The sequence below is a fragment of the Caballeronia terrestris genome (genome assembly GCF_001544515.1).
Taxonomy (GTDB): Bacteria; Pseudomonadota; Gammaproteobacteria; order Burkholderiales; family Burkholderiaceae; genus Caballeronia; species Caballeronia terrestris.
Genome location: NZ_FCOL02000002.1, coordinates 1 through 57,671 on the forward strand (window position 1 = coordinate 1; position 57,671 = coordinate 57,671).

Genomic DNA, 57,671 nt, shown 5'->3' on the forward strand with positions numbered 1-57,671 from the left:
CGTCTCGCAGGGCTGGTTGCCTCATTCTGCCGCAACCAGCCCTGCCTCAGCTTATCTACCCGACGCGCGTCAAGTGTTCGCTTCGCCGGGCTTGCGCCCGCACTTGACCCGGCACTTCACCCACTCGAGATTCGAAAGAGGCTGTTCAACGTTATGGTTGTTGCGAAGGCTTTCGATATGCCGAAGAAAAGTCAGATCGTGGGGAGCCGTTTAGTTCACCGTCAAAGGTTCAAGGTGCGCTCGTAAGTAGAACATCCAAGATAAACCAGCGCGGTGCCTCGCCGCCTCAGGGATTGCCCTCCTGCACCGTAAGGGTGAGATTGTTTGCCATACAATACACGGGATTCCAGATGAAGTTCCCTGACTACATCCAACAATTATGCAACCGAGCAGACAATCTACGGCCACAGCATTTATTCGCTCTTCCTTAGCGTTCCCGACGATGGGTAAGCGCATCGCGAGATTCGTCGGCCGCACTCCGGCTTTCCGGTTCGCTGTATTCGCTGCGCTTCTTTCGATTCACGCGTTTCGCAGAATCCACGTTCCATCGATTACCCGCTCCGAGCAGCGCCTCACACCGCTTAAATATTATTCGCTTTCGCTGACGCGATTCATGCGCGGACTCGGGGCGGATGTTCGGCCGCATTGTCAAACCTATATATGCCAGCGCAACCGAATCGCGAAGACCGCATGTCATGTTGGGCAGTTGGCGCACGCTCCGTGGTTGAGCGCGTGGCTCTATTTCGCCAATGTGCAGAAAATCCAGGGCTTCTTCGACGACTCGAAATTCCTGTATCGCGAACTTGCGACCAAGCGCACGGTGCGTGATATCGCGCTGCGGGGTCTGGGCGATCTGCTCGGGATGCAGGCCGTATGGGCGAGCGAGTTCGAGGCCTACGCATTCGGCGGAATTGCGCTGAATGTCTTCAAGGCGCTCAAGAAAAATGCGCACGGAGATACGTGGCACGAACGAACGTTCATCGAAGCCATCGCCGTGCTGACGGAGGCGGTTCAATCGAACGTCGACAATGCCGACGGTTGGTGGCTTCTGGCATATATCAACACACTCGCCGGCCGATCGCAGGCTGCCCTCGATGCGGATCACGAGTGTTCGGCTCGTAGCGTCATTACCTTCAAGGAGCGCTTCAGCAATGCGGCAAGAACGTTCGCCGTCGACCAGGCCCGCGGCGCTTTGCTGTACGAGACAGCACTAGAATCCTGGTCAGGATGGTGGCAAGTCGCCTTGGGACAGGGATCGTGGGTATTGAAACTCATTCGTGCGCGGGTCGAGAATGGCTCGGTTACGCCAGATCATCCGATGGACTTCGCTGGGACCGCGACGACGCCCGGCTCGGGCTCGACGTCACGCCAGGCGCGTTCGATTCCGATGCAATCGAATATTCCGCCGTTATCGACGTTGGCGGGGCGCATTACGCGCCCGCAGCGCGTTTGGCAAGTGCGGACCTCACGCTGCCCGCCGTCATCGACACAGACGCGATTCAGCGTACGCCGCGTCAGTGTTGGCGTTGACTTCGGCCGCGACCGCGGCGCCGATCCGCTGACACCACGCATCCAGCACGGGGTCCGCGAAGACCTTCGCGAGCGCCCGGCGATCCAGAATCACGGCTTGCACGAAGGCCTGCAAGCGAACCAGCACGCCGTCGAAATCGCCTTCCGCGAAAAGCGTCTCCAACTCTGCCGACAACGCATTTATCGTGGGGTAGAACGGTTTCCCCTGCGCCAGCGCGACTTCACTCATCGCGCGCCCCCGCTGCTCTCCGCCCGTCCGCTAAGGCGCAACGCCCGCTCATACTCCGCGCATCCGACCTCCAGACCTAAAAGCGGCTCCCAGCCCAGTTCGGCCCGGGCGTGAGATATATCGAGGTAGATACGCTCGACATCGAACTTTCGCTGCGGCAGATAGCGCACGTCGGCGGCGAGCCCGGTCTGGCGCTGCACGATCTCGAGCACCTCGTTGATGCTGTGGCCGACGCCGCTGCCGATATTGAAAGTGCCTGAGCGATCGCGGGCGCCGGCAAGCAACAGCGCGGACACCACGTCCTTCACGTGCAGATAATCGCGTACGACCGAGCCGTCGCCCCAGATTTCGATCGGCGTGCGTTCGGCGATCTTCTTGAAAAAGGTTGGAATCACGCCTTGCACGCCGATGCGATGCTGATGCGTCCCATACGGGTTCGACACGCGCAGCACGTTCGCCGTCAGACCGTAGAGATGCGCGTACATGCCGAGATAATTTTCGACCGCCACCTTGACGACACCGTACGAACAGAGCGGCTCCAGCGGATGATTCTCCGGCACCGGCAGCGTCGACGGATTGCCATACACCGTTCCACCCGACGACACATAGACAATTCGGCCCACATCGGCCGCCCGCATGGCGTTCAGGAGACGCAGCGCGCCGAGCAGGTTGCCTTCGACGTCCGCTACCGGGTCGGCATTCGAGGTACTCGGCACGGTCGTACTGACGAGGTGATACACGAGGTCCACGCCTTCCAGCGCTTTCGCGATCCCTTCGCCGGTCGAAAAATTGCCCGTGACGATCTCAAGCCGCGGATCGTCCGGTGTGACGCGCAGAGGAACATCGAGCGATGACGCGACGTCGGGCGCCGAATCGCGTTTGCGACGTTCGAAGCTTCTCACCTGCACGCCGCTCGCGAGCAGTGCGCGCACGAGGTGCGTGCCGAGAAAGCCGGCGCCACCGAGCACGAGCGCCCGTTTGACGGAAGATGCAGACGAAGTCGGAATAATCATGTGTGCGGGTCCTTGGTCAGCGCGTCACGCCAGGCAGGAAGGAAACGCGCCGCGTCAAACCAGCCAGTTCGACGACGCTCGGCAACAACCTTTCCAGCGCGTGCAGCATCGATCCGTCGATCGGCAGCGGCTCGGGCGGGTAGTCGTCCCAATCCAGCCCCAGCGCGAACAGCGGTGCGAGCGCCGCAGGGCGCGCCCAGAACATCGTGCCGACCGGAAACGAAAAGAACTGCTCCGGCAGCTTCGCGAGACCGAGCTTCTCGGCGAGCGGCTTCGCGAACGGCAGGTTTTTGTCCCAACCGATCATGTGCGGGTCGTCGGCGAACACCATGCCGAGCGCCGGATCGTCTGCGAAGGCCGAAACAATTGTTTCAGCCGCCGGATGGGCGCCGCCCAGCAAGGTTTCCATGACGTGATTCACCCAGTTGCGCACGAGGTCGGAACTCGCCTCAACGTGCACGCTTTTCTTCGTATGAAAATGGCCGACCAGATCGTAGCGCGTCAGGTCCGCCGCGAATTCAGTGACGAAAGGACCGATGTCGCGGCCGCGATTAGGTACGACGCGCAGCACAACCGAGCCGAACCGGTAACCCGCGAGCTGACGGCGGCAGTCGGTCGCGATCTCCTGCGACGGCACACTGACGAAAAGGTCCGCCTTCAGTCTGCTCGCGGCCAGACGGCTGATGATGTCCGCGAGCAGTTCAGGATAGAACGCGTGAATGTGAACGGCAATCCGCAGCGCATCGGTATGAACGGGGCGCGGCTTGGAGACGTCTATCAACGGTTCCTGCCATTCTCCGGCGGGCTTGCCGGCGGTGACGTAATGCACGAGCGGATTGATTTGCTCCGGTCCGAGATCGTGCCGCTCCACATACCGGTGCGGATAGAAACCGGGCGCGGGCTTGCGCGCGAAGATACCGCCTTGCGCCGCTTTGACGAATTTGCGGATTGCGTCTGCGCGGCTCGTGAGCGAACCGGGCGGCAGGAAAAACCATTCCGCGAAGTCCTCGCCGGCGAGCAAAGCCTCGACGTCGCGTTCTTCCTGCGCCGTCGCCTGCTTACCCTGCTTCGACATGCCGATCAGCGTTTCCACGTACCGCGTCATGTTGAAGCGGCGCTCGGCAAGTTGCAGCGCGTGCTCGCACACGGCCCGGCGCAGTTCCGGCGCATGGTAGAGCGCAACCACCCGGCGCGCCGCTTCTTCTACATTTAGAAACGGCAACACGCATTGTTCGAGCTGCGGGTCGCCGATGAAATTTTCCGCGACGCCCGTCGCTCGCTCGAACGACAGCACGGGCAAACCGGCTGCGACGGCGTCGAGGGCGATGTTGGGCAACGGGTCGAGCCGCGACGAGATGAAACAAAGATCGGCGAAGCGATAAAGCGCTTCGAGATCCGGCGTTTCGCCGACGAACTCGACGCGATCGGATAAATCCGCCTGCTCGACTTGCGTCGCCACGAAATCCGCGTACTGCTTGTAACCCGGAACGACGCCGCCGATCCAGACCATGAGGATGTCGGCATCCGGCGCAATCCGCCTGATCTCGGCCGCAGTCGCGACGAAAAGATCGACGCCCTTCCGATATTCGATCGTGCCCGCGCCGAGCACAATGAAAGGCTTCTTCGTGCGTGCACCGAGAATCTTTTTCTGCAGCTTGTCGATACGCGCCGCCGCGTCGGCCGGCGTGCCGCCGCTGCCCGAATTTTCCCTGGCCGGATCGGCGGGAATTTGCGATTTGCCTTGAGGCAAAACGTGCGAGCGCAGGATCGCCGGATGCGTCCGCTCGATGTCCGCGCTATCACGCACGATAGTGGCCGAAAACACCACTTGACCCGCCCACGCGAACGCATCGACGAGTTCGTCCGCCGAACAGTGGAACCGGAAGAACTCGTGCATCAGCAACGCCGTCGGCACGAAGCGTTCGGCGAGCGGCTCGAGCACGGCGCGTGACGCGATGCTGTTGACGATCGCGAAGTCGAACGCATAACGGCGACACAGCTCGTCGATCACCGCGGACAACGCGAGCGGATCGCGCTCGGCGGGCAAATAAGGCCCGGCAACGGCATCGCACACTTCGTCGAAGGCTTCGACCAGACCGCCCTTGCCGAGCAGCAAGGCCACCACGTGATAGTGCTCGCGCAGCTCGCGACAAATGTTCCAGGCGAGGACCGGCGCACCGGTGCGCGTGGCTTCGTGACTCACCACAAGCACTGTGCCGCGCTTGGGCGCGCCGTGCGTGGCGGAGGCCGGCGCGGCGCCTTCCAAGATTGCCCGCGATGCGTCCTTCGTTTCGCGCAGATGCAGTTTGGGCGGACGTCCAGAGCGGCCCTCGACCCGCCCGAACATCAAATAATGCTGATAGGGATTGCCGCCCGCGCGCGCTACATCGGCGTAGCGACGCACGTAGTACGTCTCGTCGAAATCTTCCGTCACGACGGGGCCGCGCGGGCCCTCTTCGGCAAGGGGCCGCGCAGGACGAAGCGCCTTAAGCCGGGCGCCGATCCGGCGCCCCACACGCAAAGGCCGCGTCACCCGCCACGAGGCCGAACGCACGACGGCCTGAAATTGCGCATCGCGATCGGCGATTGCGTCACGCAACGTGGCGAGTTGCGCTTCGAGTGGCTCGACCGCTTTCGCGACCCGCTCGTCGGCGTCCTTCAAGCCGAGATCGTGCGCCTCCTTCAATTGCAGACCATGCCGCGCCGCGACTTCGTGCAGAGTGATGTCCTGCGCGTCGGCATGTGTCTGAAGATTGCTCGCGTGCTTGCGCCAATCCTCGATTTCAGTACGCAGACGCGCCGCATCCGCACTCGCCGCGCGGCTCGACGCTTGCGCGTGTTCCAGTTCGCGAGCGGTGTTCTCTGCCCGCTTGCGCCACGCCTCGAGCGATTCCGTCAGCCGCGCGGTCGCTGTTTCCGAATCGTGCGCGGCGAATGTGCCGACCGCCAGCGCGGGCAGCACGGGGGCATCCGACGCCACCGCGATCAAATAGCGCGGCGCGATCGTGCCGCTCTCCCGTTCAACGGCGCCCGCGCCCGGCGTGCTCAAGTAATTGACGATATCGTTGTGCTGTCCAGGAGTTGCGTCGAGCGCGAACAGCAGTGACGCCTGGCGAACCCGCTGACCATACAGCCGATGCGCGCGAAACGATTGCGCGAGCAACGCCGCGAATTCTTGCCGATACAGTTCCTTGACGTGAAACGGATTCTTGTAGCCGGGAAGATCGGAATACTCATGCCGGTCTGGCGACGAGATCACCAGGACACCGCCTGGGCGCAACACACGGCGGATTTCGGCCAGCATGGCCTCATGCTCATCGTGATGCTCGATCGTCTCGAAACTCACCACGAGATCGACGCTCGCATCCGCGAGCGGAAGCGCAGTGCACGAGCCCGCGGCAAAGCGCAGATTTAGCGTCGACGACGCGTACTTGCGCTCCGCGAACGCGACCGCATTGGCGTCGATATCAACGCCGACTACCGATCGCGCGACGCCCGCGAGAAGCGCCGACCCATAGCCCTCACCGGCCGCGACGTCGAGGACGTCAAGTCCGCGCGCCAGGTCGAGCGCCGCATAGTACCGATGCTGATGCTCAAGCGTGATGTCCCCGGACATCGAGTCGGGCAGAAAACGTTCGCCCGTTGCGGGCAACTGTACTGTCATTGGCTATCTCTCGACTTACTGCACGCGCGGGACGACGCTCCCGCAAGCGTGAAGGCGCGCTCAGGACTGAGGCGCGGTGACCTTCTTCCTAAACCACGCTCACGGGTGCGCCGGCGGGGCGTTCGAGTCGCACGACTTCCTTGATCGTACCGTGTTCGAGCGTCAGCCTGACATTGCATAAGTCGTCGATTATGGCCGGATTGTGCGACGCCAGGACCATAATGCTGGCCCGACCGACGAACGATTGCATCCGCTCTTCCGCTTTCGCGACGAACGACGCGTCACCCACGCTCAGCCACTCGTCCATCAGCAGGATATCCGCCTCGACGCTCGTGATGATCGAGAACGCGAGACGCAGCACCATGCCGCTGGAATAGGTGCGAACGGGCATGCTCAGGTAATCCCCGAGTTCGGAAAATTCTGCGATGGAGGGCGTCAGCTCGCGCATCCGGTCTTTCGTCGCGCCGAGAATCAATCCGCGCAGGATGATGTTTTCGTAGCCGGTCGCTTCGTAGTCGAGACCGAGCGTGACGTCGAGCAGGCTCGTGACCTTGCCCTGGCTTCGGAAGGTGCCGAAAGTAGGCTCATAGATGCCCGCGAGCATGCGCAACAGCGTGGTCTTGCCCGCACCGTTGTGACCGACGAGCCCGACGCGGTCTCCTGCGCGAATCTCGAGGGTGATGTCGCGCAACGCCTCGACCACCGTGATGTTTCGGCTATTGGATGCGATGCGGCCGCCGGTGGCGGCAGCGAGGACCATCTGTTTGAGTGAGCGATTGCCAGTACCGTAGACCGGCAGATGAAGCGTGCAATTTTCTAGACTGATATAGGCCATCGTTCAAATCCAAAACGCGATGCGGGCGCGGAAGCGGGCGAACAGCGGAATCGCGATCAGATACAGCGCAACGGTGACACCGATCGCGCCGAGATAAATGACAGCCGACGGGACACCGCCGTAAATCGGGCCACGGACCACTTCCATGAACAGATAAAGCGGGTTATAGGCGACGAGATAGGCGCGATTGCCGAGTGCTTCCGGCTTCCAGATGATCGGCGTCAAGAAAAAGGCCAATTGGACGATACTGCCGACGATAGGCTGCATGTCGCGAAAACGCGTACAGAAAATGCCGAGGATGAGCGACGCGGGAAACGCGGCGATGATCACGAGCAATGCGCCAGGAATAGCGAGCAGCCACGTCCAGCTCGGTGTGATGTGCAGAACGATCATGACCGGCAAATACGCCAGTATGTTGTGGCCGAACATGACGAAGTTGCGCCAGATGGAGCGCATGACGTGCAGCGTAAGCGGCAGCCGCACGGACCGGACGACGGACTCCACGGCGCTGAAGCACGCGCAGCCGTCGAGGATCAGCCCCGAAATCAGACCCCACGTAATGATGCCAAGCGCGAGATGAGGCACGAAATCGTTCAGGTCGATTTTCAGCAGCGCGCCGTAAAGCGGCCCCATTCCGGCAATCGTGACGAGCATCGTCAGCGTGATCCACAATGGCCCCAACACCGAACGCCGATAGCGCTGGCGGATATCCTGCCATGCAAGCGTGGCCCAAACCGGATAATTCGTTACGCCTTCCGCGACGTCGCGGGCCGCTTGCGCTAGCCGGCCATCTTCGTTAGACCTTAAAGCGTTAGCTTGCATAAAGCAGTCCTGTCTGATGCATGGTGTGTCGGAAGCGGGAAAAAGTATGGGAAAATGGCGCGCCAGGCGAGAACACGTCGGCCCGAAAATAGCATGCGGAATCCGGCATTTGCGAGCGTCGCGAAAGACCCGGCCCCCGGGTTAAGCGGCCAACTATTGTACCGGGTTCACAGACGACCTCCAATTGCATCGTCAGAAGGTAACAACGCGTTCGCGAGTACCGCCGCCGGTTTCCGCCTTCCCCCGCAAAACAATGAGACTTGACGATTTGGATCCTTCCGCTCCGGACCTGCAAGAGGCGCTCGAAAACGCCCGCCAGCGCATCGCCGTCCTCGAAAACCAGCTAGCCGACGCCCGGCAGCATGCCGAACTCGCCGCCGCCTTGCAACGCAAGGCGTCCCAGTTGCAACTCGATGTCGACGCGCTCAAGGGGTCCACCTCCTGGCGCATCACCGCACCATTGCGCCTCGCGATCCAGTGCGCACGAATGGCGCCGCGCGTGGCGCACACCATCCGTCGTCAGGCGGAGGTTCGGGGTGGCCTCGCAAGCGCGCTTGGCTACTACTGGACCATCGTCAAGCGTGAAGGTCCACGCGGCATCTTCGGCCGGCTGGAGCGCCTGAACAGCGGCATGGGATTCGCGGACGGGCCGCCGTCCGACGAGCGCTATCACGCGTGGATCGAACGTTTCGATTCCTTCGACGACGCGAAGCGCGCAAAGGTTCGCAGCCTTATCGCCGCGCTGCCCGACAAGCCGCTCATCTCGATCGTCGTGCCTACTTACAACAGCGACGAAAAACTGCTGCGCGAGATGATCGGCTCCGTGCGCGCGCAGTTGTACGAGCAATGGGAACTGTGCATCGCCGACGACGCCTCGCCGAACCCCGAAGTCGCGCGCGTGCTCGCCGAGGCGGCCGCCGCCGATCCGCGCATCCGCTACACCGTCCGTCCGGTCAACGGCCACATTTCCGCGGCGAGCAACAGCGCGTTGGAACTAGCGCAGGGGAAATTCGTCGCCTTGCTCGATCACGACGACATCCTCCCCGAACACGCGCTCTTCATGGTCGCGCAATACGCGAACCGGTTTCCGGCCGGCCGCCTCTTCTACAGCGACGAAGACAAATTCACGGTCGACAGCGTACGCACGGCGCCTTACTTCAAACCCGACTGGAATCCACACCTGGTGCTGTCGCAAAACTTCTTCTCGCACTTGGGCGTTTATGAGACGGCGCTGGTGCGGCAGGCAGGCGGTTTTCGAAAGGGTCTCGAAGGCAGCCAAGACCACGATCTGACACTGCGCTGCATCGAGATCGCGGGTCACGGCAGCGTGGTTCACATTCCGCACGTGCTGTACCACTGGCGCATCATGCCGGGCAGCACGGCCCAGAGCGGCAGCGAAAAGCCCTATGCGCATACAGCGCGAATCCGGGCGATCGAAGATCATTTGCAGCGCAGCGGCATCGAGGCAAGCGTCGAGGAACCGTTCGGCGAAGCCGGACAACTGCGCGTTCGCTATGCAGTGCCGACGCCGGCGCCGCGCGTGTCGATCATCATTCCCACGCGCGATGGCGTCGCGCTGCTGCGCCAGTGCATCGACAGTGTGCTGGGAAAAACACAGTATCCGGATTACGAAATTCTGATCGTCGATAACGGCAGCGTTAAGCAGGAAACGCTCGACTACTTCGGCGAACTGGCCGCCAACAGCAAAATCCGCGTGCTGCGCGACGATTCCCCGTTCAACTTCTCTGCGCTCAACAACCGCGCGGCGTCGCAAGCGACCGGCGAGTTCCTGTGCCTGTTGAATAACGATATCGAAGTGATTACGCCGGACTGGCTCGGCGAAATGGTGAGCCTCGCCGCGCAACCGGGCGCGGGCGCGGTGGGCGCTCGCCTCTGGTATCCCGACGATACGCTCCAGCACGGCGGCGTTCTGCTCGGCCTCGGCGGGGTCGCTGGGCATATGCATCACCAGTTGCGGCGCTGGCAACTCGGCTATTTTGGTCGGGCGGTGGTCACGCAGAATCTGTCGGCTGTTACGGCGGCGTGTCTCGTGATCCGCAAATCGATCTACGAGGAAGTCGGTGGACTCGACGAAGAACTGGCGGTCGCGTTCAACGACGTCGATTTCTGTCTGAAGGTGCTCAAGGTAGGCTACCGCAATGTCTGGACGCCGCACGCGGAGTTGTACCACTACGAGTCGGCCACGCGCGGCTCGGACATGGATGCCGACAAATATCAGCGGTTCGTGCGTGAAGTCCGCTGGATGGAAGCGCGCTGGCCGGATCTGATCGCGAACGATCCGGCTTACAACCGCAACCTCACGGTCAAGACGGACGTTTCACCGTTCGCCCTCTCGGATCCTCCGCGGATCGGGCAGTTCGAGTAACTGCACGGCCCCTCTGCCGCGTTTCGCGGGAGTCGCGCTACAGCCGCCCTGCGCGTCCGCGCAGCGCGTGCCAGATTCCCTTGAACGCCATCTTCAGATGCACGCCGTTGCGCGGCGGCAGCAAGGCATAGATCAGTAACCGCGGCGGCATCTTCACCAATTCGGTCGATTTCCAGGTGCATGGAATATAGCCCCGGGCCATCAGGGCCACGGCATTGCGGAACAGATAGTAATGCCGCACGGCGCTGTGCATCGGATAAGTTCGACCCAGCACCTGGACGGGTTCGTCGCCGAGTTCGTGAGTCAACGTGAGCCACGGCACGCCGAGTACGCGAAACCCCTTGTGGCGGGCGCGTGCGCACCATTCGAGATCGACAAAATCGATGAACAGGGCGTCGTCCATCGGGCCGATCTCTTGCCAGCACCGCAGGTTGACGCACGAGCCAGATGTAATCAGGAAATCCACGTCGATTGGCGTATTGCCGACCGGGGCAATGCGTCGCAGCTTGAAATAGCGGAACTGGACGAATGGGGCAACTCCGCCGAGGCGGGCGTCGTCGTATGCGGGACCGACCAGCGCAATTCGTTCGCCGCGCGCTACGTGGTCCGCCAGGACCAGCGGCAATTGCTGGAGCAATTCGACCGAGGGCGAACTGTCCTGATCGAAGAGCAGTGCGGAGTCGAAATCCTCGTCGATCAACCGACCGACACCCTGGTTCAGGGCGGTCGCAATGCCGAGATTTTCGCCGTTCGAAAGATATGCGATGCTCGCCGACAATCCGAGTGCTTCGGCCGTCACGCGCTCTTCGGAATTGTCTACCACGACCACACGATGAACCGACGCAAGCCGGTTCGCCCGCTCAACGCACGCGCGATCCGGCCGGTAGAATACGACGACGCATCCGGTGCGCACAGGCGCCGCCGAGCCTGTCAACGCGCTTCCAGACACAACCCGAGCGCGTCCTTCCAGTCAGGCGAGCGCAAACCGAACACGCGCACGAACTTGTCGTTCGACATGCGCGAATTCGTCGGCCGGCGTGCCGGCGTCGGGTAATCCGAGGCGGGAATACCGGTGACTTGCGGGCGTTTTTCGAGCGCTGCCGCTTCGAAGATTGCCTCGGCGAAACCTTGCCACGACGTTGAGCCCGAAGCCGTCAGGTGATACACGCCCGAGCGCTCGCTCCACCATTCGGCGGAATCGGACGCGGCGAACGCCTGCGCAACGGCATGCGATGTAAGCGTCGCGATAGTGTTGCTCCAGGTGGGCGCGCCGAACTGATCGGCGACGATCTTCAGCTCCGGTCGCTCCGCGCCAAGCCGCAGCATCGTCAACAGAAAGTTTTTGCCGCGCGCACCATACACCCAGCTCGTGCGAAAAATCAGGTGATTCGCGCCACTCGCCGCGATTGCCTGCTCGCCCGCCAGCTTGCTCTTACCGTAGACGTTTTGAGGATCGGTCGGATCGTCTTCGACGTACGCGCCATCCTTTGCGCCGTTGAACACGTAATCCGTCGAATAATGGACCAACGCCGCGCCGATCTTCTTCGCCTCTTCGGCCAGCACGCCGGGCGCTTCGCCATTCACGCGCATCGCCAGTTCGTGCTCGCTCTCGGCGCGATCGACCGCCGTGTAGGCAGCCGGATTGACGATCAGCGCGGGACGAACCGTCTGGACGACGCTACGAAGTTGGTCGAGGTTCGACAGATCGCCCTGTTCACGCGTCAGGGCAACGACCTGGCCCAGACCCTGAAGCGAGCGCACCAGTTCGAAACCGACCTGGCCGTTCACGCCGGTCACGAGGATCTTGCGCGGAGAAGAAAGCGTGCTCATACGGACTCCGTCATGCGAACACCTCGGCTTCGGCAAGCCGCTTGCCCGCCGCGTCCTTCGCCGCCACCAGCGGCTCGCCGTCGATCGGCCAGTCGATGCCGATGTCAGGATCGTTCCACACGATGCTGCGCTCGTGCGCCTGAGACCAGAAGTCCGTGGTCTTGTAGAGGAACTGCGCCGACTCCGACACCACGACAAACCCGTGCGCAAAACCGGGTGGCACCCAAAGCTGCCGGTGATCGTCTTGCGACAGCGTCACGCCCACCCATTTCCCGAACGTCGGCGAACTTTTGCGGATATCGACGGCAATATCGAACACCTCGCCTTCGACCACGCGCACGAGCTTGCCCTGCGCATGCTCAATCTGGTAGTGCAGGCCTCGCAATACGCCGCGCCCAGAGCGCGAGTGATTGTCTTGGACGAACTCAACGCCCGGCGCGACCTGTTCGGCAAATTCACGCGCGTTGAAACTTTCGTAAAAGTAGCCGCGCGCATCGCCGAAAACCTTCGGTTCGATGATCTTGACGTCGGGGATTGCCGTGGCGGTTACTTGGATGGCCATGCAACTTGGTCCTTGGGAAGATTGAGCAAATATTGTCCGTAAGCGTTTTTCGCGAGCGGCTTGGCGAGCGCGAGCAATTGCTCGTCGCCGATCCACTGACGGCGATAGGCGATCTCCTCCGGACACGCCACCACGAGACCCTGCCGCTTTTGCAGCGTCGCGATAAACGTCGCCGCCTCGATCAGCGAATCGTGCGTGCCGGTATCGAGCCACGCATAACCGCGCCCCATGATCTCGACGTCGAGCTTCTTTCGCTCCAGATAGCGCGAGTTGACATCGGTAATCTCAAGCTCGCCACGCGGCGACGGCAAGATGTCCGCCGCAATATCGCATACCTCGTTGTCGTAGAAGTACAGCCCCGTCACCGCGTAGTTCGAGCGCGGCTTCAGCGGCTTTTCTTCGATCGACAACGCGCGGAACGACTTGTCGAATTCGACCACGCCGTAACGCTCGGGATCGTGCACGTGATACGCGAACACGGTCGCGCCGTCGGTCCGAGCGTCGGCGCTTTCGAGCTGCTTCGCGAGGTCGTGTCCATAAAAAATGTTGTCGCCGAGGATCAGCGCGGAAGGATCGTTCCCGATGAAATCGCGCCCAATGATGAACGCTTGCGCGAGCCCATCCGGCGACGGCTGCACCGCGTACTGGACGTTCATGCCCCACTGGCTGCCGTCGCCGAGCATGCTCGCGAAGCGCGGCGTGTCCTCGGGCGTCGAAATGACCAGCACGTCGCGAATGCCGGCGATCATCAGCGTCGAGAGCGGGTAATAGATCATCGGCTTGTCGTACACCGGCAGCAGCTGCTTCGAGACGACATGGGTGATCGGATAGAGCCGCGTGCCGGAGCCGCCCGCGAGAATGATGCCTTTGCGCGCCATGATCAGATCCTCAAGCGCGCGTGGCGTAGTTGGTCTCGACCCACTTCCGGTACTCGCCGGAAGCCACTTCGTCCGCCCACGCTTGATTGTCGAGATACCACTGGACCGTCTTCGCGAGACCGGTCTCGAACGTTTCGGCAGGCTTCCAGCCAAGTTCTCGCTCAAGCTTGCGCGCGTCGATTGCGTAACGGCGGTCATGGCCCGGACGGTCGGTCACGTAGGCGATCTGGTCGCGGTACGAGCCTTTGGCCCGCGGCTTCAAACGGTCGAGCAGATCGCACAGTGTATGCACGACTTCGAGATTTCTCTTTTCGTTCCAGCCGCCGACGTTGTACGTCTCGCCCGGCGTGCCGCGCGCGAGCACTTCGCGGATCGCGCTGCAATGGTCGCTGACATACAGCCAGTCACGCACGTTCTGGCCATCGCCATAAACGGGCAGCGGTTTGCCGCCAAGCGCGTTCGCTATCATCAGCGGAATCAGCTTTTCCGGGAACTGGTACGGGCCGTAGTTGTTCGAGCAGTTGGTCGTGAGTACCGGCAGGCCATAAGTGTGGTGATACGCGCGCACCAGGTGGTCGGAGCCGGCCTTGGTCGCCGAATAAGGGCTGTTGGGCGCGTAGGGAGTCGTCTCGGAGAACTGCGGGTCGGTGGCGGACAGCGAGCCGAAGACTTCGTCGGTCGAGACTTGCAGGAAGCGGAACGCCCGCTTTTCATCCTCGGGCAGCGCGCTCCAGTAAGTACGGGTCGCTTCCAGCAGCGTGAACGTGCCGACGACATTCGTCTGCACGAAATCCGCCGGACCGTGAATCGAACGGTCGACGTGGCTCTCGGCGGCGAAGTGGAGAATCGCGCGGGGCTTGTGTTCGGCTAGCAGCGCATCCATCGCTGCGCGGTCGCAGATGTCGGCGCGCGCGAAAATGTGGTTCGCATTGCCCTGCAGCGGCTTGAGCGTGCCGAGATTGCCGGCGTACGTCAGTTTGTCGACGTTGAGCACGACTTCATCGGAGCCCTGCAGCCAGTCAAGCACAAAGTTGGCGCCGATAAAGCCGGCACCGCCCGTTACGAGAATCATAGAAGCCCTCTTTGCAGTCGTTTTCGACGATCCGATCCCGCCAAAAACAGTGCGTGTAGACGTGGAAAAATTGCGCAATGCATTGCGCGCGGCGTGAATGTGTGGCAAATCCGACCGATTTCCGGAAAATCCCGCCGTGTTGATTAGACGCTGATTATAAAGCCGTACCGTGCAAAAACTACACACCTAACAACTTGAAACAGCTAGGACTCGCCGGCTTCAAAGTTGTAACGGGCGGGCGACGAGGCCGTCGGCGGCGGTGCGTGCGTTGTTCCATAATGGCCGCCATGCCTCGAATCCCCACGAACCCTGCCCAATGACCGACTCACTCTCCCTCGCCGTTCCCCCGCTCGCTTTCGGTGATTTGCAAGGCTGCCGCCAGCCGTTCAAGCGGCTCTTACGCAAGCTCGCCCCCACCGACGACACCCCGCTCTGGTTCGCCGGCGACCTCATCAATCGCGGCCCCGAATCGCTCCAGACGCTACGCGACGTGATCGCGCTCGGCCCGCGCGCGACGGTCGTCCTCGGCAATCACGACCTGAATCTGCTCGCGGTCGCGGCGGGCCTGCGCAAGTCGAAGAAAGGCGACACGCTCGATGAAATCCTCAGCGCGAAAGACGCCGGCGATCTCATCGACTGGGTGCGCCACAAGCCGCTTGCGCACTTCGAGCACGGGATGCTGATGGTTCACGCGGGCGTGCTGCCTCAGTGGGACGCCACGATGACGCTCGAACTCGCCCACGAACTCGAGCAGGCACTGCGCGGGCCGAAGTGGAAGGAGACGCTGGCGTCGCTGTACGGCAACGAGCCGCATCGCTGGGATGATTCGCTGACCGGCGCGGACCGCCTGCGCGTGACCTACAACGCGCTGTCGCGGATTCGCTTTTGCACGGCGGAAGGTTCGATGGAGTTCGCGAACAACGGCGGCCCGGACGCCGCGCCGCCCGGCTACATGCCGTGGTACGACGTCCCCGGACGCCGCACGCAGGACGTGACGGTCGTGTTCGGCCACTGGGCCGCGCTCGGATTGATGATCCGCGACGACGTGATGTGTCTCGATTCGGGCTGCGTCTGGGGGAACAAGCTGTCGGCGGTGCGGCTCGCAGCCGACCCGGCGGAGCGCATCGTCACGCAGGTCAGCTGCGCGATGAAAGACTGAGCGGCGCCATGTCGATGGCGGCCGGCTGGACATCTGGAGCCGCGTCGCCGCGCAGGCTGAAGAGCGCCCTTTCGATCGCGGCCTGCGCCTCGCTCGCCAGCAGCCGCCGGTTCGCGCCGGGCGCGAGCGCTTCACATACATAAAGATGCGCCGTCAGCGGCGCGCCGCGCAGCAGCGCGTTGAGCGATTCGCCAAGCGACATGTCATCGATATAAGCCGGCGCCGACGATTGCCGCCCGTTTGCGTCCTCGTACATGAGACAAATCGGCTGCACCGGACACGACGCCGACACCGCCGCCTGAAACATGTTCGCGTGAAACGGCAGCAGCTTCTCGCCGTTCGACGTCGTGCCTTCCGGGAACACGCACATCAGCTCGCCCGCCATCAGACGATTCGCGAGCTCGTGCATGATCCGCTTTGCGTCGCTGCGTTTCTCGCGCTGGATGAACACGGTGCCCAACTGCTGCGCGAGCCAGCCGACGATCGGCCACTTGCGGATTTCCGCCTTCGAGACGAACGGCGTCGGCCGCCAGGCGTTGATCACGTAGATATCGATCCACGAAATGTGGTTGCCGACCACCAGCACGCCGCTGTCGAGCCGCGCTTCGTCGTTGTGAACGACGAGTTTCATCCCCGCAAGCCGCAGCATCTTCAGCGACCACGCGCGGTTCATGTCGAGCCGCTCGCGCGCGGACGCGCGCGGAAACCGCGTCGCGACGATCCACATGCCGTGCAGCAGATGCCCGACGAGACGTGCCTTGCGCCACGCGAGCCGCATCGTCAGCGGGCTTCGTAGGCAACGTGGCCAGCGACGATCGTCGCCCGCACGCGCGCCGGCAGTTCGTAGCCGAGAAACGGCGAATTGTGTCCCTGACTCTTCAGCTTGCGCGGATCGACAAGCCAGTCGCCTGCGGAATCGAAGATGCAGAGATCAGCGACCGCGCCCGCCGAGAGCCGCCCGGCGGACAGCTTCAGCACGTCGGCGGGGGCCGAGGTAATGCGCGAAAGCGCCTTCGCGAGCGGCAGGTTCGCCTCGCGCGCCCACTTCACCGTGAGCGATAGCAGCAGTTCGAGGCCGGTCGAGCCCGGCGTCGCTTCGGCGAAGGGCAGCAGCTTTTCGTCGTCGTCGAGCGGCGTATGGTCGGAGCAGATCGCGTCGATCGTGCCGTCGGCTAGCCCCGCGCGGATCGCATCGCGATCGCGCTGCGAGCGCAAAGGCGGATCGAGCCGGTACTGCGAGTCGAAATAGCCGATATCGACGTCGGTCAGGTGGACGTGGTTGATCGTCACGTCGCACGACACCGCGAGCGCTTCGGCCTTTGCAACGCGCACGAGTTCGACGCCCGCCGCCGACGACAGATGCGACAGGTGCACCCGCGCGCCCGTCACGCGCATCAGCTCGAAGATGGTGTGCAGCGCGATGGTTTCCGCCGACACCGGCACGCCCGACAGCCCTAGCCGCGACGCCACCGCTCCGCTCGCCGCGACCCCACCGCGCGCCATGTACGCGTCTTGCGGACGCAGCCATACGGTGTAGCCGTATGTCGTCGCGTATTGCAGCGCGCGCAGCAGCGTGCGCGTATCGATGATCGGATTGTCAGCCTGCGAGAAGCCGATGCAGCCCGCCTCCGTCAGTTCGACCATCTCGGTGATCGCCTCGCCCTTCAAGCCGACGGTCAGCGCGCCCAGCGGATACACATGTGCCTGATGCAGCTTCTGCGCGCGAAACTTGAGCATTTCGACGAGGCCCGGTTCGTCGAGCACGGGATCGGTGTCGGGTGGGCAGACGAGGCTCGTCACGCCGCCCGCGAGCGCCGCGGCCATTTCGGATTCGAGCGTCGCCTTGTGCTCGAAGCCCGGCTCGCGCAGGCGCGCCGACAAATCGACGAAGCCCGGCGCGATCGACAACCCCCTCGCGTCGATGGTCTTGGCCGCGTTGAAATCGGCGGGCGCGTCGCCGATGGCGACGATGCGTCCCGCCGCGATGAAAACGTCCGCATGCCGCTCGGTGCCGGCCGACGGATCGAGGAGCGTGCCGCCCTGAATCTGGATCTTCATGTCGTGTTCTTTATCCCGCTTAGTCACTGTTGCCCGCGACGATGCCCATCACCGCCATTCGCACCGCGATGCCGAACGTCACCTGGTTCAGGATCACCGACTGCGGGCCGTCGGCCACTTGCGAATCGATTTCGACGCCGCGGTTCATCGGCCCCGGATGCATGACGATCGCATCGGGCGCGGCGAGCGCGAGGCGCTCGGGCGTGAGACCCCAGCTCTTGAAATACTCCTGCGCGGACGGCAGCAGCGCGCCGGTCATGCGCTCGTTCTGCAGGCGCAGCATGATGATCACGTCGACGCCCTTCAGCCCTTCGTCGAGGTTGTGATAGACGTGCACGCCCATCTGCTCGAGGTTGCCCGGCAACAGCGTGCGCGGCCCGATCGCGCGCACTTCGGGCACGCCGAGCGTCGTCAGCGCGTGAATATCCGAGCGCGCAACCCGCGAATGCAAAATGTCGCCGACAATCGCCACGCGCAACTTCGTGAAATCGCGCTTGTAGTGGCGGATCGTGTACATGTCGAGCAGGCCCTGCGTCGGGTGCGCGTGACGGCCGTCGCCGGCGTTGATCACGTGCACGTGCGGCGCGCAATGCTCGGCGATCAGGTACGGCGCGCCGCTTGACGCGTGGCGCACGACGAACATGTCGGCGTGCATCGCGGAGAGGTTGTTGATCGTGTCGAGCAGCGACTCGCCCTTGCTCGTCGACGATGCGTTGATGTTCAGATTCAGCACGTCCGCCGACAGGCGCTTCGCGGCGATTTCGAACGTGGTGCGCGTGCGCGTCGAGTTCTCGAAGAAGAGGTTGAACACCGACTTGCCGCGCAGCAAGGGCACCTTCTTCACTTCCCGATCGGTCACGCTCACGAACTGCTCGGCGGTATCGAGGATATGCGTGACGATTGAGCGCGGCAATCCTTCGATGGTCAGCAGGTGCTTCAGCTCACCGTTCTTCGTGAGCTGCGGATTGCCTTTGAGAAAGCCATATCGGAACGTGTTGGATGCGCGCGCGGACGCGTTGTCCGGTGTGCTGCTCTCGGCAGAACCCTGAGTGGCGGTGTTCATTTCTGTCCTGGGTATTCAGTGCTGCGGCTTGATGATCAGTCTTTGCGCGCTTCGGTGGTGAAGGCGAGCGTGCCGTCGTCGCGTTTGGCGAGGACGAGGTCTTCGCCCGCGGCCACGTCGACGACGCCGCCAGTGAAGCGCGCCGCGATCGGCAATTCGCGTCCGCCGCGATCGGCGAGCACGGCGAGATCAACCGATGCCGGGCGGCCGTAGTCGTACAGCTCGTTGACCGCCGCGCGCACCGTGCGTCCGGTGGAGAGCACGTCGTCGATCAGCACGATCTTGCGGTTGTCGACTTCGAACGGCAGCGACGTCGGGCTCGCCTGGCTGTGCAGGCCCTTTTTCGCGTAATCGTCGCGATGCAGCGACACGTTCACGACGCCGAATTCCTTCACGCCCAAATCCTTCGCGAGACGCTCGGCGAGCCAGGCGCCACCGCTGTAGATGCCGCAGAGCACGGCGCCATCGGCGGCTTTCAGCGACTCGCCGTGAGCCGCGCGAATCTGATCGAGCAACACGCGATAGAGCGCTTCGGCGTCAATGGAACTCATGATCGTCGGACAGTCCGTCTAGAAATTGTTGGAGGATGACGCGCGCCGCTTCGGCGTCGATTTCGTCGTAGCGGCCGCGCGCGTTGGGGCGCGCGCCGCTCGCCTTCAGTTCGGCCTTCGCATCGACCGATGAATAGCGCTCGTCGACCCAGTTGACCGGCACGTTGAAACGCCCGTTGACCTGATTGCCGAACCGCTTCGCCTGCTGTGTCATTTCGTGCGGCGTGCCGTCGGGATGAAGCGGCAGGCCGACCACGACCGCATCCGGCTTCCACTCATCGATCAATTTGCCGACCGTTTCAAAGCGATATTCGCGATTGCGGTTTTCGAGTACGAGCAGCGCGCGCGCCTGCTTCGTCAAGGTATTGCCGACCGCCACGCCGATGCGTTTCTCGCCGTAATCGAATGCCAGGAGGGTCGCCGCCGGCCTCATGCGTGACCCGTCATGCGTGGCCCGCTTCGCCGGACAGCATCGAGCGCGAGACGCCGAGCAGCGACAAGGCCGCTTCGAGGCGTTCTTCGGCGGGCACGTCGAAGATGATGCGCGGATCGGCTTCGACGGTCAGCCAGCCGTTCTTCGAGATTTCGTCTTCTAGCTGGCCCGCGCCCCACCCGGCGTGACCGAGCGTGAGCAGAAAGCGCTCGGGCCCTTTGCCGCTCGCGACCGCTTCGAGCACGTCCTTCGAGGTGGTCATGGCGAGGCCGCCGGGCACGCTCATCGACGACGTGTACGGCTCGCCCTCGTTCTCTTCGTGCAGGACAAAACCGCGCTCCGTCTGCACCGGGCCGCCGAAATAGACGGGCAGATGCACGAGCGGTTCGATCTCGAGTTTCAGGTCGATGCGATTGAAGAGCGACTGGAGGTCGATGTCGGTCGGCCTATTGATGACAAGGCCGAGCGCACCGCGTTCGCTGTGATCGCACAGGTAGACTACAGTCCCGGAGAACGTGGGATCGGCCATGTTGGGCATGGCGATCAGGAACTGATTCGTCAAATTGATGCGATCGGAAGTCTTGGACATAATTCAGAATTTTACCAAAGGCGCTGCGATATGGCCGACTTTGATCTGGGACTGGTGTGGTTTCGGCGTGACCTGCGCGTGGCAGACCATGCTGCACTCTATCACGCGCTCACACGCTGCCGCCGGGTCCTGTGCGCGTTCGTTTTCGACCGCGAAATCCTCGCGCCGTTGCCGAAAAACGATCGCCGCGTGCCGTTCATCCACGCGAGCGTCGTCGAACTCGATCGCGCCTTGCGGGACGCGGGCGGCAGGCTGATCGTGCGGCACGGCGTGCCGCTGCGGGAGATTACCGAGCTTTGCGATGAATGCGGTGTCCAGGCGGTGTTCGCGAATCGCGACTACGAGCCGTCGGCGAAGGCGCGCGACGATGCGGTCGCGCAGAAGCTTGCGGGCGCGGGCGTCGCGTTCTTCTCGTTCAAGGACCAGACCGTTTTCGATCACGACGACGTCCTCACCGGCGCCGGCAAGCCGTACACGGTATTCACTCCGTACAAACGCAACTGGCTCGCGTCGCTGACGCCGGATGCGCTGAAGCCATACGCATCGGAGGATCATCTCGACGCGTTGACGATTCCGCCGTCGCACGTCAAGCACGCGATTCCCGCACTCGACGCACTCGGTTTCGGCGCCGAGCACGCGCCCGCGCTGCCTGCTGGCACGAGCGGCGCGCTGGAACTCTTCGACAATTTCCGCGACCGGATGATCGACTACCACCGCACGCGCGACTTCCCCGCCGTGAAAGGTCCGAGCTACCTGAGCGTGCATCTGCGCCACGGCACGATCTCGATCCGCGCGCTCGCCCGCACCGCTCACGACGCCCAGCGCCACGGCAATCGCGGCGCCGAGACGTGGCTATCGGAACTCATCTGGCGCGATTTTTACTTTTCCGTACTGCACCATTTTCCGTACGTCGGCGTGCCGGGCGATCATCGCGCGTTCAAGCCGGAGTACGACCGCATCAAGTGGGAAACCGGCGCCGACGCCGACGCGAACTTCGCCGCGTGGTGCGAAGGCCGCACGGGCTATCCGCTCGTCGATGCCGCGATGCGCCAGATCAACCAGTCGGGGTATATGCATAACCGTCTGCGAATGGTAGTCGCGAGCTTTCTGATGAAGGATCTCGGCATCGACTGGCGGCGTGGGGAAGCCTATTTCGAAGCGCTGCTGAACGACTTCGAACTGTCGTCGAACAATGGCGGCTGGCAGTGGGCGGCGTCGAGCGGTTGCGATGCGCAGCCGTACTTCCGCATCTTCAATCCGGTGACGCAGTCGGAGAAATTCGATGCCGCGGGCAAGTTCATCCGCCACTACGTATCGGAACTGGCAACGCTGTCGGACAAGGACATTCACGCACCGTGGCGGGCCAAACCCGACTCGCTGAAGGCCGCGAAAATCGCGTTGGGCGCCGATTACCCCTTGCCGATCGTCGATCACGAAGTCGCGCGCAAGCTCACGCTGTCGCGCTATGACGTCGTGAAGCAGACGCCGAGAACCGAGCGCTAGCGTTTATCGAGAAAGCGCCGTCTGCCGCTCGATCATCGCGATCAGCGACAGTACCGAGCCGCGCCCCTCCGCCGGCGCAATGCCCGCCGCCGCCTGATGCAGCATCGAGCGCAGCGTTTCGGCGGCGCGCCCGGGAATCGCGGTATCGAGCGTGTGCGTCTGGAATTCGTACGCGATGCGCCGCCACGCGAGCCCGAGCGTATCGGCGAGCAGCGCGACGTGGCCGAGCCCGAGCGAACAGGCCGCCGCGCCCAGCCGATACGACGCATCGGCGGCGTGGAGCGCGGCGTCCGTATCGGCGCTGCCCGATTCGCGCGCCGCTTCGCCCCGCTCGACCAGCCCGTCGATCGACACCTCCGCGCTCTGCAAAAAGTCTTCGTAGGCCGCCGCGTTCACGCGCAGCACGCCGAGATCGCGCGTGACGGCATCGCGCGTCGCGGCTTCGCCCGCCTCTGCCGCGCCCTGCTCCCATACCGTTTCCGACGCCTGCGTCGCCGCGACGTGCCACGCGACCGTCAGGCCGTAGTCGCGCAGAACATCGACTTGGGCGGAATCTTCCGGCGCGGCGCCGAAGAGCGCGAAGTCGCGCCAGAGGAGCGCAAGCGTCGCGCGCACGAGCGACTTCGGCGCATACGACGATGCGTGCGCCTGATCCGCCAAAACCAGGTTGAAACGCGCGTAGAGACGGCGGGCGTCGGCGGCAGGGGCATCGGTCGGCGTGCTTTTCGAGCGCTCGCGAAGCGCGCGTACCGCCGCCGAAGCTAGACGCCAGAAATCGTAGGGATCGGGGCCGGTCAGGTCGGAGAGACACGCGTCGAGGCGCGAAAACGCATCCTCGCCGTTGTTCGACGGCGCGCGCAGCAGCGCCAGCAGCGACTCCTCGTAATGCGCCCGCACCCGCGCGAGACGCTCGGGCGCGATCGCGCGCAGCGTCGCGGGCGGGATCGCGCGGCCGGCGAGCGCGAGGTCATCGAAGGAAACGGGGGTTACGCGCGTGTGCGCGGCAAGAAGCGCATGCAGCGCGCGATAGTGGTCGAAGAGCACCGTCGAGCAGGCAAGTTCGCGCAGATTGCGCCGCTCGACCGCCGCGCCGAACACCCGCAGCGTCTCGGCGATGCGCGCGCGGTTGGCCTCGGTTTCGTCGCCGAGCGGCGCGACGAGCGCCAGCGTTTCCGCGAAGCGCTGCGCCGGCAGCCACCCCGCCGCGTGCAGCGCATTGATCGCGCGCCGGAGCGCCGCGGCCGAATCGCCCTGGCGCTGGAAGGCGTGCAGCGCGTCGGTGAGCGCCATCTCGGCGCTGCGAACCGAGCCGCCGCGCGGATTGGGCAAGGCTTCGAACGCAGCGGACAGATCGGGCAAGTCGGGTCGAATGGACATGGAAGCGCTCGTTTGCCGGTTCGCGGATACACGCGCCGCACGCGGTTGAACTGCATCATGGCTGAGCCGGACCGATCAGGCCAGCCGGTACCCGCTCGCTTCGCTTTCGGGGCCCGCTTTCGTCAGGCTACGGGCCGACACTAGAAGCGTAAGCCTAAAAGCATCGAATGGGGTTGGAACGTTCGCCGTCAGCGGCCGTCAACGTTTCCATCATCGCAACAAAAGCGCGACGCCAAAAAACACGCGCCGCATGACAGTGAAGTCATGCGGCGCGGCATCGATGCCGGCTCGCAATACCGGCTCAGATCTGGACCATCTCGAAGTCTTCCTTGCGGGCTCCGCACTCGGGACAGGTCCAGTTGATCGGAACGTCCTCCCAGCGCGTGCCCGGCACGATTCCCTCTTCGGGCAGGCCGGCTTCTTCGTCGTAGATCCAGCCGCAGATCAGGCACATCCAGCTTCTGTATTCCATGCTTATGCCGAGTCGAATGGTCGGTTGAAATTAAGGACATGATGGTACCGTGTTGCCGCCGCGATGCCTAGCAAACGGGCTTGACCTGCGGCCAAGGGTCTGCCGCAAGTACGCGGTGCAACGCGCGAAATCATACCGCGCGTTGAAGGCCGCGGCGTGGCGCATGCAGGCATTTGGCCGATTGTCATATCCTCGGAGAAATGTACGCAAACATACCCCGGTCGCGCCCCGTCTCGTGTCATTAGGCCGCATAATCGAACCGTTTGCACCGTTTTGGCCGTGGTGCGCGCAACCGTTCGCCACGCCTGCATCATCCGCTTTTTTGCGCTTTTCCTACTCCATGCCTGCTTTTGCGATGCCCAGCGACACACCTCCGATCGTTCTCACCTTTGGCCTCTCCGATCCGACCGGCGGCTTCGGCCTGCAAGCGGACTTGCTGACGCTCGCGAGCATGGGCTGCCACGGCGTCTCCGTGCTGACGGGCTACACGGTGCGCGATTCCGCCACCACCGACGAAGTCACCGGCCTCGATCCCGACACGGTCGCGACCCAGGCGCGCATGTTGCTGGAGGACATGCCGATCGCCGCCTTCAAGATCGGTGCGGCGACGCGCGCGGAAGTCGTGAGCGCGATCGCGGAAGTGGTCGCGGATTACGACGACATCCCGCTGATCCTCGCCCCCGATTTCACCCTCGACGATGAACACGTGCTTTCCGCCGACGAACTGCGCGAATCACTCGCCGATCTGCTCGTGCCGCAAACGACCATGCTGGTAGCCGATCACGCCACGCTGCTGCAACTCGCGCAGCCGGACGGCGACGCCGAAGCGCCGACGCTCGACGCCGCGATTTCCCACTTGCTGGCACAGGGCTGCGAATACATCCTCGCGACGGAAACAGGCACGCATCGGCACGTCAACACGCTGTACAGCGAGGAAGGCCAGGTGCGACAGGATTTGTGGGACCGCGGCCCGAATCGCGTGATGGGTCTGACCGACACGCTCGGCTCGGCGATCGCGGCGCTGCTCGCGAACGGCCAGGAGCCGGCCGAAGCCGCGCGCGAGGCGCAGGAGTATCTGTTCCAGGCGACGCGCGCCGCGTTCCGTCCCGGCATGGGTGCGTATCTGCCGGATCGCTTTTTCTGGGCGCGCTCGAACGACATGGACGAAACCGCGGAAGACGGAGCAGACGGCGCCGCCCCCGATGCCATCGCTGAAGTGCCGCCGCCCTCCGCGCCCGGCGAGGCGCGTCATTAACCCGACCACGATGAGGCGTTGAGAGCGCATGCCGTATCGACTGCCCCACCTTCACAAGGCGATTCAACAAGGCGCGATTCGCGTCGGCTGCGCGGGCTGGGGTTTGACAAGCGCCGCCGGCTCCCACTTTCCGGGCGAAGGCTCGCACCTCGACCGCTACGCGCAGGTGCTGACCTGCGTCGAAATCAACTCCAGCTTTTATAAGCCGCATCGCGCGGACACTTACGCCAGCTGGGCGTTGAGCGTGCCCGCGTCGTTTCGATTTTCGGTGAAAGTGCCGAAGGCGATCACGCACGATGCGCGGCTCGTCGGCTGCGAGGTGTTGATCGACGAGTTCATCACGGCAGCAGGCCAACTGGGCGACAGGCTCGGCTGCTGGCTCGTGCAGTTGCCGCCGAGTCTCGCGTTCGAAGCGGAGGTCGCGCAGGCGTTTTTCACCGCGTTGCGCGACCGCACACCGTTGCCCGTCGCGTTCGAGGCGCGTCATCCGAGCTGGTTTTCGACCGAGGCGGCGGCGCTGCTGAAGTCGGCGCACATCGCCTACGTCGATGCCGACCCGATCCCCGACGATTGCGAGATCGGGCATCGCGCGGATGCGTCGCTCGTGTACGTTCGGCTGCACGGCTCGCCCGAGTTGTACAAATCGTCGTACGACTACACCTATCTCGATGAACTCGCCCGCACGCTGCAACAGCGCTCGAAGAAAGGCGCGCAAGTGTGGTGCGTCTTCGACAACACCGCCGCGGGCGCCGCGCAGCCGAACGCATTGCATCTGATGGAACGCTTGCGGCTGCACCACAAGTAACGTTTCGATTTATCCGTTGAGGAGGGTTCGATGCGCAGGTGGATCGGAGCTTTGCGTTGCGTCGCAATGCTGGGCGCCGCGTTTCCCGTAGCGGCACAAACGGAGCCGCCGCCCAACGCCACGCCCGCTGGCGACGGCACCTTTCTCCTGACGATTTTCCTGAAACACGACCAGTCGAAGCCGCTGCCGAAAATCAACGAGCAGTTGAAGGAGCAAGGCTACTTCAAGGCGTTTCCGCCGCCGGGCGTAGAGGTGGTGTCGTGGTACGTGATGATGGGCATCGGCCAGGTGGTCACGCTGCGCGTGCCGGCCGATCGCCTGCGTGAGGTGAACCGCGCGATCGAGAACACCGCGTGGGGCGGCTACAAGACCGAGTTCTATCCGACCTACGACTACAAGGCAGTCGCCGAACAGATGCGCGCGCAGTCGAAGTAAAACCGTTCGCGCAAAAAAAACCCACATCGCTGTGGGTTTTTTTTCGACTGGCGCGGGTTTCAGGAAACATGAAACCCGCGCCGTCCATGCAAACCGGCGCGAGCCAGTCTTACATGTCCATGCCCATGCCGCCCATGCCGCCGGGCATACCGCCGCCCATCGGACCATCTTCCTTCGGCAGTTCGGCGACTGCGCAGTCGGTCGTCAGCAGTAGGCCTGCCACCGATGCCGCGTTTTGCAGTGCCGTGCGCGTCACCTTCGTCGGATCGACCACACCGGCGTCGACCAGATCGACGTACTCGCCGGTTGCCGCGTTGTAGCCGTAGTTGCCTTCACCGGCTGCAACTGCAGCCACCACGACGCTGGCTTCTTCGCCGCCGTTCGTGACGATCTGGCGCAGCGGCTCTTCCATCGCGCGCAGCACGATCTTGATGCCTGCGTCCTGATCGGGGTTCAGGCCCTTCAGGCCTTCGATGGCCTTGCGAGCGCGGATCAGCGCAACGCCGCCGCCAGCCACGATGCCTTCTTCCACCGCTGCGCGCGTTGCGTGCAGGGCGTCTTCGACGCGTGCCTTCTTTTCCTTCATCTCGACTTCGGTCGCAGCGCCGACCTTGATCACTGCCACGCCGCCGGCCAGCTTCGCCACGCGCTCTTGCAGCTTTTCACGGTCGTAGTCCGACGTTGCTTCTTCGATTTGCGTGCGAACTTGCTTCACGCGAGCTTCAATCGTACCGGCTTCGCCTGCGCCGTCGATGATCGTCGTGTTTTCCTTGCCCACTTCGATGCGCTTTGCCTGGCCCAGTTCAGCCAGCGTCGCCTTTTCGAGCGTCAGGCCGGTTTCCTCGGCGATAACTTGGCCGCCCGTCAGGATCGCGATGTCTTCGAGCATCGCCTTGCGACGGTCGCCGAAGCCCGGAGCCTTGACGGCAACCGTCTTCAGGATGCCGCGGATGTTGTTCACGACCAGCGTAGCCAGCGCTTCGCCTTCGACGTCTTCAGCGATGATCAGCAGCGGACGGCCAGCCTTCGCGACTTGTTCCAGTATCGGGAGGAGGTCACGAATGTTCGACACCTTCTTGTCGTGCAGCAGCACGTACGGGTTTTCGAGCAGCGCGACTTGCTTGTCCGGGTTGTTGATGAAGTACGGCGACAGGTAGCCGCGGTCGAACTGCATGCCCTCCACGACGTCCAGCTCGTCTTCCAGCGACTTGCCGTCTTCCACCGTGATCACGCCTTCCTTGCCGACCTTGTCCATCGCTTCAGCGATGCGGTCGCCGATCGACGAATCGCTGTTCGCCGAGATCGCGCCGACCTGAGCGATTTCCTTGTTCGTCGTGCAGGGCTTGCTGATCTTGCGAAGTTCTTCGATCGCGGCGGTGACAGCTTTGTCGATGCCGCGCTTCAGGTCCATCGGGTTCATGCCCGAAGCGACGTACTTCATGCCTTCGCGAACGATGGACTGGGCGAGGACCGTAGCCGTCGTGGTGCCGTCGCCGGCGTTGTCGCTGGTCTTGGAAGCGACTTCCTTGACCATTTGCGCGCCCATGTTCTGGAGCTTGTCCTTCAGTTCGATTTCCTTCGCGACCGAGACACCGTCCTTCGTGACCGTCGGGCCGCCGAAGCTGCGCTCGAGCACGACGTTGCGGCCCTTCGGACCCAGCGTGACCCGGACTGCGTTAGCCAGGATGTTCACGCCTTCGACCATCTTTGCGCGTGCGGAATCGCCAAATACGACTTCTTTAGCTGCCATATCGAAACTCCTTGATTCGTTTCAGTTTTATCGGCTTTTTGAGCGCTGCGGCGAGAGCGGTGTCGATCGCACGGGGAGCGCTTTGGGCCGAACGTACTAATAGAGTAGTTACTTGACCAGGACGGCCATGATGTCTTCTTCGCGCATCACGAGCAGTTCCTGCCCGTCGACCTTGACGGTCTGGCCGGCGTACTTACCGAACAGCACGCGGTCGCCCACTTTGACGTCGAGGGCGTTCTGCGTACCCTTGTCATCGCGCTTGCCCGGGCCGACGGCCAGGATTTCGCCTTGATCCGGCTTTTCGGCTGCCGCGTCGGGGATGATGAGGCCCGAGGCAGTCTTGGTTTCCTGATCCAGACGTTTGACGATGACGCGATCGTGCAAAGGACGAAGGTTCATACACACTCCTCTCTTGATTGAGACTGAAGAAACGCGGGAAAACCCGTACCGGCGGCTTAGGGCCACCGGACGGCAAACTTGTTAGCACTCTCGTGCGGTGAGTGCCAATTATATGGATAAGGTTTGACAATTTCAAGAAGGGAATGAGGTTCCATTCAGCAAATGTCGAAACTTATCGAACGTTCAACGTTGTTCATCCAACGTTGAACAGAGGTGGCCGCGCAGATTCACCCGGTCGGATAAGTGGAACGCTCGGGGCCTGAGCAGGCGATAAAGCCGACAAAGGAAGCAGGAAGACGTCGAAGAGAACCTGACGGACGCACTCAACCGCGTCCTGAACCTGATCTCGGCGATCAGTCGGCGTGGCCAACTCCGTTTCATATGCTTTGAAGGCATCTTCAAGGTGTACGCCTCCCACCACCTGTTTGTGCTCACATCGTCGGGGCGATAATCGTCGGGTGAACACCGCTCCCTAAGTAAGCAACGCGGACAGGCGCTGGACCAATACGCCTGCGGAGTCATGTTATTTTCAACGATCTTGAATCGACGAATCGGACGCTCGCGCTATCCGGCCATTTACCTCGGTGCGAACGAGCGCAAGCGTCATTGCGCCGCTTCATCTTTCACCCTCGTTCGTTCGTCGCTGATTCCGACGTAATGAGATGATGTAACCCTCCTCCCCTGTTACCGCAATGATTATAACGTCTGATGAAATCAGGGAAAATAGTGTTATATAATCCGCGTGTCCGGACCAATGATGAGGAGATCCGAATGGCGTTCACCCAAGACTGGTTTTCAAATTCGATTCCGGCGTGGGAAACATCCCTCAAATCGTTCGTAGGTCAGCCAAGCATCCAGGTCCTCGAAATCGGATCATTTGAAGGAAGAGCTACGTGCTGGCTGCTCGATAATGTTCTAACCGGGCATGAAAGCAAAATTCACTGCGTCGATCCTTGGGTCGGCCCAATCTACGAACGATTCAATGAAAGTGTTCGAGCTCACCGAGATCGTGTCGTGATGCATCGCGGCAAAAGCGAAGACATGCTCCCTGCCATTCCCGGTCCATTTGACGTTGTGTACATAGACGGTCTACATCTGGGCTTCAACGTCCTTCAAGATGCAACGATGACATGGAACAAGCTGAAGATCGGGGGTGTGATGATCTTCGACGACTATCTTTGGGAACACCAGTCCTTGGACAGAACGCTAGTGCCCAAGGATGCGATAGATGGATTCCTTACCGTCATTCACGGTCGATATGAATTGCTGCACTTGAGTTATCAAGTGATCATCCGAAAAAACGATAAAGGCGCGCATTTCGATAAACAGTATTTCGACTTTTGCCAGAGCATTACCAACGACCTCGCTCCGATTTTTTAAGAAGCGGCGCTTACGCTGGTCTTGGTAACGATTTCTGAGCAAACGCAGTTGCGCGTCGAAACACGCTTCCAACCTGGATCGTAGTCTTAAAGCGAGCCGACATTGGTCGGCACCCTCGTCCTGAGGCGCAGCGAAGTAAAACATGACGCCTTTTTTGATCGTCCCTTGCAAAACTGAACGCGAATAATTGCTACGATTAAAATCGTAGTTATCGATACGGGCGACGCGTGTTGCAGCGCTGATAAAGCAGCGTACCTGATTTTCCCCAGCCAATGCGCTTCACAAATACCCCGTGCGAAAGGTTCGGCCGTTTTCATCTAGGTTCAGTCTTCGAGCTCAACCCTTCCATCGTTACGCTTGCATCGGCAAGCGGTTGATCGGACGCCATCCGTCGAAACTCTGACGAATCAAGCCATACACTGATTTCCGCTTCCGCAATCGTTTTGGACATGCCGAAACGTCGAAGGACGGTTCTTGGCAACGCTCAAGCGCTTGCGTGGTGCGCACGTTTGGAGGTGCCGGTCAAAATCCGGGTCTGAGACTCGATGGACAGTGCCTTTCTTGTTCATCGACGAGGCAATTTGGGGTATTGTTGTCATGATAGAAACGCACAGAAGTGGGTGCATGGATTCGCAGCCTACGGTCATATCGGCTCGGGCGGTTTGCCTCACTCGTCGAATTTGCTAAGCAAATCTGACAAAACTTAAAACTAATGGTGGTGGCATCAAATTAAATATCCTGGATAAATCTCGCACAACACGGATTTTCGACTGTTTCCTGCCGGACGTTTTAACTTTGGGTAGGCAGCAGATGATTCACTAACTTTTTTTGATAAACATGCCTGTTACCTCGATAATTGTGCCTTTTTTCAACCAGATTAATTATTTGGAACAATGTTTAACGAGCGCACTTGCTCAGACGTTGGAAGATATTGAGGTCATTCTGGTCAATGACGGTTCTACAGAAGACCCCTCTTCGATCGTGAGCCGTATCAACGACCAGCGCATTAAGTTGATTAACCAGTCGAACGCTGGGGTTGCCGCTGCCCGCAATACCGCAATCGACGCCTCGCAAGGAGAGTTTCTGGCCTTCCTTGATGCCGACGACTGGTGGGCGCCTACAATGATCGAAACTCTTGTCGACGCGTTACGTGAACGCCCACAACACGGTCTCGCGTATTGCGATATAACCCACGTCGATTCCAAAGGGAAAGTCGCAGACGGATATAGTGTCGCCGAATCGCGCGCGCAGTTGAATGGAAATATTCTGCCTTCGCTGCTTGTTGGAGGATACTTTCCGCCGGGCGCGGTACTTGCCCGGACTTCCGCCGTCAAGCAGATTGGCGGCTTTGACATCACACTGGGCGGGTGCTGTGACTGGGATTTGTGGATTCGTCTGGTCGTCGCGGGATATGACACAATCTTTTGTGCACAGCGGCTTGCCTTTTATCGTTTGCACGATCAGTCAATGAGCAAAAATCAGTTGCATATGCGGCAGACTGCGATTGCGACTTTGGCAAAGAGCATGTCGTCACATCCCACACAAATGGCTGAAGCTAGCCAGGCTTTGATCGAATCTTCTGCAGCGTTGTGGTCGAGCAATAACGAAGCGGCAACGGAAATACGTAACTGCCACAAAATGATTTCTGAACTTCGATCGTACATCGATCACTTGATTGAAGGAAAGGGTTGGCTTGAGCACCAATGGCAACTCCATGTGGCGGCTGTGAATGAAAAAGAAAAGCTCATTGTAGAGCTTAAAGCGCAGATGGAGAAGGCTTTAATAGCGACTCGCGCAACAAACCGACAGACGATTCTCGACTCAGGCTTGTTCGACGCGGATTTCTACTTAAATAGGTATCCTGACGTTGCTGCTGCAGGAGTCGATCCACTCCAACACTACGTCGAATGCGGCGGTCAAGAAGGGCGTCGCGGGCATCCATTGTTTGACCCCACGTGGTATTGGACGCAGTTTCCTGAGGCACAAGCGAATGGGGTCCACCCGCTTGTTCATTATTGGACCGTCGGCAAACTGCAGGGTGCATCGACTAAAGATCCTGCTGAACAGTAATTTATCCCCTTGGACATAAGTTAAATGGCGTCTCCAAGAAAATGTCGCGGGCTGCATTTTCCGAAGACGGAAGCGATCAATGTTCACTCGGTTGTTCCCGATTGGACGGTTGGCGTGCTATATGGACGCCGTCCAATATAAGCAACGAAAGTTCCGACGACGCTATACGATGCTCTGGGAAAAATTTGAACGCCCGGCATATGAATCAATATGCTCATAAAGACCGTTCTGCCCGTCAAAACCGGACGAGTTCGGTCGGCCAAGGGACTACGTCACTGCTATTAGCCCGCGCACTTTGTGAACCGTGGCGACGTCGTTTGACGTGAATCGTCCCCGGTACCGGTTTGTGCGCATATCCTTCTGCGAGCGTCATGCAGTTCCAGTGCCAATCTTCGTGACCATAACCCAGAAGTAACTCATTCTTTCGAAACGGAGTCTTGAGGTATGTCTGGCGCGGTGCAAAGGAAAGTGCATCCCAATAGTTTCCAATTTGCAAATAGTCTCGATCAAAGTCTTTTTGTTCAGAATCCGCGTGAAGCCAAAACAAACGCTCGTTTCCAAAAATAATGTTTAATTCCGAATGGAGGACAACGTCTCGCCCTAGAAGCGAATAATACTCGTACGCTGCAGTGAGCCAATTAAAACTCCAAAGATCGTCAGCGTCAAGAAACGTCACAAACTCTCCTTTCGCCTGCTCGGCACCGTGATTTCGCGCGAGTGCAGGATCGCCGAAATCGGTGGTGATTACGCGCGAATCATCTCCAATGACATTCTCAAACATTGAGCGTGTCAATTGATCGGACCGGTCGAGTACGATCAGAGGCTCCACGTTCAGTCCGCGCTCGCGCGCATGACTTATCGATTCGCGAAAACTCGTGATAGACGGTCCACTTAATAGCCCTTCCCGATGGCCGGTGATAACCGCAGAAATGTGTATCATTTTAAGCGTTCTCGGTCGAATATGTCTTTTAGCTGTGTAACGTAAGAGTCCATACTATGGCGATTTGACGCACGATCTTGTAATCGTTTGGCTCTCTGAATACGCTCCGCGGGATTGCCGAGTGCTTCGCGAATTGCATCGACATAAGCTTGTACGTTTGAAAAATCCTCGACCGGCCAACCTGTCTCGTTGTCGATGAGCTCGGGAACTCCCCCGACCGAACTTGCAACAATCGAAATACCCTGAAGGCCCAACTCGATCAAAATCGTTGGCATCCCCTCCCACTCCGAGGTGAATAACCATAGGTCTGAATCATTTAGAGGCAATTCGTCGTAAGTTCTGAACGAGTCGTGCAAAAGTAGATTTTGCGGGGAGTGTGTAAGATCAGGCCCCGCGTCAAGCAGCGATTTTCCCCAGCAGATAAAATCCACATCCGGCATCTGGTGCGCGATGTCCTGAACCAAGTCGAACCGCTTCTGCCTATCTAGGCGTCCAGCCCATAGGACGCGTGCGCGCTCCCTGCCGCGATGCCTTAGAGCGCTTTGTTCAGCAGCGACCACGTCCGGTCGTATGCCTCGCGATGGCGAAAACAGCGGAACAACCTTACTCGCTACCGTGTCGGGTAAGTTGTAAATCTCCCTTAATTGCTCGCGCAGATAGACGGTGTCTGTGAATGTTGCTGCAAGCAGGTGCGCGGTTTCCGGAAAATATTCACTCGGATACCCAACTAACGCTCCGGTTGGCGTTCGATCCCAGCAAAATAAGTACGAGTACAGGTTTATGGCGTTGTTCAGCCGCGCGCCGAAACGGACGAACGTATCCCAGCATAGTCGGCTATTCACATTTATTACGCGCTGCGGTGCGAGTCCCAGCAATAAGCCGTAGAGTAGTAGCTGCGAGTGTATTGGCTCTACCGTAGAAAATACATCCGAAACATCTGCGACATCAACACCAACGGGAACCCAGTCGGGGCGTTCAAAATGGGGCTGATCTGTCCGGAGAATGAGAATTGATTTTTGGCGGGCGATTTTCAAAATCGCTTCGCTTAGCTGGCATGAGACAAGGTCGGCGCCGCCGGTTCGGATCCACGGAACACATATGATTGTCTCGTAATGCTTCGCTCCGATGCGTTCACGCAACGCCTTTCGTGCCGTCTCACGGTAATCGAACAAAGGCGGCACAAGCACTTCCTTGATGTCCGCAATATCGCCGATAGCCGGCTCAATTTTCACGAGTCGACGTGCAATCTCGGCAGTAATGGTCGCCGAGAGAATATGGTCAATCTTTCTCTTATAGAAAAAATAGGATGCGAATTGATCGTCGCTCGAGACCGAATTTGCCGCGAAGAATGCCTTCCAGCGATAGAGGTTCCTATCGACATCTTGCTCTTTCGTGGAAAACTGGGGCGCGAGGACTATGTCGAAAGTTGCCTTAGCCTTACGACCCTCAAATATGCCCCATCTGACAAAATGCTCGTATGGCCAAATGAAGTTTTCGTCGATATCGCGGTTCGTAATGCAGTACCAAGCTTCATCAAAAGCTTTGGTCGGCACTATTCGCTGATCGAAACCATCGATCAGAAAATCTAACAGCGCGCTGCAGCCAACGCTCAGTTCTTTTCCACGCTGCCGACATGCTTCTCTGTAAAATGCGCAGTCGAATAATGGGCCGATGTCTAGGTCGGCGAACATCCCTTCACGAAGGACATACAATAGCTTGTCAAGTATATCGAGACCTTGCGCCGCCACCGACTCCGAAACCGTTGCAAAGGGAGAAAAAAGCGCTAGAAGTATCACGAATTTTCTTCTTCCAACTCTTTCTAGCCAGTCGTTTGACGTCAACACAAATTGAGCATAGAAGTCGATAAAAGCGTCTCCCTGCTTCGTGCTGCATGAATAGATATGAGCAAGTTCAGGAATTGGCGGGACACCCTTTGCTAAATCTACTTTTAGATAACGTTGATATGTCGCTTGATCAGCGAATCCTTTGAGCTCGGACTTTTGGACATACCAATTAATGTCGAATAGAGCGTGCGGGGAGCGACCTTCTGGCTGCCCTTCCCGAATAAAGTGTACAAGAGGATTGACTTCGGCCTTTGCGACATCGGTATATTCGCGAAGATACCAGGCACTGTCAAAAAAAACACTTGGTCGTCGGCCTTCGCGCCAGCCATCGCGAATGTAATGCCACAATGGTTCGCCGCCCGAGCTAGGAACGTCAGGATTGGTAGATGCATAGTAGGTCGGGTCGAACATGCCCGATTGGTCGACAGTCTCGAAGTCCTCTTGCAACTCGCTCTCACGTGTGTCGTCAGTCTCCTTAGATTCAATGGTCACGTCGAACGCAAGTTCGCTGAGGGGAAAGCGCCCTTCTTGCATACCGTGGCAGAGAAAATGAACGAGGGGGTTGGCGCCGCTTTCGGCAACGTCTGGATAATGCTCCAGATACCATTTACCGTCGAAATTTGGACTTGGAGCGCGTCCTTCTTTCCAGCCATACTCGAGATAGTGCGCTATCGGATCGTCGCAACTATTGGCTACATCTGGATTCGCGAGCTTATACCACGCGCTGTCGAAGTACTTAGAATCCCGGATGATCTCATAGTTGATATCTTGCGTTGGCTCACTCACAACGGCTGCATCGATTTTACGTCGGCGATTCCTGAGAAGACTCATAACAAAAATTGTATCGTAGGCATACTACTAAAAAATCGGCGGATTCGGAATAGCGCATCGGGGTGACTTGCCACATCGTCGGGCTTACCTACTCTTTTCTAAGGACGACAAGCTGCTGAAAAGGCGGTAATGCGGGGAAGCTGTCGACGTATGTAAGTATCCTCCCCCAAACCCTACGAATGTATTCATCCCTGTAGAAGACATTCGCACTGTAAGATCTCTCGGAATGCCACCGAAATACCGTACGATCTGACGGCAACTCTTTATTATTTTTTTTATCGGCAAAATCAGGGTGCGCATTCAGGGCAGCATAAATCGGCCATGTGGGTTTCATTTCCTGCCAAGTACGCTGGTTGTGGATCGTAAGCCACGCAATACCACCTGGACGCAAGATACGCCTGAGTTCCATGAGCCAGGTTGTGTCAAAACATTCTACGTGCGTAAAAACAGAAAAGGCGGTTACAACATCGATGCTAGCATCCGGCAGTTGCAAAGAGGGAATACTCGTGTTTTGAAAAACTTTGATTTTTGTGTCTAGATGGCGCGTAATCCAGTCGACGTGCGCGCGATTGATGTCGCAACCAATGACTTCATCGAATTCGTTGTTTGCCTGGGCATGACGTATTAAGCGTCCGGTTGCACACCCGATATCAAGAATGGTCTGCGTCGCAACCTCGTGGGATTCGATCCATTCCAAGAGCTGACAGTAATCGCGCATACCAGATGCCCAGTAAGCAAAATGGTCATTGCCATAATAGCCTTCGCGCTGCTCCGTCGAAGGCAGCGGCGAATTGTCCAATGCAAGGGCGCGTTCTAATGGAAAGCGCTCACGATCCCACTCGACGCTACCCTGATCTTCGGCAGCATACGTTGCCGCCGACCCGATGATTTGAGAAGAAACATCAGCGTACGAATTTAGGGAGATCATATCTTCCCAAGTCGAACTTGTCATTTTCGTTCCCTCCATAGGCGAGATGCCACTTTCTCTCGCATTAGCGACAATGATTAATAGCAGAAAATCTTATGCTTAACCATTGTTAAAGTCGATAATAAAAAAAGGCTGTTATCAGACGTTGTACTTACCGCGGTATGTCTCCAGTCTGACAGCCCTGTGCATGTTCAGACTGTCTCAGGTTTTATTCTTGCATCCGGATTTTTTCTGTCGCGCGGCGTATTGCTCGTTGAGTTCACCGCGAAGTTGCCGCTTCGCTCATCGGAATGACCTAAGAGGCGATCTCGGAGCCGGATATACGGTTGTTCGACAAACTCGTAGGTCAGTGTCGCGAAGGCGAAATAGAAGATCGCGAGACTGAAATACATAAGCAATGTGCTCCACCCGTCTTTTGCGGACCAACCCAACTTGTCCATTATTGCCAGAAGCAATGTGAGCATGGAAATATGCCCTAAATAAAGCGAATAGGAGACTTTGCTGGTGTGGGTGATTGCCACATCCAGTAACTTCAGTCCGGTTGACTCAAGTCGTATCAGCGCGGGAATGACGAACGCGATACTCACCGAAAACAGTGGAAAGAACGCGATCCTTATCAGCCGGCTTTTTTCCAGGTATGGCACGCCAATAGACAAATAGGTTACGAGACCCACGAGTGCCAACAATCCGACGGGCCAGAAGTTCGCGATTCGATTGAACGTTTCTGGATGGTTTATCCGAACATAGGCAAGCAGGACGCCAATAAATAGTGAGTCAAGTCTGCAGATTACAATCGATCGCACGAACGAGTCGAAACCGGCCCATTCTTCTGCCTCAACCGAAAACACGACCCGTGCTACCAGCGGTATAAAAATAAACACCAATGCAGTGGCGAGAATTGACTTACCTGAGGTCTTGAACAACTTTACGAAGCCGAGGAAGGTCAGTGGCAACAGCAGATAGAACCACTCCTCGACCGCCAAGCTCCACGAGTGAGTGAAGAAGGGTAAGGTAGGCCACGCGAGATTCTGTAAAAAAAGAAAAAACGGCCAGACTTTTGTTAGATCAGCCGGCCCGTGGTAATCGAATCGGAGGTAAAGAAGGAGAAAAAAAACATAGGCCGGCAAGGTACGGGCCCACCGACGTTTCCAAAAGTCGATAATGTCATGCTTAGAATGCAGCTTTCCTGCCTGCACCGATCGAATCAAGATATGTCCAATCAAGAAACCGCTCAATACATAAAACAGTTCGACACCCGTGACAGCTTGCGGTGCAACGTATCGAACTATCCAGTTTGCGGGCGCCCCGTGATCTAACGTGTGACCAATGACCACGGACAACACGGCACAGGCGCGCAACAAGTCTAAGCCAAAGACTCGCGAGTTGTTCGCACGGGAAGAAGTTGCCATTTCACTTATGAAGTTTGTAACAAGGCGGTTAAAGGCTTACTGCACTAGCTTGGCCGATTCTGGCTGTCATCACGACCCCAATTTTGCGCTCCGCGCACTTGCCTACTCTGTTCTTGGTAGCTTTTGCGCGGAGGGCAGCAACCCGCTGTGCATCGCGTCAGTGCCAACGTCGTCAGAGACCAAATTTGCTGAAATTCAACTTGAGCGCTCTTTTGCGATATCGTTTTGAAACAGGGAGGTCATGTGACTCAATGTGTGTTGGACGGACGGAACCGGCGGCATCGAAGAAGAAGTCAACATAAGGTGGCGCAGGGTCCTTTGCATTCCAAATTCGAAAGATGTTTTTGGATGCCAGTTGAGTAAATGTTTAGCCAATGACACGTCAAGCACACTGACGGGCACGTCAAAAGCTCGCGCTGGCTGATAGTTCACCTCGACTGGCCGCGCAAGTATCTCTTCGATAACTTGGATGATTTTCCGGAGAGAGACTCCTTGTCCCGAACCAATGTTGATGATCGGATCGATATCGCGAAACGTTTCCCTAGCTGCGCTCATCGTCGCGAGCATCGCGTCAATTGTATCTTCTATATAGACATAATCACGAACGACAAAACCATCACCCCAAATATTGATCGGCAGATTCGATAACGCACGATATGCAAATATCGATGCAGCACCCAATTGGCCGTCCACATTTTGACCCGGTCCGTACGGGTTGCTAAATCGAAGAATCCGTGCGTCGATACCGAACTGCCTCCGGTAGACCATCGCATAGGTTTCCGCGGAAACCTTTGACGCCCCATAGACGCCCAACGGATTCAAAGCGTGGTTCTCGGAGACAGGCAAGCGGGTCGGTGCGCCGTACACCGTTCCCCCGGAAGATGCCAGGACGATGGGTCCGCTTGCGGAAACACGCATCGCTTCAAGGAGGCCGACCGTACCGACGAGATTCGTCGTGAGATCAGCGAGCGGAGAGGCGTTTGCGCTTCGGGGAGACGTCGACCACGCGAGATGGAACACGCCGTCAACACCGCTGAGCGCAGCAACCCAGGTTTCTGGCGACGAGTCCAGTCGGCATTCAATTTCCGAGGCGTCGCCAGTCGCGCTGCGGACTGCACAGCGAACGTTGTGGCCGTTTGCGCGCAGCCGACGCACGAGGGCCGTACCGATGAAGCCGCTCGCACCTGTCACAAAGAATGTCTTTCTGTCAGTCGTTTGTGGCATTGGGTGCATATCTGTAACCATCTGCATGTCTCGAAAAGACAGGGGCACAGCTTACCATTCCAACAATAATGGTGAGGTAAAAAAAGCTCGACGATGAATAGTCGTTTGATGCAAGATTTTTTGATACCACTTCGTTGCCGAAGTCTAGGTGACAAAGTTACTCGAACGACGTGATGTCATGCTTAACGGGCCGCCAGCAGCTACGAAGCGGAGGGAGGTCGATGCGAGCTGACCAAGTTTATTGCACCATGCTCTGTGCCGCGTCAACTCCTTCCGACTTATCCGGCTTACACGGAAAAACACAGGCACCGGCACAATAGAACACAGCCATCTAGTGGCCGGAAAAGCCTCGCAGGATAGCCACGGGCTGTGTGCTGCCAGTCTCAGGACTTGAAAGGACGACGCAGCGGAGGCATAAAACTTGCAAGCAAAAGTTGAAGCTTCCCTGAATCGGATAGAGGTTCTTCAAGGTTAGATTATCCCTCAATTCAAAATTGGCTGGGCAGGATGCCCGAAAAGCCCCGCCTCCTCGTCACGCATTGTTCAAAGTCTGACGAATTTCGACAACCAGCCAGAAAAGCTATCAGATTTCTCGCATCGATAGTCAATCGTACGCCTGCTGTATCGGTAGGAGGCTGCTTGAACGCCTCTGGTAGCAAAAGACCGAGCGCTGTGCTCGTCCACTTGAATGCATGCGTTTGTAAAGCGCGTACTCAAGAACGATTTGAGCCGAACCGGGGTGACGAATGCCGGCAGGCGTCGAGAGACGGCCGGCCAGCGCCTGTGTTGTCTCAACTCGCGGCGTGGCAACGCTGAAGGCTTGCTCGATTCGCCCTGGTTCAGCGGATTATCTGATTAGCGCGGCTCGGCGAGTCCGGCTATGCGAAGCTCTGCCCGATCTTGATGCAACGCCTTCGAAAATTCGAATGCGTGCTTTCCACTTCAGACGCTCGGACTCAAGTCATCGACTTGGGCGGCTTTTGGTTATCTGCGGATATTGGTGCACCCTTTCGCACGGACATTTGAACGTCGGGTCTGCCCAGACAACGGACCCTCCCCAGCATCGGCCTGAAGTAGCGGTACAGGTTGCGTCACGATGGGGAGTCCTTGTGAAGCCGCCACCTCGGGCCTTAACTTGGCGCCATACTACAAGGGTCTCCGGAAGTCAAGGGGCGGTTCGGCTACATTCGCTCATCCTTTTTGCATTGTATAACGAGGTACTCGGCAATGGCGATTCGCATGGCCGCACAGCTCAAACGCCACGGGCGCGACGCATCTTCATGTCGACCTCTGCATTTCTTCTCTCGCCGGCCAGCGGTCTCCTGTCGCCATGGCCGCCTACAATCACCAGTCGTTCGTGGCGACGGCGGTTTCAACGGTTCTTGATCAGACTTTCGGGTCCGGAGCTGATTGTGGTCGATTACGGCTCGAGCGACGGCACGCCGGACGTCGTGGCTTCCATTAAGGCCTCCCGCATAAAGCTTACATGACTGCCTGTCAATCGGGCCGTGCATCCGCGCAACTTGGCATTGAACCATGCACGCGGACCCTATATCGCATTCCAAAATTCGGACGATGAGTGGCAACCGACAAAGTTAGCGTTGCAAATTCGTGCAACGGAAGGGGATTCGACTTTGTCTGCATGCTTTACTGCCGGGGAGCTCATTGGCGAAGCTGGGCAACCCGCCACCGGAACGTGGGCCGACGGGCTATTCACTACCAAAGAGCGGTTGCAAGCCAGTTGGCTCAGGCACTTCTTTGATATTGGCAATTGCCTTCTCCTGCCGTCTGGTGTGGCGAGCGCAGCTGAGCGATTTCGACCTTTGGATCCGTTTGACGGCACTCGGCCAATTCCGCCTGCTGCCAGAGTCTCTGACCCGTACGCGCATCGTGGCCAATGCAAATCTCAGCGGCCCCATCCATCCACCGTGAGACGCGCTCAACTGGAACACGCGGTCGTTTTGGAGCGCTATCTGGAAAAGCCGCTTCTCGACATGGTCAGCCATTTTATTGAACAGCGCGAAATTGGAACGCTCCGCTTCATTGCACGTCCACGCGGTGACAGGCTGGACCTGCTCGTGCATGCCAAGGCAGAACCCGGCAATGTCGGCATTGTCCAACTGGCACCAACGCGACGGCCAGCAACCGTGACCGGGTCCATGGTGGCGATTCACCCCCCTTTTCTGAATATTTCGATGATGTGGCTAGCGACGTTCTGAGCGATACGCTGCAAAGCGAACAGGGCAGTCGCTTCTTGGGCAAGCTCGATCGGAACATCTTCGTCGTCGATGACGTTGATGTCGACGACTCCCTGCATCGCTGGATTTCGCTCGAACTCTTCAAGACACTTCTTTCAGTCGATCTTCTGGTCAATACGGATGCGCGATCCGTTCTTTGCTGTATGGATTGGCGCACGCTGTATGGGCGCGGAGTCGCCGGCCGAACTGACTTTGGTCGGACTCTCCGGCGTTCCCTCGATAGCGAGGCGAGACCTCGGATCCTTCTGGAATCAGATACTCGGCTCGACCGCCTGAAGCAAGGGGCGCCCACGGCGGGGCGTCGGCCCATCGAGCATCTGGACGGATGGGCCTTTGCCGCAAACGATTCTGTCACTATGTCCAATGGCACGGTCGCCCTGCGCCATGTTCGGGTTCATTGCGCAGCACGCGAGGCGCCCGAATGGGATCAGCCGATCCTCCATACGCTGGAGGAGCAGGTTGTCGAACTGTTGTGCCGGAGCCGGGACGGCGTCCTGGAGTTCGCATTCTGCCCGCGGTGGGAGCCGGGTCTCGTCAGGGGTGTAGAACTGGGGCCGACCTTTTTTCGTCGCCCGACAGAGCCGGCAACGCAGGGTGTCATTCGTGCCCACGTACGTCAGTCGATGAAGGCGGCAGGTTCTATCGCACGACGACAGACTACCGGATCGTCGAGATCACGGCGATCGCAGATGACGATCAGTTCTTGTGGCTGAGGTTATCCGAGGTGCAGGCGCTGATGCACTCTGGCATGTTCAACAACGAACAACAACAACGAGGCCCGCAGTGCTAGTCCTTTCACACCTCTAGCTCAAGCGAACGAAAGAAGCGGGACATCCAGTCGCAACGCCTAGCCGCATCAAAACTCGTGATGCAAAGTTAGATGAATCTCGACACTAAATGCGCGGCGACGGACCTCTCCTTTTCGTCCTCCCCGCTTTTACGTCCACCCTGTCGCAGGCACTACAATCTACCCCCGCCGACGTCACTCGCTTTCCACTCTCATGCGCACCCGATTCCTCCTCCTCGGCCTCCCCCTGATCGCCCTCGCCGCCTGCGGCGGCAAGGCCACGCCGACGCCCAGCTACCAGCAGGAGATGTTCAGCACCGGTCCGAGCCCGTACGCACGCAACTTCGAGGCCCCGACGAAGGAAACCTGCGAAGCCGCCCGCCGCGCGCTGCTTTCGCAAGGCTTCATGACGACGATGGTCCAGCCCGACACCGTCGATGCCAACAAGAACTTCCAGCCGGCACCGGAGACGCACGTCGTCGTGTCGTTCCATGTCGTGTGCACGCCCGGCGAGAACACGACCAACACGAGCATCGCCTACGTGAACGCCGTGCAGGACGGCTACGCGCTCAAGAAAAGCGACACCTCCGCGAGCGTGGGTCTGAGCGTGCTCGGCTCGCTGTCGCTGCCGATCCGCTCGAACAGCGACGCGATGGTCAAGATCTCCAGCGAAACGGTCCCAGCGGGCAAGTTCTACGACCGCTTCTTCACGCTGATGAACCACTACCTGCGCACGGTGCCGCGCAGTTCGCCGATTCCCGGCGAAAACATCAAGAGCGAGGCACTCGCGCCATCGCTGATCCTGAACTCGCCCGAACTCACGCCGACGCCGATCGTCGTGCAGGCGCCGGCGGCCGCCGCAACGGCGATCCATGCGTCCGGCGCGATGGCCGCGTCTGCCCCGGTGCCGGCGTCGTCGCCGACGCAGTGAGCACCGCGCCACAGCCAGAACTGTTCTTAAATCTTCCCGCGCATGACCGAGCATGACGCCGGTTACGCCCGCGTGTCGATAGCACCTTCGCTGATCCGTCGCGCCGCCGGCGCGGGCGGGCGCTTCGCTTCCCTCCTCCGTTTCGCTCCGAAGTAACACCGCAACGCGCCGTAATCCGCCGTGTGGCGCACGCCCCACGGCCCGCGCGCCGCCCTGCGTTCTAATGCGGCCTCCGGTCGATGCGCGTCGACTTTTCGACCGGACGCCGGATGCGCGGGCGACACCACACCTCGCCCCGTCCGGCTGACCCACCTGCAATTTCGGAGAACAGCAATGAAGAAATCCCTCTTGGCGCTCGGCGTGCTCGGCACGGTGGCTGGCGCCGCTCACGCGCAAAGCAGCGTCACGCTCTACGGCCTGATCGACGCAGGCCTCACCTACACGAACAACCAGGGCGGCGCCCACAACTTCCAGGCGACGAGCGGCGCGGTCAACGGCAGCCGCTGGGGCCTGCGCGGTGCGGAAGATCTCGGCGGCGGCCTGAAGGCGATCTTCACGTTGGAAAACGGCTTCAACATCACGAACGGCAAGCTCGGCCAGAACAGCCGCGAGTTCGGACGCCATGCGTTCGTCGGGTTGTCGAGCGATCGTGCTGGTAGCGTCACACTCGGCCGCCAGTATGATTCCGTGGTCGACTATCTCGGCCCGCTCGCGCTGACCGGCACGCAATACGGCGGCACGCAGGCGGCCCACCCGTTCGACAACGACAACCTCGACAACTCCTTCCGCGTCAGCAACTCGGTCAAGTACCAGAGCCTGAACTACGGCGGCTTCAAGTTCGGCGGCCTGTATGGCTTCTCAAACGACGCGGGCGACTTCGCGACGAACCGCGCGTACAGCGTCGGCGCGTCGTACAACTACGGCCCGCTGAACGTAGCGGCCGGCTACTTGCAGTTGAACAACTCAGGCGCGACGCTCAATTCGAGCGGCGCCGTCAGCGACGACGCCACCTTCACCGCCGGCCGCCAGCGCACCTTCGGCGCGGGCATCAGCTATGCGTTCGGCGCGGCGCAGGCGGGCTTCGTCTTCACGCAGACGCGCCTCGACGACGCGACGGGCATCGGCGCATCGGCGTCGGGCACGACGAACGGCCTCGTCCTCACCGACGGAAGCGCGCGCTTCACCAACTACGAAGTGAACGGCCGCTACAGCCTGACACCCGCGTGGACGCTGTCGGGCGCCTACACGTTCACGGACGGCCGCATTGACGGCGTCAGTCCCAAGTGGAACCAGGTGAGCCTGCAGACGGCCTACGCGCTCTCGAAACGCACCGACGTCTATCTGCAAGGCGTGTATCAGCACGTCAGCGACACGGGCGATTCCGGCGTCACCGCGGCGGTCAACGGCTTGAGCGCATCGTCGTCGAACAGCCAGGTCGCGGCGACAGTCGGTTTGCGTCACCGCTTCTAGGCGGCGCCGAAGCAGAATCGATACTCCGTGAGCACGGCGGGCGCAACGCGCGAGAGGCGATGCGCCCGCCGATCCAAAAGCGAAAAAGCCGTTCGCCCCGCAAAGGGCGAACGGCTTTCTTCAGGTTGCGACCCAGCAGCGGATCAGTTCGGCACGTTCACCGCGCCACCCGCCGCGTTGATCGCATCGCCGCCCGGATTCGCCGAAATCGCCGGCAGATTGGCCGTCGTCAGCGCGGGCGCCGAGCCGGGTGTGCCGCCGCGCGGCGTCGTATGCACCACCTGCGACGGCGGCAGCGCCGCGCCGTTCTTCAGATGGCTCCACATCAGGTTCAGCGCCTGGATGTTGTAGTAGTGCAGGGGAATGAATCGCGTATCGAAACCCGCGACGCTCAGGAACGCATCGAAATGCTGCCCGTTCGTGATCTCGTAGAGCGAAAGCTGGCTCGACTTGCCTTCCGCCACCTGGTTCGCGCCGAGGTACGGACGCGACGCATGGTTGATCGGCACAAGCGCGTCGGCGCGTCCCTGCACGATGATCGCGGGCTTGCCGCGCAGGTTCGCCTTCACGCGGATCGCGTTCACGTTCGCCGCCATCGTCGGATTGCCCGTCGTCCAGAGCGTGCGCATGCAGACCGCGCCCGCAAAGCTCGCGTCGGCGGTCGCCAGACGATGATCCGCCGCGCCCGACGTCCCCGCGTTGTACACGAGATTGACGCCATTGGTCGGCGGCACGCCGTTGCCGTTGCCGAACACGGTGAGCATCGGCGAGACGAGCGGCGTGAGGCCGGCCGCGCCGGTCAGCGGGTTGGTCGTGCCGAAGCTGAAGTTGCACAGGTTGTCGGCGACGCTCGCCTGCATATAGGCATTCGCATACGTCACCGCGACCGCCGGCACTGCCTGCGAATCCCACATCGGCGCCTGCAGCGTGTCGGAATCGGACTGGTAGCCCGCCTGATGGAGCTTGTCGAGCGCGTCGTTGGCCTGGCTCCGCGTGTCGCCGCCGGAGACGAGCCCGCTCGCCGCGAGCGACGCGCAGCGCGCCGTGCGGATCGCGTTGGTCGTCACGAGCGGCAGCGCCGAGAGATACGGCGACCCGGCCGCGGCGGTCGCGAGCGCGGCGCATGGCTGCAGCAGGTTCGCGAGCGTCGTGTAGTCGGCGAGCGGCGAGCCGAACGCGCCGACCGCCACGCCACCCTGCCTCACCGACACCTGCGACGGCAGGTTCAGGTTGATCTGCGGCTCGCCGACGACGACCGCCGTGATCCAGCCGTCGGTGTCCTGCTCGGCTGCCGCGAGCGACGCGCCGCCGCCGTTGCTCACCGAGGCCGCGATCGTCGTGATGCTGCCTTTGCCATAGCGGACCTTGCGTGTGGTGCCGTCGAGCGTGCCGTACGAATCGTTGAGCGCCCAGTACGCGAACTGGATCGCCTGCAGCGTGTTGTTGCCCCAGTCCTTCTCAGGATTCTGCTGCGAGTGCGCGTGCTTGAACGCGTAGCGGTTCGAGAAATTCGTGTTGAACGTCGATGCAGAGGCCGAACCGAGGTTCGCCGTGAAAACGCTCGACTTGCCCGCGGCGTTGGCGCCCGCCAGCGTACCGTCGATCAGCGTCACGATGTTCGTCGCGAGTTCGTGCGCGCCGTTGCCGCTGCCCTTGTCGGTGTAGGCGACCGCGCAGCCGCGCTTCAGGCCCCACTCGCCCGCCGCGGAGATCGCGCCGTACACGCCGCGCGAGCCCGACGACGTCGCCGTGACGATGCACGGCTGGTCCGGATTGAAGCTCGCAGGAATCTGCACGAGCAGGCTCACGTTCTTCGTGCCGCTGCCGTCGTCGGCGAAGGCGAGGTATTCCTTGCCGGCGATCTTGCCCTCGCCGAGCGTGTCGTTGCCGTTCAGGTCGACGTTCGGCCCCCAGAAACGGCCGTAGCCGCCGTTCGCCGACATGTCGACGAGCGCGCGGTAGTTCGAATAGATCGCCAGACGCCGCAGTTCGGCGGCGGTCGGCTGCGCGGGGCTCGCGATCGTCGGCGGCGTCGCGGAGGCGAGGCCCGTCTTGCCGAGGCCGGCGGTCAGCAGGTCGTCGGTGTTGCCGTCGTAGGTCTGCGTCTTCACCGATCCCGCGATGAAGTTCGGCAGCGTGTTGTTCGCTGGGGCGCTGTTGTTGTTGTCATCGCTATCGCTGCAGGCGGTGAGCGCGACCGCGCTCAGTGCGACGAACGCCGTCATCCATGGAAGCCTTGGAATTCTTGTCATTCTCAGTCTCCGTCATGATTATTATATGACCGGGCGGCGGCCCGGCCTGGCGTCTTTGCGGGCGCAAAAACGCATACGGCCAACGCAAGTTCCGGGCCGGTTCCACACCTTCGCCAGAAGCACCTGGCGCCGGGCAGAGCCGGGTTTGACGCGTCCTGGAAGATTCCTCAGCCGTCCAGAAAGAGAGGCATACGCGCGAACATGCGCATCCGCGCGGCTGTCCCGCGCCGGGGAACCGTCTCCGTATCGAGACGGCGGCCGGCACTCGACGCCGGAGCGGCTACTCCCAACGAAAACGGGTTCCGGCGCGCGAAGCGCCGGAACCCGTCAGGCCATGAGCCCCGGCGACGCCGCGCTACGCACGACGCACGACGACGCCCCACGTCTTGCTCGACTCAGCCCCCTCCGCCCTGCGTGCCGAGCGTGATCTTGTTCGACACGGATTTGACGCCGGCCACGCCCTTCGCGACTTCCTCGGCCTGGGAGATCTGGCTGCCGTCCGGCACGGAGCCCGTCAAGGTCACGGCACCGTTGCGCGCCTTCACGAACACGTTCGACACGTCAAACCCCTGCGCCTTGGACAACGCCTTGCGAACGTCGTTGCCCAGCTTGCGGTCGGTCTTCTTGGTCGCGCTCTTCTCGGCCTTGGCGGTGGCCGCGGAGTCGGTGGTCGCCATGGCATCGCTCGACTGGGCATACGCGCTTGAGGCCACGGCTACGCACAACACCACACCCAGCGCCTTCAACATATCGACAGCTTTCATGATTTCTCCTTTTGCTTCGCTTATGACTTCGCACAGTTGCTACTTCGGATGGGACCGCATCTTTCTGGCGGCTTGCTACGACATCATGCGGAACACGAAGGCCGCGGACATGGCGCGGCCCGCGCGCATGCATGACGGCCGGCGAGCCGGCGGATGTGGCAACACGATGCAGCGAGAGGCTGGCGAATCAATCGAATGCTCGGCCGGTTGCGGGCGTGGCCCGGCGGCTCAAATTTGGGGTACTGCGCGGCGGCTGCCGGACTGCTTGTCAGCCCGCCGCTTTCCGTCCTGACGCGCGCGACCTGCGCGCCGCGTACGCATCGACCCACATTGCGGGCCGGACGAACGCGTGTGCAGGTGCACGGCGGCGAACGTCAATTTAATCCAGCACGCCCAGAAGCGCAAAGCTTTTAAGTGACGGCGACGCCCCCGCGCAACCCCCGCCATGACACGCGATTGTCACGCCGCCCTGCCTGGTAGCTGCCCGCTCCCGCCCGTCGCTGCGGTCCGGTGCCGATTCGATCTCATGTACCATCGTCGGAAAATGGCAGCCGGTGCCGCTCGACGACGCTTGCCGAGCGCCGGTTTGGCGTCGCTGTGCTGAAGCTCGACGGCGTTTTGCGTCGCAGCATCTTCGGCGGTGTTGCGCGCCGGAGAAGGAAGTTGCGATCCGAACGAGTCACTTGCTGCCGAATCGCTGACGGCGGGGAGGCGGCCTGCCGGGCGCCCGCCTGATCCCGCTTCTCGCTTCCCGCCTCCCGACCACCGACGACGAGATGACCCAGCCACCAGTGCCCAACCAAGGACCCGGGACCGGCCCCGACAAGGAACCCCGCGCCGGACGCGATGCGCGCCTCAGGCCGCCGCGCATCGTCGCGCGCTTCGTCGCGATCTCGTGGCGCGACCTGGCCCTGACCTTCGTGCCGATCCTCCTCGTGAGCGCGGCCGCGATCTACCTGGCTGTGCGCCTGATCCAGCCCGCGCCGCCGAGCACGCTGACGATCGCCGCCGGCACAAAAGGCAGTTCGTTCTGGAACAGCGCGCAGAAATACAAGGCGATCCTCGCGCGCAACGGCGTCACGCTGAACGTGCTGGAGACGCAAGGCTCGCTCGACAACCTGCGCCGCCTGAGCGACGCAAAATCGAAGGCGGACGTCGGCTTCGTGCAGGGCGGCATCAGCGGGCCGGGCACGACGCATGACAATCTGATGTCGCTCGGCAGCGTGTCGTACGTGCCGCTCGCGATCTTCTACCACGGCGCGCCGGTCACGCGCCTCTCCGAACTCGAGGGCAAGCGGCTCGCGATCAGCGCCGAAGGCAGCGGCACGCGCGCGCTCGCACTCGCGCTGCTGAAGGCGAACGGCATCGAGCCCGGCGGCGACACTGAGCTTTTGCCGCTCGGCGGCGACGAAGCGGCGGAAGCGCTCGTGAAAGGCGAGGTCGACGCGGTCTTCCTCACCGGCGATTCCGCCCAGCCGCCGACGATGGGCAAGCTTAACCGGACGCCCGGCGTGCGCTTTTTTGACTTCACGCAGGCCGACGCCTACTCACGGCGCTTTCCGTACCTGAACGTGATCGAACTGCCGATGGGCGCCTTCGATTTTGCGAAAAACCTGCCGCCGCGCCCGGTCCAAATGGTCGCGCCGACGGCCGAGCTGATCGCGCGCGACGGCCTGCACCCGGCGCTCTCCGACCTGCTGATCGAAGCCGCGCGCGAAGTGCACGGCCGCGCGAACCTGATGCAGCGCGCGAACGAGTTCCCGGCGCCGCTCGTCCACGAATTCCGCATCAGCGACGATGCCGAGCGTTATTACAAATCGGGTAAGAGCTTTCTGTACCGCACGCTGCCGTTCTGGCTCGCGAGCCTGGCCGATCGCGTGATCGTGCTGCTGGTGCCGATCATCGTCGTGCTGATTCCGGGCTTGCGGCTCGTGCCGGGGCTGTATCGCTGGCGGGTGAAATCGCGCATCTACCGCTGGTATGGCGCGCTGATTGCAATCGAACGCGAAGCCATGAGCGATCCCGACCCGGCGCAGCGCGAGGCGCTAATCGACCGCGTCGATGCGATCGAAAACGCCGTCAACCGCATGAAAATGCCGCTCGCGTTCGCCGACCAGTTCTACGTGCTGCGCGAGCACATCGGCTTCGTGCGGCAGCGGCTGACGAACGCGCAGGCGGTAGCGCGCGAGGCGCATGCGGCGCCGGCATCGGCGAAGGAGGCTCGGCCAGCGCCGGATACGGACGGCGTGACGTCGCGGGCAGACACCGCGTGACGCAACACTTAATATAGAAACGAGCAGATCGAATAACAGCGCGCTAGCCTTAAGCGTCAGGGAGAACAAACATGAGCGCCACGCGTTCCGCCGGTCCCGGCCAGTCGTATTTTTTCTTCGATTTCATTTCGCCGTTTTCCTACCTGCTGCTCGAACAGCACGAAAAATGGCCGGCGATCCCGTTCGAATTCACGCCCGTCGAACTGTACAAGCTGCTCGACCGCTGGGGCCAGCCGCACGCCGCGACCATTCCGTCGAAGCGCGTCTTCACCTATCGGCACGCGCTTTTTCGCGCCGAGCAGTTGGGCATTCCGTTCAAGATGCCGCCGTCGCATCCGTTCGATCCGGGCAAGGCGCTACGTCTAGCGGTCGCGGCCGGGAGCGACATCACGACCGTGCGCGATATTTTTCGCTTCATCTGGCGCGACGGCCGCGATCCGTCGACGCCTGAGGGTTTTCGCGACCTGTGCGAGCGCATTGGCGCGGCGGATGGCGCGCGGCTGATCGAGCAGGAGGAAACGAAGGCGAAGCTGCGCGCGAATAACGATCTCGCCGTGTCGCTCGGCGTGTTCGGCGTGCCGACCTTCGTCGTCAACGACCAGATCTTCTGGGGCGAAGATACCCTGCCGATGGTGCTCTACGTCGCGCGCTCGCCGCACTGGCTCGACGGCACGGAAGTGAAGCGCATCAGCAGCCTGCCCATGGCGCCGTCGGACGCGGATTTTAGTTAGTCGCTGGCGCCTGAGGTGGGTTTGTTGAACGCCGATTGATCTGCTTAGGCTTCTATGGAACTTGCTTTCTTTTTAGTCTATTAGCCCCTTCCCCTGTCCGGGGCAGAGCCAATAATCCGATATAAAAGCAAGTTTCATGGGAGCACATGCGCATCAAACCGTGTAAACAACAACCCCACCCCAAGCGCCAGCGAATACCCCGTCCGCCTATGCCATGCATAGCGCGCACGCTATGGCTTTGCGGGCCGGATCGGCATAACTTCACATATCCCCGCCTCCGTCCGCCCCTGCATCGAATCCGCCGTTCATGAACGAAATCGCCGACTCCCTCGACATCTGGCTAATCCGCGTCTTGCGCACCTTGCTGCTCGAACGCAGCGTGACGCAAACCGCGCAGCGCCTCAACCAGACGCAGCCGGCGATCAGCACCGCGCTGAGGCGCCTGCGCGAAATCCTGAACGATCCGATCCTCGTGCGCGGCAAACAGGGCATGGTGCCGACGGAATACGGCGAATCGCTGCTCGCGCCCGCGCAGCGCGCCTTGCGCGAGGTAGAATTCGTCGCGACGCCGCACGGCGATTTCGATGCCGCCAGTTCGCGCCGCACGTTCCGTCTTTCCGCGCCCGATTACCTGAACGATTTCTTCATGCCGACGCTCATCGGCGCGTTTCGCGAGGCGGCGCCGCACGCGCGGCTGGAAATCGAGTCGCTCAATCCAATGCGCGATCACGAACGCGCGCTCGACGAAGGCGAAATCGATCTGGTCGTCGCGAACTGGACGAAGCCGGAAGCGCGTTTCGCGCGCCAGGATCTTTTCACCGACGTATTCGTCTGCCTGATGCGCGCCGATCACCCGCTCGCCCGCGAGCCGCTGACGGTCGAGCGCTACGCAATGGCCGCGCATCTCGCGCCGACGCCCTACAGCGGCGCGAAACGCCATCCGATCGATATCGGGCTGGAGCGCGCGGGCGTACATCGGCGCGTCGTCGCGACGATTCCCTACTTCGGGCTCGTGCCGCAGGTGCTGATGCAATCGGACCTGATTTTCACGGCCCCGCGCCGCTTCGCGCAGCACTATGCCGAGATCCTGCCGCTCGCCGTGCTGGAATCGCCCGTGCCGTTTCCGCGCATCAAGTGCTACCAGCTTTCGCTGCCGCAGCCCGACCAGCCGACTGATGTCGCGTGGCTGCGCGGCCTGTTGGCGGAGGTATCGGAGAAGATGACGGGGAAAAAAGCCGGCGCCGTGGCGGGCTAGGCTAGGCGGCGACCAGTTCGATATGAACGCGCCGGCCGAGCGCGGTGGCGATATTGACCAGCGCGTCGAGCGAAAAACGCGCGACGCGGCCTTGCAGCAAGTCGGTGATGCGCGGCTGCGTGACGCCGCAGCGGCGGGCCGCTTCGGCCTGCGTCCATCCGCTGCCCGCGACGATCTCCGCGAGTTGCCGGATCAGGAAGGCGCGCGCCTGCAGGTTGGCCGCCTCTTCGGGCGTGTCGCCGAGCGCGGCGCAGACGGTGGCAAAGGTATCCGGTTCGGTTCGGGCTTTCGTCATGTGAACGTTAGGAATCCAGGTGGGTGTGGATTCTAAGCCAAGTCGGAAGCCGCCAGCCCCTTTATGCCGTTACGCGCGCCGCCGCCTCCACCGTGCATTGCACGCGCAGCAACTGCGCCGTGACCGCAAGCGCAATCGACGGCGGCGCCTTGTCGACGATGCCTTCCACGCCGATCGGGCATGTCATCTCGGTGAGTCTTTCCTCGGCGACGCCGCGATCCATCAGACGGCGCTCGAACTTCACGCGCTTCGTCTTCGAGCCGATCATGCCGAAATACGTGAAGTCGTTGCGCCGCATGATGCGCTGCGCAAGCGAAAAATCGAGCGAATGGTCATGCGTCATCACGAGGAAATACGCGCCCGGCGGCGCTTCGTCGACGATCGCGTCGGGCAGGTCGGTCGGCTCGATCTGCACGTTCGCGGGCACTTCGTCGGGGAACAATTCGTCGCGCGCATCGACCCATTGCACGACGCAGGGCAACGTGCCGAGCACCTTCACGAGCGCGTGGCCCACGTGTCCCGCGCCGAACAGCACGACGTGCATCATGACCGTGCGCTCCTCACCGCGTTGACCGCCCTCAGGATTTCCTCGGCGGTGGCCGGCGCGTTCAGCGGCGGATTCACCTTGTAATCGCCGACAGCCGCGACCGCATCGCGGATCGCGAAGAACACCGAGAACGGCAACAGCAGCGGCGGCTCGCCGACGGCCTTCGACTTGTGGATGCTGTCCTCGACGTTGCGATTCTTGAACAGGTTCACGCGGAAGTCGGCGGGCGTGTCGTTGACGGTCGGAATCTTGTAGGTCGAGGGAGCATGCGTCATCAGCTTGCCGCCCGCGTTCCACCACAGTTCCTCGGTCGTGAGCCAGCCCATGCCCTGCACGAACGCGCCTTCCACCTGGCCCTTGTCGAGCGCGGGATTGAGCGAGTCACCGACGTCGTGCAACGCGTCCGCGCGCAGCACGCGCATCTCGCCGGTGAGCGTATCGATCACGACTTCCGATACCGCCGCGCCGTACGAGTAGTAATAGAACGGCCGCCCCTGCAGCGTCGCCTGATCCCAGTAGAGCTTGGGCGTCGCGTAGAAGCCGTCGGACCAGAGCTGCACGCGCGCCAGATACGCCTTCGCGACGACTTCGCCGAACGGAATCGCATCGTCGCCGACGATCACGCGGTCGCTCGAGAAACGCACTTGCGCCGCCGTCACCTCGCCCGCGCCGAACTTCTCGGCGGCGAATTTAGCGAGCCGTTCGCGCAACTGGCGGGCGGCGTCCTGCGCGGCCTTGCCGTTGAGGTCGGTTCCCGTCGATGCCGCCGTTGCCGACGTGTTCGCGACCTTGCTCGTATCGGTCGCCGTCACGCGCACGCGCTCGAAGTTGATGCCGAGTTCATGCGCGACCACCTGCGCGACCTTCGTGTTCAGACCCTGCCCCATTTCGGTGCCGCCGTGGTTCGCGAGGATCGAGCCGTCGGTGTAGATGTGGACGAGCGCGCCCGCCTGGTTGAAGTGCTGCACGTTGAACGCGATGCCGAACTTGACCGGCGTGAGCGCGAGGCCCTTTTTGAGGATCTCGTTCTTCGAGTTGAATTCGCGCACGGCCTCGCGGCGGCGGCGGTATTCGCTCGTCTCGGCGAGTTCAGCGAGCAGTTCAGGCAGGACGTTGTCCTCGACCGTCTGGCCGTACGGCGTGCGGTTGTTCTCCGTCTTGCCGTAGAGATTATTGAGACGCACGTCGAGCGAATCCATGCCGAGCGAGCGCGCGACGTTATCGACGATATATTCGATGCCGAACGCGCCCTGCGGCCCGCCGAAGCCGCGAAACGCGGTATTCGACTGCGTGTTGGTCTTCCCGCAATAGCCTTCGATATGCACGTCGGGCAGCCAGTACGCGTTGTCGAAGTGGCAGACGGCGCGCGTCATCACGGGGCCCGACAAGTCGGCGGAAAAGCCGCAGCGCGAAGTCATGTCGACCGAGACGCCTTCGATCACGCCGTCGTCCCGATAGCCGACTTCGTATGCGAAGTGGAAATCGTGGCGCTTGCCGGTGATCATCATGTCGTCGTCGCGGTCGGGGCGCAGCTTGACCGGGCACAGGAGCTTCCACGCGGCGAGCGCGGCGCAGCACGCGAAGATGCCCGACTGCGATTCCTTCCCGCCGAAGCCGCCGCCCACCCGGCGGCACTCGACCAGCACGTTATGCGACGCCACGTTCAACACGTGCGCGACGAGATGCTGCATTTCGGTCGGATGCTGCGTCGAGCAGTAGACGTGCATGCCGTCGTCGTCCTTAGGCACGGCGTAGGCGATCTGGCCTTCGAGATAGAACTGCTCCTGGCCGCCGAGCAGCATTTCGCCGCGCTCGTGGTGCGCGGCGTGCGCCATCTTGCCGGCGGCGTCGCCGCGCGAGAGCTTGAGCGGCTTCAGCACATACGATTCCGCTTTGCGCGCGTCCTGCGCGGTCAGCACGGCGGGCAGGTCCTCGAATTCGATCTGCGCACGACGAGCGGCGAGCCTGGCGGCATCGGGCGAGGTAGCGACGACGATGAACATCGGCTGCCCGACGAACTGCACGATGCCGTCGGCGAGCACCGGATCGTCGTGGATGACCGGGCCGCAGTCGTTGACGCCGGGAATGTCCTCGGCGGTGAAGACGGCGACCACGCCCGGCGTCGCGCGCACGGCGTCGAACTGCATCGACACGATCTTCGCGTGCGCTTTCGTGCTCAAGCCGAGCGCGGCGTGCAGCGTGCCCGCGACGACTGGGATGTCGTCGGTGTAGCTGGCGCGGCCGCTGACGTGCAAATGCGCCGATTCATGCGCGCGCGATACGTGGACCTGCTTGAACGCGTCGATTTCGGTGGCGAGCGACTGCGCGTCGGTGATGAAGGCTTCGGCTTGCTGGTTCATGTTGTTGGTCTCCTCTTACTGCACTTCGACAAGCTGAATGGCGCGGACATCGAGCGCGTGCTTCGGCAGCGGGTCATGCGGACGTGTCTCCAGCCAGAAGCGATACATCAGGCTCTTCGCGGTGTCGAGGCGGTAGTTGCTGCTCGCGCGCATGTCGGTGAGCGGCGCGTAGTCCTTGCCCAGCGCGAGCATCGCGGCCTGGGCCGTGGCTTCGTGCCACAGTGCGTCGTCGAGCACGGCTTCGGCGTGCGCGGCGCGCTTGGGCGTCGCGGCCATCCCGCCGAACGCGATGCGCGGCTCGCGGATCATGTCGCCGTCCGCGATGAACGAAAACGCGGCGCAGACAGCGGAAATGTCGGAATCGAAGCGCTTCGAGAGTTTGTAGGTGCGAAATTGCAGCTTCGCACGGGCGCCGGTGCGCGTCGGCACCTTCAGGCCCTCGACGAATTCGTGCTCGGCCATGTCTTTCTTCTGATACGCGAGGTAGAGGTCTTCGAGCGGCATTTCGCGCTCGCCGTCCGCGCCATGCAACACGACGCGCGCGCCCAGTGCGATCAGGCCGGGCATCGAATCGCCGATCGGCGAGCCGTTCGCGACGTTTCCGCCGATCGTGCCTGCGTTGCGGATCGGCAACGATGCAAAGCGCTGCCACATCTCGGTCAGCTCCGGATACTGCTTCGCGAGCTCCGCATACGCGCGCTCGACCGTGACGCCCGCACCTATCTCGATCCATTCGTCCGACGTTTCGCAACGCTGCAACTCGGCGATCTGGCCTACGTAGACGATGTCGCCCAGATCGCGCATCTGCTTCGTCACCCAGAGGCCCACGTCGGTGCTGCCCGCGAGGATGCGCGTTGTCGGCCGCTCGGCCTTCAGTTGCGCGAGCGCTTCGACCGTGCGCGGCGCATCGAAGCGATGGCCGGCGTGTTCGTAGTGGAAGGTGTCGTCGCGTTTGAGCGAGGCGAGCGTGCGCGCCAGGGCTTCGACATCGACCGGCGCCTTCGGGCCGGGTGTCGTGAACATCTGCTCGGCGGCATCGACGATCGGCTTGTAGCCGGTGCAGCGGCACAGGTTGCCGGTCAGCGCGTTGCTGATTTCCTCGCGCGACGGAGCCGTTTTGTGCGCGCATTGTTTTGCGTTCGTCGCATGGCCGTGCTTTTCATACAGCGACCACATCGACATCACGAAGCCCGGTGTGCAGAAGCCGCACTGCGATCCATGGCACTCGACGAGCGCCTGTTGCACCGGATGCAACGATCCGTCGGGTTGACGCAAATCCTCGACGGTAAAAAGCGCCTTCCCGTCGAGCGTCGGCAGGAACTGGATACACGCGTTCACCGCCTTGAACGCGACGCCGCCCGCCGCATCCGACTCGCCGATCACGACCGTACACGCGCCGCAGTCGCCTTCCGCGCAGCCTTCCTTCGTGCCGGTGCAGCGCACGTCCTCGCGCAGATACTGCAGGACGGTGCGGGTCGTGGACGCGTTGCTTACTTCGCGGATCACGTTGCGGTGGTAGAAGCGGATCGGCTGGCTCATATCGTGTCTCTCGCGGGGGCGTTATTGACTGAATCTGGCTGGTTGCGCAGGGCTTGTGCAGCCTGTGGCGATGGTCCGAAAACTATCATCGACAAAAACCACAACCCATAGGCGGCACAGGATGAACGACATACTCCTGTCCCAATATGCCCGCAAATCCTTGTGCATCAAGCGTTTGCGACCGGTCTCCAATACGCGCAAACACCTGTTTTGGTCTATCTGGTTACAAAATCCGACGGACGCTGCACCGCAACATATGGGAGAATCATGACTCCCGGCCGAATTCAACCCCGCAGTTACCCTATGCCCACCGACTCTTCCGCCACGCGTCCCAGCGACCTCGCCCTCACCGGACGCATCGTGTCCGTCGTCGTCTTCACCTTCCTCTGCTATCTGACCATCGGCATCCCGCTCGCGGTGCTGCCGGGTTTCGTGCATACGGACCTCGGCTACGGATCGGTGGTGGCGGGCGCGGCGATCAGCGTCCAGTACTTCGCGACGCTCGCCTCGCGTCCGCTCGCGGGCCGTACCGCTGACACGCTCGGGCCGAAGAAGACGGTGCTCTACGGTCTCACGGCGTGCGCTGTGAGCGGCGTATTCCTGCTCGGGTCAGCGCTCGCGGCGCAGTGGCACGCGGTCAGTCTCGTGCTCCTGATCGTCGGGCGGCTCGTGCTCGGCTTCGGCGAGAGCTGGGTCGGTACGGGATCGATCACGTGGGGCATCGGGCGCGTCGGGGTATCGAATAACGCGAAGGTAATTTCGTGGAACGGCATCGCCACCTATGGCGCGCTCGCGATCGGCGCGCCGCTCGGCGTCGCGATCTATAACGCGATTGGTTTCGCTGCGCTGGGGTTTATCGTGATCGGGCTCGGCCTCGTCGGCTACTGGCTCGCGACGCGCATGGCGCCCGTGC

47 protein-coding genes and 1 pseudogene (1 of these 48 running past the window's edge) are annotated in these 57,671 nt (G+C 61.2%); 18 read left to right on the forward strand and 30 right to left on the reverse strand.

The genetic code is table 11. From position 1 onward, the window contains the following. Positions 1–246, forward strand: a 246-nt coding sequence (locus AWB67_RS41690; protein ID WP_235025005.1) for a hypothetical protein, incomplete at its 5' end; no start/stop codon positions are given. Between the two features lie 196 nt (positions 247–442). After that, positions 443–1,873 carry a tetratricopeptide repeat protein gene (locus tag AWB67_RS39395; protein WP_125477532.1) on the forward strand — a complete coding sequence of 477 codons (1,431 nt, stop codon included), beginning with the start codon at positions 443–445 and terminating at the stop codon, positions 1,871–1,873. Here AWB67_RS39395 and AWB67_RS01830 read toward each other — a convergent pair. From AWB67_RS01830 to AWB67_RS01845, 4 genes are all read right to left on the reverse strand, one after another. Beyond that, the gene (locus AWB67_RS01830) at positions 1,756–2,772 is read right to left on the reverse strand and encodes an NAD-dependent epimerase/dehydratase family protein (protein WP_087654541.1); all 1,017 of its coding nucleotides are present in this window, start codon (positions 2,770–2,772) and stop codon (positions 1,756–1,758) included. The two genes, AWB67_RS39395 and AWB67_RS01830, sit on opposite strands and share 118 nt — an antisense overlap. 16 nt (positions 2,773–2,788) lie before the next feature. Beyond that, positions 2,789–6,436 carry a rhamnan synthesis F family protein gene (locus AWB67_RS01835; protein WP_087654542.1) on the reverse strand — a complete coding sequence of 1,216 codons (3,648 nt, stop codon included), beginning with the start codon at positions 6,434–6,436 and terminating at the stop codon, positions 2,789–2,791. Between the two features lie 88 nt (positions 6,437–6,524). Further along, positions 6,525–7,271 carry an ABC transporter ATP-binding protein gene (locus tag AWB67_RS01840; RefSeq protein ID WP_087654543.1) on the reverse strand — a complete coding sequence of 249 codons (747 nt, stop codon included), beginning with the start codon at positions 7,269–7,271 and terminating at the stop codon, positions 6,525–6,527. A 3-nt stretch (positions 7,272–7,274) separates the two neighbouring features. Further along, positions 7,275–8,093: an ABC transporter permease gene (locus AWB67_RS01845; RefSeq protein ID WP_087654544.1), complete on the reverse strand. Its 819-nt coding sequence runs from the start codon at positions 8,091–8,093 to the stop codon at positions 7,275–7,277. Between the two features lie 487 nt (positions 8,094–8,580). Here AWB67_RS01845 and AWB67_RS01850 point away from each other — a divergent pair, with 487 nt between their 5' ends. Beyond that, entirely contained in the window at positions 8,581–10,479 is a 1,899-nt protein-coding gene (locus tag AWB67_RS01850) for a glycosyltransferase family 2 protein (RefSeq protein WP_235025014.1), read from the forward strand. Between the two features lie 37 nt (positions 10,480–10,516). On the opposite strand, the gene AWB67_RS01855 is transcribed toward AWB67_RS01850, so the two are convergent. The 5 genes from AWB67_RS01855 to rfbB are packed head-to-tail and all read right to left on the reverse strand — an operon-like array spanning position 10,517 to position 14,821. Next, positions 10,517–11,428 carry a glycosyltransferase family 2 protein gene (locus AWB67_RS01855; RefSeq protein ID WP_374729793.1) on the reverse strand — a complete coding sequence of 304 codons (912 nt, stop codon included), beginning with the start codon at positions 11,426–11,428 and terminating at the stop codon, positions 10,517–10,519. Then, positions 11,410–12,309, reverse strand: a complete 900-nt coding sequence (gene rfbD, locus AWB67_RS01860; protein WP_087654547.1) for a dTDP-4-dehydrorhamnose reductase — start codon at positions 12,307–12,309, stop codon at positions 11,410–11,412. Before rfbD ends, AWB67_RS01855 begins: the two co-directional genes overlap by 19 nt. Positions 12,310–12,319: 10 nt before the next feature. Next, a complete protein-coding gene (rfbC, locus tag AWB67_RS01865; protein ID WP_087654548.1) occupies positions 12,320–12,871 on the reverse strand; it encodes a dTDP-4-dehydrorhamnose 3,5-epimerase in 552 nt (183 codons plus the stop codon). Beyond that, the gene (rfbA, locus tag AWB67_RS01870) at positions 12,856–13,749 is read right to left on the reverse strand and encodes a glucose-1-phosphate thymidylyltransferase RfbA (RefSeq protein WP_087654549.1); all 894 of its coding nucleotides are present in this window, start codon (positions 13,747–13,749) and stop codon (positions 12,856–12,858) included. The genes rfbC and rfbA overlap by 16 nt, the downstream gene beginning before the upstream one ends. A gap of 10 nt (positions 13,750–13,759) precedes the next feature. Continuing rightward, positions 13,760–14,821, reverse strand: coding sequence for a dTDP-glucose 4,6-dehydratase (gene rfbB, locus AWB67_RS01875; RefSeq protein ID WP_087654550.1), 1,062 nt, complete (start codon positions 14,819–14,821; stop codon positions 13,760–13,762). 316 nt (positions 14,822–15,137) lie between these two features. Here rfbB and AWB67_RS01880 point away from each other — a divergent pair, with 316 nt between their 5' ends. Then, on the forward strand, positions 15,138–15,980 hold the full coding sequence (locus tag AWB67_RS01880) for a symmetrical bis(5'-nucleosyl)-tetraphosphatase (RefSeq protein ID WP_087654551.1): 843 nt from the start codon (positions 15,138–15,140) through the stop codon (positions 15,978–15,980). Here AWB67_RS01880 and AWB67_RS01885 read toward each other — a convergent pair. Genes AWB67_RS01885 through AWB67_RS01910 form a run of 6 tightly spaced genes read right to left on the reverse strand, consistent with a single transcriptional unit; the run spans position 15,958 to position 20,674 of the window. Beyond that, positions 15,958–16,758, reverse strand: a complete 801-nt coding sequence (locus tag AWB67_RS01885; RefSeq protein ID WP_087654552.1) for a lysophospholipid acyltransferase family protein — start codon at positions 16,756–16,758, stop codon at positions 15,958–15,960. The genes AWB67_RS01880 and AWB67_RS01885 overlap by 23 nt on opposite strands. Before the next feature lie 2 nt (positions 16,759–16,760). Next, positions 16,761–18,038, reverse strand: a complete 1,278-nt coding sequence (locus AWB67_RS01890; protein WP_087654553.1) for a dihydroorotase — start codon at positions 18,036–18,038, stop codon at positions 16,761–16,763. A 19-nt stretch (positions 18,039–18,057) separates the two neighbouring features. Then, positions 18,058–19,101, reverse strand: a complete 1,044-nt coding sequence (locus AWB67_RS01895) for an aspartate carbamoyltransferase catalytic subunit (protein WP_087654554.1) — start codon at positions 19,099–19,101, stop codon at positions 18,058–18,060. A gap of 35 nt (positions 19,102–19,136) precedes the next feature. Continuing rightward, the gene (gene pyrR / locus AWB67_RS01900; RefSeq protein WP_087654555.1) at positions 19,137–19,652 is read right to left on the reverse strand and encodes a bifunctional pyr operon transcriptional regulator/uracil phosphoribosyltransferase PyrR; all 516 of its coding nucleotides are present in this window, start codon (positions 19,650–19,652) and stop codon (positions 19,137–19,139) included. Next, entirely contained in the window at positions 19,639–20,085 is a 447-nt protein-coding gene (gene ruvX / locus AWB67_RS01905) for a Holliday junction resolvase RuvX (RefSeq protein WP_087654556.1), read from the reverse strand. The genes pyrR and ruvX overlap by 14 nt, the downstream gene beginning before the upstream one ends. A gap of 10 nt (positions 20,086–20,095) precedes the next feature. Then, positions 20,096–20,674: a YqgE/AlgH family protein gene (locus tag AWB67_RS01910; RefSeq protein ID WP_025527882.1), complete on the reverse strand. Its 579-nt coding sequence runs from the start codon at positions 20,672–20,674 to the stop codon at positions 20,096–20,098. A gap of 30 nt (positions 20,675–20,704) precedes the next feature. Here AWB67_RS01910 and AWB67_RS01915 point away from each other — a divergent pair, with 30 nt between their 5' ends. After that, positions 20,705–22,177 (forward strand): cryptochrome/photolyase family protein, encoded by a 1,473-nt coding sequence (locus AWB67_RS01915; RefSeq protein WP_087654557.1) that lies wholly within the window; start codon positions 20,705–20,707, stop codon positions 22,175–22,177. Positions 22,178–22,180: 3 nt separating this feature from the next. On the opposite strand, the gene AWB67_RS01920 is transcribed toward AWB67_RS01915, so the two are convergent. Continuing rightward, positions 22,181–23,554: a hypothetical protein gene (locus tag AWB67_RS01920; protein WP_087654558.1), complete on the reverse strand. Its 1,374-nt coding sequence runs from the start codon at positions 23,552–23,554 to the stop codon at positions 22,181–22,183. Between the two features lie 301 nt (positions 23,555–23,855). Beyond that, positions 23,856–24,026: a rubredoxin gene (locus tag AWB67_RS01925; RefSeq protein WP_087654559.1), complete on the reverse strand. Its 171-nt coding sequence runs from the start codon at positions 24,024–24,026 to the stop codon at positions 23,856–23,858. Positions 24,027–24,381: 355 nt separating this feature from the next. Between AWB67_RS01925 and thiD the strand changes: the two genes are divergently transcribed. From thiD to AWB67_RS01940, 3 genes are read left to right on the forward strand one after another with little or no spacing between them, the layout of a single operon-like run. Continuing rightward, positions 24,382–25,281 (forward strand): bifunctional hydroxymethylpyrimidine kinase/phosphomethylpyrimidine kinase, encoded by a 900-nt coding sequence (thiD, locus tag AWB67_RS01930; protein ID WP_087654801.1) that lies wholly within the window; start codon positions 24,382–24,384, stop codon positions 25,279–25,281. A gap of 28 nt (positions 25,282–25,309) precedes the next feature. Next, positions 25,310–26,086, forward strand: a complete 777-nt coding sequence (locus tag AWB67_RS01935; protein ID WP_087654560.1) for a DUF72 domain-containing protein — start codon at positions 25,310–25,312, stop codon at positions 26,084–26,086. Between the two features lie 30 nt (positions 26,087–26,116). Beyond that, positions 26,117–26,521: a hypothetical protein gene (locus AWB67_RS01940; protein WP_374729794.1), complete on the forward strand. Its 405-nt coding sequence runs from the start codon at positions 26,117–26,119 to the stop codon at positions 26,519–26,521. Between the two features lie 109 nt (positions 26,522–26,630). Here the strand turns inward: AWB67_RS01940 and groL are convergent, their stop codons facing one another. Beyond that, positions 26,631–28,271 (reverse strand): chaperonin GroEL, encoded by a 1,641-nt coding sequence (gene groL / locus AWB67_RS01945; protein ID WP_087654562.1) that lies wholly within the window; start codon positions 28,269–28,271, stop codon positions 26,631–26,633. Positions 28,272–28,379: 108 nt separating this feature from the next. Further along, entirely contained in the window at positions 28,380–28,670 is a 291-nt protein-coding gene (locus AWB67_RS01950) for a co-chaperone GroES (protein WP_025527889.1), read from the reverse strand. A gap of 771 nt (positions 28,671–29,441) precedes the next feature. Here AWB67_RS01950 and AWB67_RS01955 point away from each other — a divergent pair. Next, the gene (locus AWB67_RS01955; protein ID WP_159964769.1) at positions 29,442–30,050 is read left to right on the forward strand and encodes a class I SAM-dependent methyltransferase; all 609 of its coding nucleotides are present in this window, start codon (positions 29,442–29,444) and stop codon (positions 30,048–30,050) included. Positions 30,051–30,887: 837 nt separating this feature from the next. Beyond that, a complete protein-coding gene (locus AWB67_RS01960) occupies positions 30,888–32,120 on the forward strand; it encodes a glycosyltransferase (RefSeq protein WP_087654564.1) in 1,233 nt (410 codons plus the stop codon). Positions 32,121–32,355: 235 nt separating this feature from the next. Here AWB67_RS01960 and AWB67_RS01965 read toward each other — a convergent pair whose 3' ends face one another. The 5 genes from AWB67_RS01965 to AWB67_RS01985 form a co-directional block, all read right to left on the reverse strand. After that, the gene (locus AWB67_RS01965) at positions 32,356–33,060 is read right to left on the reverse strand and encodes a glycosyltransferase (protein ID WP_087654565.1); all 705 of its coding nucleotides are present in this window, start codon (positions 33,058–33,060) and stop codon (positions 32,356–32,358) included. Continuing rightward, positions 33,057–35,690: a glycosyltransferase family 4 protein gene (locus tag AWB67_RS01970; protein WP_235025006.1), complete on the reverse strand. Its 2,634-nt coding sequence runs from the start codon at positions 35,688–35,690 to the stop codon at positions 33,057–33,059. Before AWB67_RS01970 ends, AWB67_RS01965 begins: the two co-directional genes overlap by 4 nt. 133 nt (positions 35,691–35,823) lie before the next feature. Continuing rightward, a complete protein-coding gene (locus tag AWB67_RS01975; protein WP_159964771.1) occupies positions 35,824–36,687 on the reverse strand; it encodes a class I SAM-dependent methyltransferase in 864 nt (287 codons plus the stop codon). A 167-nt stretch (positions 36,688–36,854) separates the two neighbouring features. Further along, positions 36,855–38,072, reverse strand: coding sequence for an acyltransferase family protein (locus AWB67_RS01980; RefSeq protein WP_087654568.1), 1,218 nt, complete (start codon positions 38,070–38,072; stop codon positions 36,855–36,857). A 195-nt stretch (positions 38,073–38,267) separates the two neighbouring features. Beyond that, entirely contained in the window at positions 38,268–39,317 is a 1,050-nt protein-coding gene (locus tag AWB67_RS01985) for an NAD-dependent epimerase/dehydratase family protein (RefSeq protein ID WP_159964773.1), read from the reverse strand. A 1,508-nt stretch (positions 39,318–40,825) separates the two neighbouring features. Between AWB67_RS01985 and AWB67_RS43305 the strand changes: the two are divergent. The 4 genes and pseudogenes from AWB67_RS43305 to AWB67_RS02005 all read left to right on the forward strand — a co-directional run. Further along, positions 40,826–42,264, forward strand: a pseudogene (locus AWB67_RS43305) (NDP-hexose 2,3-dehydratase family protein); the annotation flags it as partial. Then, the gene (locus AWB67_RS43310; RefSeq protein ID WP_374729797.1) at positions 42,228–42,344 is read left to right on the forward strand and encodes a hypothetical protein; all 117 of its coding nucleotides are present in this window, start codon (positions 42,228–42,230) and stop codon (positions 42,342–42,344) included. The pseudogene AWB67_RS43305 and the gene AWB67_RS43310, both read left to right, overlap by 37 nt. Positions 42,345–42,555: 211 nt before the next feature. After that, positions 42,556–43,272 (forward strand): DUF2242 domain-containing protein, encoded by a 717-nt coding sequence (locus AWB67_RS02000; RefSeq protein ID WP_087654572.1) that lies wholly within the window; start codon positions 42,556–42,558, stop codon positions 43,270–43,272. 333 nt (positions 43,273–43,605) lie between these two features. Next, the gene (locus AWB67_RS02005) at positions 43,606–44,742 is read left to right on the forward strand and encodes a porin (protein WP_087654573.1); all 1,137 of its coding nucleotides are present in this window, start codon (positions 43,606–43,608) and stop codon (positions 44,740–44,742) included. A gap of 143 nt (positions 44,743–44,885) precedes the next feature. On the opposite strand, the gene AWB67_RS02010 is transcribed toward AWB67_RS02005, so the two are convergent. Both AWB67_RS02010 and AWB67_RS02015 read right to left on the reverse strand, forming a co-directional pair. After that, positions 44,886–46,994 carry a D-(-)-3-hydroxybutyrate oligomer hydrolase gene (locus AWB67_RS02010; protein WP_087654574.1) on the reverse strand — a complete coding sequence of 703 codons (2,109 nt, stop codon included), beginning with the start codon at positions 46,992–46,994 and terminating at the stop codon, positions 44,886–44,888. 395 nt (positions 46,995–47,389) lie between these two features. Continuing rightward, positions 47,390–47,758 carry a BON domain-containing protein gene (locus tag AWB67_RS02015; protein ID WP_087654575.1) on the reverse strand — a complete coding sequence of 123 codons (369 nt, stop codon included), beginning with the start codon at positions 47,756–47,758 and terminating at the stop codon, positions 47,390–47,392. 776 nt (positions 47,759–48,534) lie between these two features. Between AWB67_RS02015 and AWB67_RS02020 the strand changes: the two genes are divergently transcribed. From AWB67_RS02020 to AWB67_RS02030, 3 genes are all read left to right on the forward strand, one after another. Further along, positions 48,535–50,031, forward strand: a complete 1,497-nt coding sequence (locus AWB67_RS02020; RefSeq protein WP_087654576.1) for a TAXI family TRAP transporter solute-binding subunit — start codon at positions 48,535–48,537, stop codon at positions 50,029–50,031. Between the two features lie 71 nt (positions 50,032–50,102). Further along, positions 50,103–50,762 carry a 2-hydroxychromene-2-carboxylate isomerase gene (locus AWB67_RS02025; protein ID WP_087654577.1) on the forward strand — a complete coding sequence of 220 codons (660 nt, stop codon included), beginning with the start codon at positions 50,103–50,105 and terminating at the stop codon, positions 50,760–50,762. A 307-nt stretch (positions 50,763–51,069) separates the two neighbouring features. Beyond that, positions 51,070–52,017 carry a LysR family transcriptional regulator gene (locus AWB67_RS02030; RefSeq protein WP_087654578.1) on the forward strand — a complete coding sequence of 316 codons (948 nt, stop codon included), beginning with the start codon at positions 51,070–51,072 and terminating at the stop codon, positions 52,015–52,017. A gap of 1 nt (position 52,018) precedes the next feature. On the opposite strand, the gene AWB67_RS02035 is transcribed toward AWB67_RS02030, so the two are convergent. The 4 genes from AWB67_RS02035 to xdhA all read right to left on the reverse strand — a co-directional run bounded on the left by AWB67_RS02035 (position 52,019) and on the right by xdhA (position 56,758). Further along, entirely contained in the window at positions 52,019–52,312 is a 294-nt protein-coding gene (locus AWB67_RS02035) for a helix-turn-helix domain-containing protein (RefSeq protein ID WP_087654579.1), read from the reverse strand. Between the two features lie 61 nt (positions 52,313–52,373). Next, on the reverse strand, positions 52,374–52,859 hold the full coding sequence (gene xdhC / locus AWB67_RS02040; RefSeq protein ID WP_087654580.1) for a xanthine dehydrogenase accessory protein XdhC: 486 nt from the start codon (positions 52,857–52,859) through the stop codon (positions 52,374–52,376). Then, the gene (xdhB, locus tag AWB67_RS02045; protein WP_087654581.1) at positions 52,856–55,219 is read right to left on the reverse strand and encodes a xanthine dehydrogenase molybdopterin binding subunit; all 2,364 of its coding nucleotides are present in this window, start codon (positions 55,217–55,219) and stop codon (positions 52,856–52,858) included. The genes xdhC and xdhB overlap by 4 nt, the downstream gene beginning before the upstream one ends. Before the next feature lie 15 nt (positions 55,220–55,234). Further along, positions 55,235–56,758: a xanthine dehydrogenase small subunit gene (gene xdhA, locus AWB67_RS02050; RefSeq protein WP_087654582.1), complete on the reverse strand. Its 1,524-nt coding sequence runs from the start codon at positions 56,756–56,758 to the stop codon at positions 55,235–55,237. Between the two features lie 303 nt (positions 56,759–57,061). On the opposite strand from xdhA, the gene AWB67_RS02055 reads away from it, so the two are divergent. Further along, positions 57,062–57,671 carry the 5' portion of an MFS transporter gene (locus tag AWB67_RS02055; protein WP_087654583.1) on the forward strand. Its footprint extends 605 nt past the window's final position, so only the first 610 of its 1,215 coding nucleotides appear in the window; its start codon is at positions 57,062–57,064; the stop codon falls past the right edge of the window.

Coding starts and splice junctions, on each gene's coding strand:
- rfbC (WP_087654548.1), bottom strand. CDS start 12,871: ATGGCCATCCAAGTAACCGCCACGGCAATCCCCGACGTCAAGATCATC.
- AWB67_RS01935 (WP_087654560.1), top strand. CDS start 25,310: ATGCCGTATCGACTGCCCCACCTTCACAAGGCGATTCAACAAGGCGCG.
- AWB67_RS02035 (WP_087654579.1), bottom strand. CDS start 52,312: ATGACGAAAGCCCGAACCGAACCGGATACCTTTGCCACCGTCTGCGCC.
- AWB67_RS01830 (WP_087654541.1), bottom strand. CDS start 2,772: ATGATTATTCCGACTTCGTCTGCATCTTCCGTCAAACGGGCGCTCGTG.
- AWB67_RS01925 (WP_087654559.1), bottom strand. CDS start 24,026: ATGGAATACAGAAGCTGGATGTGCCTGATCTGCGGCTGGATCTACGAC.
- AWB67_RS01835 (WP_087654542.1), bottom strand. CDS start 6,436: ATGACAGTACAGTTGCCCGCAACGGGCGAACGTTTTCTGCCCGACTCG.
- rfbB (WP_087654550.1), bottom strand. CDS start 14,821: ATGATTCTCGTAACGGGCGGTGCCGGCTTTATCGGCGCCAACTTTGTG.
- AWB67_RS01910 (WP_025527882.1), bottom strand. CDS start 20,674: ATGTCCAAGACTTCCGATCGCATCAATTTGACGAATCAGTTCCTGATC.
- AWB67_RS01890 (WP_087654553.1), bottom strand. CDS start 18,038: ATGAAGATCCAGATTCAGGGCGGCACGCTCCTCGATCCGTCGGCCGGC.
- AWB67_RS02005 (WP_087654573.1), top strand. CDS start 43,606: ATGAAGAAATCCCTCTTGGCGCTCGGCGTGCTCGGCACGGTGGCTGGC.
- xdhA (WP_087654582.1), bottom strand. CDS start 56,758: ATGAGCCAGCCGATCCGCTTCTACCACCGCAACGTGATCCGCGAAGTA.
- thiD (WP_087654801.1), top strand. CDS start 24,382: ATGCCCAGCGACACACCTCCGATCGTTCTCACCTTTGGCCTCTCCGAT.
- AWB67_RS01840 (WP_087654543.1), bottom strand. CDS start 7,271: ATGGCCTATATCAGTCTAGAAAATTGCACGCTTCATCTGCCGGTCTAC.
- xdhB (WP_087654581.1), bottom strand. CDS start 55,219: ATGAACCAGCAAGCCGAAGCCTTCATCACCGACGCGCAGTCGCTCGCC.
- AWB67_RS01920 (WP_087654558.1), bottom strand. CDS start 23,554: ATGTCCATTCGACCCGACTTGCCCGATCTGTCCGCTGCGTTCGAAGCC.
- AWB67_RS02025 (WP_087654577.1), top strand. CDS start 50,103: ATGAGCGCCACGCGTTCCGCCGGTCCCGGCCAGTCGTATTTTTTCTTC.
- AWB67_RS01885 (WP_087654552.1), bottom strand. CDS start 16,758: ATGCGGCTCGCGTGGCGCAAGGCACGTCTCGTCGGGCATCTGCTGCAC.
- AWB67_RS01915 (WP_087654557.1), top strand. CDS start 20,705: ATGGCCGACTTTGATCTGGGACTGGTGTGGTTTCGGCGTGACCTGCGC.
- AWB67_RS01850 (WP_235025014.1), top strand. CDS start 8,581: ATGGCGCCGCGCGTGGCGCACACCATCCGTCGTCAGGCGGAGGTTCGG.
- xdhC (WP_087654580.1), bottom strand. CDS start 52,859: ATGATGCACGTCGTGCTGTTCGGCGCGGGACACGTGGGCCACGCGCTC.
- rfbA (WP_087654549.1), bottom strand. CDS start 13,749: ATGGCGCGCAAAGGCATCATTCTCGCGGGCGGCTCCGGCACGCGGCTC.
- AWB67_RS01980 (WP_087654568.1), bottom strand. CDS start 38,072: ATGGCAACTTCTTCCCGTGCGAACAACTCGCGAGTCTTTGGCTTAGAC.
- ruvX (WP_087654556.1), bottom strand. CDS start 20,085: ATGAGGCCGGCGGCGACCCTCCTGGCATTCGATTACGGCGAGAAACGC.
- AWB67_RS01960 (WP_087654564.1), top strand. CDS start 30,888: ATGCCTGTTACCTCGATAATTGTGCCTTTTTTCAACCAGATTAATTAT.
- AWB67_RS01895 (WP_087654554.1), bottom strand. CDS start 19,101: ATGAACACCGCCACTCAGGGTTCTGCCGAGAGCAGCACACCGGACAAC.
- AWB67_RS01985 (WP_159964773.1), bottom strand. CDS start 39,317: ATGGTTACAGATATGCACCCAATGCCACAAACGACTGACAGAAAGACA.
- groL (WP_087654562.1), bottom strand. CDS start 28,271: ATGGCAGCTAAAGAAGTCGTATTTGGCGATTCCGCACGCGCAAAGATG.
- AWB67_RS01880 (WP_087654551.1), top strand. CDS start 15,138: ATGACCGACTCACTCTCCCTCGCCGTTCCCCCGCTCGCTTTCGGTGAT.
- AWB67_RS02020 (WP_087654576.1), top strand. CDS start 48,535: ATGACCCAGCCACCAGTGCCCAACCAAGGACCCGGGACCGGCCCCGAC.
- pyrR (WP_087654555.1), bottom strand. CDS start 19,652: ATGAGTTCCATTGACGCCGAAGCGCTCTATCGCGTGTTGCTCGATCAG.
- rfbD (WP_087654547.1), bottom strand. CDS start 12,309: ATGAGCACGCTTTCTTCTCCGCGCAAGATCCTCGTGACCGGCGTGAAC.
- AWB67_RS01975 (WP_159964771.1), bottom strand. CDS start 36,687: ATGACAAGTTCGACTTGGGAAGATATGATCTCCCTAAATTCGTACGCT.
- AWB67_RS02010 (WP_087654574.1), bottom strand. CDS start 46,994: ATGACAAGAATTCCAAGGCTTCCATGGATGACGGCGTTCGTCGCACTG.
- AWB67_RS02030 (WP_087654578.1), top strand. CDS start 51,070: ATGAACGAAATCGCCGACTCCCTCGACATCTGGCTAATCCGCGTCTTG.
- AWB67_RS01950 (WP_025527889.1), bottom strand. CDS start 28,670: ATGAACCTTCGTCCTTTGCACGATCGCGTCATCGTCAAACGTCTGGAT.
- AWB67_RS02015 (WP_087654575.1), bottom strand. CDS start 47,758: ATGAAAGCTGTCGATATGTTGAAGGCGCTGGGTGTGGTGTTGTGCGTA.
- AWB67_RS01965 (WP_087654565.1), bottom strand. CDS start 33,060: ATGATACACATTTCTGCGGTTATCACCGGCCATCGGGAAGGGCTATTA.
- AWB67_RS02000 (WP_087654572.1), top strand. CDS start 42,556: ATGCGCACCCGATTCCTCCTCCTCGGCCTCCCCCTGATCGCCCTCGCC.
- AWB67_RS39395 (WP_125477532.1), top strand. CDS start 443: ATGGGTAAGCGCATCGCGAGATTCGTCGGCCGCACTCCGGCTTTCCGG.
- AWB67_RS01845 (WP_087654544.1), bottom strand. CDS start 8,093: ATGCAAGCTAACGCTTTAAGGTCTAACGAAGATGGCCGGCTAGCGCAA.
- AWB67_RS01940 (WP_374729794.1), top strand. CDS start 26,117: ATGCGCAGGTGGATCGGAGCTTTGCGTTGCGTCGCAATGCTGGGCGCC.
- AWB67_RS01955 (WP_159964769.1), top strand. CDS start 29,442: ATGGCGTTCACCCAAGACTGGTTTTCAAATTCGATTCCGGCGTGGGAA.